Raw genomic sequence first — 40,613 nt, forward strand, 5'->3', positions numbered from 1 at the left:
ATCGAGGTCATCGATGAGGCGGTGATCCTCCCCGAACTCGCCGCCGCCTAAACTAGAACAACTGACCCGCACGGTGTTGAGAAACTCCACCACTCAGCGGGACGTGACCTCGCCGACCACAAACTGAGCTCTTCTATCGAACTGTGTTGCTGCCCAAACGGCTGTGTCAATCCAACCGGGTCGCGACGATCTCGGGGCGAGCGGCGTGCCCAAAAAACGTGGGCCCTGACCCGCTTTTCCGCAACGGTGTGGAAAATGTTGAGTTATTCGATGGAACGCACTTATTGCCTAGACCCAAAGTGGGTACCGTCTACGGGGCCAGATGGATTTCCCGAACCACCCATATCCCTCCGGTTCCGCCGCATCTATCTCAGTAGGAAACAGCCATCAAGAACGGCTGCGCATAGACCCAAGCGAGCACGGCGCCCACGCTCTCTCTCGCCGCCCACAACGCTACACCGGGACATCCGTTCAAAATCACAGCACGACCAACAAAGGAACAACCAATGAAGAGAAGCACAACCGCCGCACTCAGCCGAGTCTTCGACGCCGCTCCGGCACCCGCGATTGCCTCCTCCGAACCCGTGAATCATGCCCAGCCTCTGGCCCCAGAGCTCCCGGAAACCGGTCCGACCCCTTTCGTCGTGAATCCGCACGAAAATAGGTATCACGAGCTCGCGAGGCTTCGCGAACGGGCGTCACGGGCCTACGAAAAGAACACACGTACTGCGCACGTCGCCCGCGCGCACGAAACCCGTGTTGCTGCCCAAATCAAAGCGGACGCTGCCGCAGCCAAACTCCCCGCGCTCCGGGAGACCCTCGCCGCAATTGCGCACCTCGCACCGAAGTCTCACGAGGATGCCGCCGCCTGGGAATACCACGAGATGTATCGATACCAAACGACGGGCGAGTTCTTCGCATACAGCCGTGAACACGTCTCTGCACGGCTGCTGGAGCTCGAGGCAATCGCCCCGAAAGCGGCCGAGTACAGGCGGACGGAACGGGCTCGAATCCTGGCCCTTCCAACGCCTACTGAGAACGAACTCGCAGCTGAACGCGAAGCCGAAGCGGCCCGCATCGAAAACGTCAGCCGGGCAATCGCTTCTGCTTTCAGGAGCGCCATCCCCGACGCAGCCGGAAGCCGCACCTTCACGTTCTAACGTCAGGGCCGGTCGCGAAGAAGGTGCGCCCGGCTCTGCGGCAGACCCCCGCCGCAGTCAAGATACTGCGTGCTATCCCCGCAGCGCCCAACTGACCTCGGGCTCCACCAAGTCTGCGGTCGTCATCCGCCTCACGGAACAGCCGCAACCAGGCTGAGGCCCGCTTCGCCCAAGACGCTTCCGGACCGCGGTCGCATTGAATGATCTATGCCCCCGACCCGCGGCCCCCCCAAAGCTTCTTGTACATGTCCGGCAGCACCGGCAGCACTCTCGCTGGTGCAGGAGATTGAGCGTCGTGGGCGGCGGGCCGTCACTAACGGAGCTTCGCTCCGCAGTCGCGGCCAGGATGCGAAGCGCTGGCGCGGCGCCGCTTCCTATTTCGTGCGCGCCGTGACGGCCCTGTCGATCGCCCCCACACGCTTCGTGTGCGGCTTCAACTCCCGCCGCGCCATCTCAGTCACTTCAACTGGTGGCACGAAATCGCGCTCACCGTATCCGAAGCGAGACGCAAACATCGCAAACGAAAGCCGACCACCGTGGCCGACTACGGCACCGATGCCCTCGTCGATCAACCTTTCATTCTGGCGAGCAAACGCGACACCCTCGACCAACGCCGTCATGAAATCGCCGCGAGTCGCTAGTACATCGACAGACCTAGGGCGATCCTCATCCACTCGCGCGAGAAGCGAGTCGAGCCAAGCGCCTTCATCGTCGCGCTCGGTGAAGCGCCACGCTAGGAAATCCCCTGCGAGAGCGGCCCCCGCAGCCTGGGCGACGGCTTCCAAAGTCAGGGCTGCGCGGCGCTCGTCCGTGTACGTGACCCTTGCCACTCCATCCTCGGCTATCTCGATTGCCTCGAACTTTTGGCCGACACTTCGCAGACACAGCGCCCTCGCGACCTCGCTGCGCAGCTCAGAGAAGCGGCTGATGGTATCGATTCGTTGCATGGTTCCCCTTGGTAGAGCCGACTACGGCAGGACAGTCTTTCATAGGCGCCCTGACGCCTGTGACATCAGCGTGGCCGATGTGGGCTTCTTGGCCCGTCCAATCCAGCGCATCGGAACGTCTTGGTTGAGAATCTGCTCGAGACCCTCGCTCAGGTCTGGCATGCCGTCGAATACGGTCTCATCCCCATGGCTGTTCTTCTCGGAATCCTGTGGGTCGTGTCGGGCGCCAAGATCTTCGGAGGGTGACGGACAGGTGGCGTGACGCATGCTCCAAGCCCGCGTCACGCCACCTGCCGGCTGTCGCCGCGCGCCGCACCCTCACCGCGGCCGTCAGGGATCGTCGAGCAGCGCCATCGCGAAGCACCCGTCACGATGCAGCCGCAACGCCGGCGGAGCGAACACAGCGCGCTGGCGTCGGGCGGTGATCTGGGGCGAGGCTTACACCGGCGGCCAAGATCCCGCCCTCTCCACGCCCATCGCCCAGCCCCGCGACGCCCTGCGCGTGACGGTAGCGGCTCGACGGCGACCCGCAGGCGGATAGGGACGGGCCGCCGAATGCGGAAGCGGGCTGGGCAACCGACTCCGGCCTTCCGCGGCATCTTGCGCAGCCGCGGCGGCGCACATGCGGTGATTGCCGCAAGGTGGGCTCTCAGGGGACTGTGGCAATCTTGACAAGTTGGCCACTGGGTATGGTGCTGGGCTCATCCACGACCGCAATTCTCGTTCAACGGGGAGCTGCTCGACTGGTCGGCCCGTCACCATGACGCCACGTGCAGCGCGACCTGAATCGAGGCAGTTTGAAGTTCATCGTTGGGGAAACCCTCGTCTACCCGCACCACGGTGCGGTCACCATCACCGAACTCTCCACAGTTACCCTGAAAGGCGTCGCGCAGCCAGCGATGACGTTGCGCGTGCACTCATCGCAACTCACCATCAAGCTCCCAATCGCGAACGCTGAGCTCGTCGGAGTCCGTGACGTCATCGACGCCGCCGGGTTGGAAGAGGTGTACGCGGTGCTGCGTGAGCCGTTCACCGAGGAAGCCACGAACTGGAGCCGCCGGTTCAAAGCGAATCAGGAGAAGATGGCGAGTGACAGCGTGACCCGCGTCGCTGAGGTGGTCCGCGACCTGTGGCGCCGTGAGCAGAACGGTGGCGTATCCGCCGGTGAGAAGCGGATGCTCGCCAAGTCCCGGCAGCTGCTGGAGTCGGAACTGGCGTTAGCGCTCGGCACATCACCGGAGGACACTGTGGCGGCGTTGGACGATGTGCTCGCCGGGGCCCTCACCGAAGCCGCGTAACGCGCGTCCTGCAGCAACGCCTGCCGCCCGCGAGGCTGGCCGCGGTCATAAGGTCCGTGACGGCGACCACTTGTTCGCTGGTTGTGTCGCGCAACAAAAAAAGCGCACTCGTCCCCGCCGCGGCGAACGCACAGACCTCAATCGCCCGCAGACCGGACCTCTACTGAAGCAGATCCTGGCGACAGGCACGCAGAACGCTGAGGCGCCGAGCCCGTCTCACTTGGGAACGTTGACCGGGAATCCTGAATACGGAGGCGACGCTTCGCCTGATCAAGTCACCCACTAGGAATCATCAAGCGTCGTTTTACCGCCGTTCAGGCGCCCTCGATAACTGACCAGTAGCGGTGCTGCCAGAACTTCGTTTTGCAGCGAGCTGCGCGTCCTCACCCTCACCCCGCGCGGCGAATAAGCAGAAACGTTAGCTCGAAGCCTCAATCCACCGATCGGGATCGGAATCTAGCGGCGCGTTAAACAGAGAATGCCCGTCTTATCAGGGAAAATTGTACTTACCACAGAACAATTCGACTGATTCAGAAGGGCATCTCGTAGATGCAAGTTTCGCACACCACCCGGGCCGTGTCCGCGTCATTTGACGACTCCAACCTCGTGTCGTCTGCGGGTTTGCTCCCGGCGATGAAACTGGCCGAGAAAGCAGGTCTGCGCCGGCTGGCCGACAGGTGGTTGAGCGTGCCCACGGACAAGGGCGCCAACGCCGGGCTCAAAGTCGCCTCATTGGTCGCCGGGATGCTCGCCGGTGCGGACACCATCGACGATATGGCCGTGTTGCGCGACGGCGGGATGCGGAAACTCTTCGCCCACCTCTACGCGCCGTCGACGCTCGGGTCGTTCTTGCGTGCGTTCACGTTCGGCCATGTGCGTCAGCTGGACGCGATCGCGTCCCGGTTCCTGATCAGCCTCGCCGCCCTGAGCCCGCTGATAGTCCCGGAACCTGACGACTATGTGTTCTTGGACGTGGACGACACCATCATCGAGGTCCACGGGCACCAGAAACAAGGCGCCAGCTTCGGCTACTCCGGGGTGCGGGGGCTGAACGCGATCCTCGCGACGCTGAAAACAGTCACCGGCGCCCCGATCATCCTCGCCCAACGCCTCCGCCGGGGCGCCGCCTCGTCCCCGCACGGAGCGACCCGGTTGATCCGGGATGCCCTGGCCACCCTGCGCCGCCTGCCCGGGATGAGTGCCGCCCGGGTCCTGTTCCGCGCCGATTCCGCGTTCTCCACCTTCGCGGCCATCCACGCGGCCCTGGCCGGCGGCGCGGACATCTCCGTCACGGCCCGCTTGGATTCTGCACTGAGGAAAGCTATCGCAGCCATTCCCGCGGCCGGGTGGACGCCGATCAAGTACACGCACGCGATCTTCGACGAGGTCAAGGACACCCGAACCTGGATCTCCGACGCTGAGGTCGCCGAGGTTCCCTACACCGCGTTCACCTCACGAAAGAAAGCGGACCACATCAGCGGCCGCCTCATCGTGCGCCGGATCCCGGAACTGAACAAGCACAAACTCGCCGGCCAGACCACGCTCTTCGACCTGCACCGCTTCCACGCGTTCTTCACCACCAGCACCCTGGACACGGTCACCGCCGATACAACCCACCGCGCCCACGCGGCCATCGAGCTCGTCAATTCCGACTTGAAGAGCAGCGCCCTGGCCCACATGCCCTCCGGTGTTTTCGCGGCCAACGCAGCCTGGCTGGTGCTGGCCGTGATCGCCTTCAACCTCACCCGCGCCACCGCGGTAACCGCCGGCACCGGCCTGGCCCGGGCAACGACCGCGACGATCCGACGGAAACTGATCAATATCCCCGCGAGGATCGCCTCGTCAGCCCGGCGCATCACGCTGCGCCTGCCCGAGACCTGGCCTTGGGAAACCGGCTGGACCCACCTCTTCGACCACGCCTTCGCCCCGCCGAGCCCCACCCCGACCTGACTCGCCCACCCCGACCCGGGACAACCTGGAAGCCAAGTGGAACACCACGAGCAGCGAGGCTCAGCGCACAACCACGCCCCAGCATGCCGCCGCAACTCAAATCAGAACACGACGCCCAGCCTCAGCCGATCGGTGGATTGAGGTTCAAGCAGCGCGCGCTCATCACATGCGACGCGCCGGTCACGCCAGTCCCCTACGAAGCATCTGGTCCGTTCATGGGTGTTGGAATGGCTACCGCCCGCTTCGTGCTGTACCCAACGTCACGCAGGACCGGCCTCATAATGCGCCACCCGCTGGACGGGAGCGACCCCGACGACGACCTTGATGGCTTGATAGAACGGGCGCGTTCAGGCTCTCTAGATGACGAATCGGTCGGGAACGCTGCGGTCGAGAAGATGATGAACGAGCGCACCGCAGCCCAGGCGGTGTCGGGAATGGTCGCGATCGCGCGTTTCACGGCCGGATCCATCCGGGCAGTGACCGACACGGCCGCGCCCGCATTGATCGCCGCGCCATCGTGGCGTAACCGTAAAACGCGGAATCGGCGCGGAGCAGCCTGCTCACACCACGGCGCGGTCTCCGGTTAGGTCGAAGGCTTGTCTTGGTTCGGCGACAAGACCCGGCAATGGCCTCCCGCACCGGAGCGAAGCTGATCCAGGTGGGGCTTGCGTCGGCGAAACGGTCCGCATCACGCCTTGATGCCGGGGCCGCGGGCCGCTCCGCGATACGCTTCCGAAGTGACGAGAAGATATGTGCCACTGGACAGTCAGTCGCGAGAGGTGCTGGCCCGCACTCGCTACGGTGCACTCACGTGTGCTGACTCGCCTGATGGAGAGCGCTGGTGGCTTCTCCTCGACCCGACAGAGGCTGGACATTTCACACCGGCCGGTACTGCAATTGACCTCGGCGACACCAAGCCCACAACGGAGGAGCTTCGCTCAATTGTGGCGCGGCTCGGGTTCGTCACCAGTACCGACTGGGAAGAGCCGCGCTTCGCCTCGTTCCGAAGCGATTTCGGGATGCCCGTGCTCACTGCACGTGTATCTACGCCGCAGCAGATCAAAGCCGATGAGCAACGGGCGCGGCGAGTTGAGGAAATTGACCGTGAGGAGGCCGTGGCAGAGCTAAAAAGAGAGGCGACGTGGCGAACGAGCATCGCTATCGCGGCGTCCGCCGGCCTACTAGCTGCGCTGCTCAACTGGCCGGCCGGCTATTACGGCTTGATGCGCCTAATGCTCTTGGTCACTTGTGTGGTGCTCGGTGTCCTCGTCCATCGAGCAACTGCGTGCCCCTGGCCGTGGTTTTTCGGACTAGCGCTGGTCGCACTGATCTGGAACCCAGTCGTGCCGATCTGGATGTCGAGAGAGGCGTGGATACCCCTGGATGTGGCGGGTGCCGTCTTCTTCGCAATGCTCGCCAGCTGGAGCAAGGGCAGGTTGCCGAGTAAGGCACTTCCCAGGACGCAGTCGATCCTTTAGAAGCGGTGGCTCGGCTGGAGCTCACGCATACAGCGATTCCTGGGTCGCTCTCGGCAGGGCAGCTGGGCGCCCGACCGCTGAATACAGGGTCGGCCCCGTCTACGCTTCGGAGATGTTGCCGGCGAACGATTCGAGCTTGGACTTGTCCTTGACCAGCTCGAAGTCAGACGCCCAGTCGGAAGCTGGCGCATCAAACCCGTCGACGACGCACGTGGACAAATCCTCGAGCTTCCGTAGCGTGCGGAAGGTGCCTGTGGCCGCCTTCTCTGTGGCGAGCGTGACAAGCACCTCGTGCCCGATCAAAGACTGTGCCAGGCGAGCCATGGCCAGGCCATCCGCATTGTCGGTCCGGTCTGTGCGGATCAGTTCCCGACCGTTGGGACGCCATGTGCTCGACGCCGATTTCAGGAAGTCGAGGCCACGGAGACACGTGAGCTCCTTGTCAACGTGAAGGATGGTCGCGTTGAACGACTTCGTGGGCTCGGTTTTCTCTTTGGGGTGTGCGGTGACGAAACTGGCCGACCAGTGGTTGAGCGTTCCGACGGACAAGGGCGCCAATGCCAGGTTGAAGGTCGCCTCCCTCGTGGGCGGCATGGTCGCCGGCGCTGATTCCATCGATGACATGGCGATCCTGCGCCACGGCGGCATGCGGAAGGTCTTCAGTGCCTGTTACGCACCCTCGACTTTGGGGTCGTTCCTGCGGGAGGTTCTCCTTCGGCCATGTTCGTCAGCTTGATGCGGTCGCGTCCCGGTTCCTCCAGGGCCTCGCCGCCGAAGCCCCGCTACTCGTGACGGAGACCGGCGCCGCCGGCTACGTGTTCCTCGATGTTGATGACACCATCATCGAAGTACACGGGCATCAGAAACAAGGTTCCGGCTACGGATACTCCGGGGTCCGCGGCATCAACGTTTTCCTCGCGACGGTGAAAACGGACGCTTCTGCGCCGATCATCGTCGGGCAGCGGTTACGGCGGGGCGCGTGCGGGTCACCGCGCGGCGCCGCCCGAATGGTCCGCGACGCCCTCGCGACCATCAAACGCCTCAACGGCATGGCCTCCACCCGCGTCCTGCTCCGCGCCGATTCCGCGTTTTACGGTTATGCCACGATGAGCGCGGCGATCAATGCGGGCGCGGCCGTGTCGGTCACTGCCCGGATGGATCCGGCCGTGAAACGCGCGATCGCGACCATTCCCGACACCGCCTGCCTTAGCCTCAATACCGTTCAGTTAAGGCTTTGCGTGTTACGTTGAGGGCATGGCGCGAACAGGGTGGGTGAAGCCGGTCTCTGATCGTCGGTTGTCGGATTTGGTGTCGGTGGGTTTGTTGACTCGAGTTTTTCCGGCTGATGTTGTCGACGAGGTCGTTGAGGCGGCTGGGCGGACGGAGCAGCGTAGCCGGGCGTTGCCGGCGCGGGTGATGGCGTATTTCTCGATTGGGATGGGGCTGTATGCCAAAGCGTCCTATGAGGACGTTTCGCTCAGCTGACGGATGGGTTGTCGTGGGCGTCGGGCTGGTCGGAGTCTTTTGTGTCGCCGTCGAAGTCGGCCATTTTTCAGGCGCGTCGCCGGTTGGGCTTCGAGCCGATGCGGGACTTGTTTACCCGGGTCGTGCGTCCGTTGGCGGGGCCGAACACGCCGGGGTCGTGGCTGGCTGGCCGGCGGCTGGTATCCATTGATGGAACTGTCCTGGATCTGGCTGACAGCACGGCGAATACGGAATACTTTGGCCGTCCCTCGGTCAGTCGCGGGGAGCAGTCCGCTTTCCCGCAGGCGCGGTTGGTGGCGTTGGCGGAGTGCGGAACCCACGCGATCCTGGACGCGGTGATTGGCCCGTGCACGACGTCGGAGATTGAGCTCTCCCGCGAGCTGGTGGGACGCTTCACGCTGGGGATGTTGGTGCTGGCGGATCGGGGGTTCTACGGATTTCGTTTGTGGCAGCAGGCTGCCGCGACGGGCGCCGATCTGTTGTGGCGGGTCAAGACAAACCTGCGCCCCCGCTATCAGGAGACCCTGGCCGATGGGTCGTGGTTGGCTCAGATCGTCCCCACGTCCGGAACCGCGCGGGCCTCGACTACCCCGTTGACGGTGCGGGTCATTGACTACACGATTGATGACGGCCGGGAGAACCCCGAGTCCTACCGGTTGCTGACCACGATTCTGAATCCGGACGAGGCCTCAGCGGAAGAATTGGCGACCGTGTACTCCGAGCGGTGGGAAATTGAGTCTGTCTTCGATGAGCTGAAAACGCATCAGCGCGGCCCCCGGATGGTGATGCGTTCCAAGTCTCCTGCGCTGGTCAAGCAGGAGATTTGGGGCCATCTCTGCTGCCACTACGCGATCCGCACCCTCATGGTCGAGGCCGCCCAGCACGCCCGCCGTGATCCCGACAGAGTGTCGTTCATCGCCGCGCTACGCATCGCCCGCCGCTCCGTGGCTCAGGGCGCTTTTTCCCCCTCAGGAACGTAGACGCCCCAACGCGACGTGGCAGCACGCGATCCGCGCCCTCGTCGGGCGGCTCAATCCAGCACGCCGAAAACGCTCGAACCCGCGAGTCATCAAGCGAAAAGTCTTGAAATGGCCAGCCAAACGCCTCCACCACGCACACTGGCCACAACCCACCCATACCCCGGAAATCACCATCCAAATGCTTATCTGAACGGTATTGGTCTTAGCCACGATCCACCCATTGGATCGGAATTTAGCGGCGCGTTCGCGTTGGCTGGCAGTGTGCGTGGAAGTGGGTCACTGTCGCCGCCATTGCCCACACCCAGTCGAGTTGAACGCATAGTCGGACGAACGCACGGTGACTTCGACGCGAGGCGCACCCATGATGAAGTTGTTGTCGTGGATTTCCCCAGCGGAATCCAGTCGTTCCCAGTAGCAGTTTGAAACGTTGACAGCTATGTAGACACCGGGCTGGAGGTCTTTGCCAACAGTTCTGACTCCTGCGCCGAATACGATTCCCGCGGCTTCATCACTAGCCGCCTTCCGATCGGCCGCGGCTGCTTTCTCTTCGCTCGCAAATCTCGCTTTGACTGCAAGCGCCTTGGGATTATCGGGACAGATAGTCATCGCACCCTTGGGAGCAATATCCGAGGCGTTGGCCCACGTGTCCTCAGCGATGACATCCAGGTCGACGTCCGCGCACATGGCGTAGAGGTCCCCGAGATCGTCCTCTGTCGCCACAGCCTTGGAGGCGATGGCGGCAAGTTGCACGGCCGTGAAAACGTCGCCCGACCTGCTTACGGGAACACAGCTGCCAAACTCCACGGGGGACGCCCAAGCGTCGCGGAACGTCGAGAAGACAGTGCCCACTCCATTGGCGTCGAGGCAGCGAATGCTCCAGTCGTAAGGAACAGGCCGAGGCCCGATTTTCGCTACTAGAAGAGTTAGGGAGTCGGTTGCACGCAACAAGTCCAGTCTCGTGGTCGTCAAGCTGGCGACCATGGAACGCAGGGTGTCGATTCCGCTCGCCAACGCGACGCTGTCCTCGGGCGTGACGTAATCTGCCGACGCTGTCGCGAATGCCTCGCTCGAGGATACGGTGGCTTCCGCGTTGGACCTTGCCAACTCGTCCTTGAGCTTGTCATCTGCGACCTTGTCTCGGGCAGCAGTCACGGCGGCCTTGGCATCTGCCGCGTCTTTCGCAGCAACAGCCGCGTCTTTCGCAGCAACAGCCGCGACGCGTTCGAGTTCATTCGCGTAGCTGACGCCGACAGACGTGCCAACGGTCCCGAGGACGAGCAGGAGGGCTACTGCCCCGGCCCAAATCTTCCGCTTTCGCGATCCGAACACAGCCAAGTAGACCTTTTGTGGCATGGGTCGGATGGCCAGGGCCAAGGGCCGGAGGGCGCGGTACCCCGTGACGGTTGCGCGGCGACCCTTTACGTACAACTTTGCAAGGGACCGCGCGAACGCGTCGAAGGAGGAGTCAGGCATTGCCGAAGCATATCGCGGCTCGATCCCTTGACCCGTTGCACAATCACCCCCAAACCGGGGAACGACGGGGCCAGTTGGCGGGTTTGAGAGGCGGCAGGCGTCCGAGTACTGGGCTGGCCGCCGGCCGACAACGGCACAACCAAGACAACGCGTGCACCACCGCGGGCAGCGAGGCCGAACGCTCAGCCGCGCCCCGCCGCCAAAGCGCGAGTGACGTCAAAACCAGACCTGCGGCGGTGGTCCATCGGCGGATGGAGGCCTAAGCGTGACGCTCGGACAAATGATGTGCCACGGCGTCGTCGATGAGATCGAAGGAGCGCGCTGCACCGGCAAACGTGAGCTCGGCCGCGTCGGGCTCGGCCTGGTCGGGTTACGTGGTCCGTCCGCCGAACCCAGCGGCAAGGACCTCGAAATTGACTCCGGTGGCGCCAGCGTCGATCAGCAGCTCCGCGACCACGTCGATGAGCTCCGCAATGGCTCGAACGAAGGCAAGCGCCCACGGTGCCGCCTGCGCGATCAGACCGTCGGTAGCGACAATGTCGTCTCGGTAGCCGCCGTCCCCGCGCTCGACGTCGTCCCGCCAGGTTTCCAGCCAGTGGACTTCCGTCACCTTGGGGTCGCCGTCATCCTCGAGGAGGTCGATCTCCATGTCGAGGCAGGCCCCGGCCATGGAGACGCGGGCGGTCACCAGGCGGTCGTCGCCCCCGATTGTGGATGGGCACCGCCATCAGCAAGACATCGGCACCCTGCGCGCACTCAGTAACTCCGCACAGAGCCCACGCTCATTGCGACTTCTCCGCTCGCCAGTTCCTGTTGGCTGAGATACCGCCCCTGCCAACGCTTATGTCGTAGATGTCATCGGGAGCCATCCGGGGGTGGTTGCGAGACCCTCCCGCGCTTCGCCTCCGGGCATGTAGGACCTTACGGGCACGACCGTCGTCCCGCGCCGACTCCGTGTCAGCCGAGACGATTTTGCTGTCTGATACGCATTCAGCCCAGCCGGCGACAAATGCCGCGCATAGGTGTCGTGAGGAAGCCGCACCGGTCCCTCTCTCTTTCCAACTCGGCGATGCCGGGCGGGCCACCCCGCAAGCTGGTCCGCCCGGTCTCGACTTGAGGCGGAGGGGGCTCATCAGACAACAGAAGGACACCGAAATGGCAAACACTCATCTCGCTGACACCAACGAGCTGTCGGACAGCTCCATCAACGGCACCGCAGCAGGTCCGGCTGCGCCGCTTGCCGAGCCAATCAACGCGCTCGGCATCACTACAGCCTTCACAAGTGTCGTGGACAAATGGAAGCTCCGGAGCCTCATGGGGTGGCGGGCAAACCCCGACGCCCTCGAATCGTGGCAGCGTGCTGAGCTGCACCTCGCAGATCAGGAATTCGGCGACGGCTGGTGGGTGGTGCCCAGGTCAGATGCAGACGACGCACGTTTCGCCGCCGCCACGAAACGCCTTCACGAATCTTTGGACCTCAACCGGATCGAGGTCTCCTTCGATGACTGGTACACGGTCATTTACACCGACGTCGAATCCGGTATCGACATCGAAGTGGACTTCGAACCCGACACCGACGCAGGCATGGCCGCCCAGTTCGACAAGGCGATGGAGGAGCTCAAGGCCGAGGTCGCAGCGGAAGAAGACAGCATTCGGTTCGACGAGTCCACGGACCGCTTCCACGAGACACTTGACCGAGACTGGACGGAGTTTTTCCTGGGGTACTCCTACACGGCCCCGTACGGAGACAAGTTCACATTCACCTACATCGATGTCGAATCCGGCGCCGATGTCGATGTGAAGTATGACCCGACCACTTGCGAGGGCATGTCTGCCCAGTTCGCCAAGGCCATGGCGGACCTCACTGCTTCAGCAGCCACGAAGCTGAGGAGCGCCCGCCTTGCCGAGGTCAAGGCGGAGGCTGATGCGGCGCGCAGCTACACGCTCCCGGCCGACCTTCTCGAGCGTCTGCGCAATGCGCCCGAGATCGCAGCTGCTCTCCGCACACCGAAGCCCTCGGACGAATAGACCGGCGCTCGGGGCGGGACTATTTTCCGCCCCCGGTTTTTCACTCGCCCTGTGCCCTGCGCCGCTGGAGCATCGCGAGGTCCGCATCGCCAAGTCCGCCTAGAGGGGCTACGAGTTCGCGGGACGGGCAGCGTTACAAGGCGTTCCTGCGGTTGACGCTCCTGGGTGACGTCCAGCGCCACCAATTTGCCCAGCTCGGGGGTCGACGTGATCCTTGCCATGCGCAGAAATGAGGATTCCTAGCTCCCAGCCGCCGCCGAGGCTCACGCATAGGCAATGCGATGAGCCATTCCGGCTCATCTGCGTTGCGGAGTGCGTTACCGAATCTTCACTGAGTTCTTGGTCGAGGAGTGCAACTGCCGCGCATAGGCATAACTGAAGGAGCAAACAATGACCATAACCGTCAACCGCGGCACTGAGCTGCTGACCGTATCAGAGCTCGCCAGCTATCTCAGCGTCTCGCACCACACCATCTATGGCTGGCAGCGGAAACCGGGTACTGGCCCCCACGCTTTCCGTGTCGGAGCCCAGCTGCGCTTCCGTCGTTCCATCGTCGACACGTGGCTCGAGGCCGGAGAAGGGGTGGCCCGTGGCTAGGCCAGCGCTCGGCGTCGGCGTGATTCGCCACGGACAAATCTCCACAGCAGGACATAAGAGCGGCGTCGGGTTTGTCGCCCGCTGTCGCGTGAACGACGGAACGAAGGTCCACTCGGTCACTGCGCACGGCCTCAGTGCCGCAGAGGCCACTGAGGCGCTGCTCACTAAACTCGAATCTTGGACGCCACCGAAGCGCAAGCGAGCGGCCGCAGTAGGTCCGGATGGCGAACCGCTTGGGGCCGAAGTAGATACCGACATAGAGCGAGTCGGAGTCGATACGACCCTCGGCGATGCGGTGCGCTTGTGGCTGGCAGAAGTATCTGCTGACCCGGAACTCCGGTTGCAGACCCGCGACTACTGGCGCAGGGTCGCACGCCAAACCGTGCTCAAGGACGAAACCTTCTCCGCCAAGCTAGTGAGCAGGCTCACGGCCGGAGATGCTGCGCGTTTCATCGCTAGGGTCAAGCGCACGACTCCAGGGCAGGCACGCAAGGCGCGATCGATGCTCAAACTCGTCATGGCCATGGCCGTACTCGACGGAGACATCCCGCACAACGTGATTCTCGACACGCCGCGGGTGAGCCGAGGGAAGAAGAAGGTCCAAGCACTCACCCACGAGGAGTTCCACGAGTTCCGCGCGGCTCTCCGGGCTTGGCGCGAGGCGAGCATTGGCCGCGGCGGCAGCCCAAGAGACCCCTCGTTCCTGGTCACCGATGTAACAGAGGCGCTGGCAGCGACCGGTCTCCGAATCAACGAGTTACTGGGGCTGCGACCGCAGGACTTGGACCTCGACGGCGACAAGCCAACGGCAACCGTCCGCGGGACGCTGGTCTCCGTGACCGGACATGGAATCACTTGGCAGGAAGCACCCAAGACCGAATCGGGTGCCAGATGCCTCACGCTCCCAGCGCTCGGCGTCGCTGCATTCCGGAGACAGCTGGAGCTAAACAGCTCCGACGACTTCGTATTCACGACGAGCACCGGGGCTCCCGTATCCGAGCACAACATCACCCGCGTGTTCCGCGCAGCCCGACCGGCTGCCCTGAACTTCGTTACCCCGCACACGTTTCGGCGCTCGGTTGCGACATGGCTGAAAGCCGCAGACGCGACGGCAGCTGCCACCGCGCAACTAGGGCACTCGTCTGAGGCCGTCACTGAGGAGTTCTACATTCAGCAGCAGACTCGCGGGACCGTGGATAACTCCGTCCTACTTCAGTCAATACTGGAGCATCCCCGCCAAGGGTAAATGGTGACAAAAACGGTGACCCATTCTTGGGTACTAGAAAGGCCTGATGAGAATCAGCTTCTCATCAGGCCTTTTCTGTCGGGCTGACAGGATTTGAACCTGCGACCCCCTGACCCCCAGTCAGGTGCGCTACCAAGCTGCGCTACAGCCCGCCGAATCCGTGTGTGTTTCGGCGAACGAAACCTACAGGAGACAACTCGAATAGCTTACCGCCTTCGGGAGGGTGCGGAGGACGTGTTGGGCAGGCGAGGAGGAATCTGCGGGTGGGGTCTCGACAAGCTCGACCACCGGGGCTCGACCACCGGCGGCCGGGTCTCGACAGGCTCGACCGGCGGCGGAGTAGCGTGATCGCATGCAGAGCGACACAGACGTCAGGGTTGTCTCGGCTGCCGACGTGAGCTGGGACGACGTGCGCACGGTGTTCGGCACGCGGGGCGACCCCGCCGGGTGCTGGTGCCAGTACTTCAAGCTGCCGAACGCGGAGTTCGAGTCGGCGACGAAAGAGGACTGCAGCGGGATGCTGCGGCAGCAGGTGAGCGCGAACGACCCGGCACCCGGGGTGATCGCGTACCTGGGCGACGAGCCGGTGGGGTGGTGCGCGGTGGAACCGCGACCGAATTATCCGCGGCTGCGACGCGCGAAGGTCGTGACGGAAGGCAGTCGGCAGGACCCGGAGGACGCATCCGTCTGGGCGGTGACGTGCTTCGTGGTGCGGGTGGGATTTCGCAAGCGCGGGGTCGGCGGGGCGCTGCTGCGCGGGGCCGTTGACCAGGCGCGGGCGCTGGGAGCACGGGTGGTCGAGGGGTATCCGGTGGATACGGCGGAGCGGGTGGGTGCGCCGTCGGCGGAGTTGTATCACGGGACGGTGTCGCTGTTTGTGAAGGCGGGGTTCGAGCTTGTGAGCCGGCCGACGCGGGATCGGGTGGTGGTGGAGCTGGTGTTGCGGGGGTAGCGGGAACACACGGGTGGCGACGGACGCACTGCGCCCGCCGCCACTCTGAGCGAACGACCTAGGCCGTCGGGACGGCGGCCATGCTCGTCGCGATGGTGCGCATGGCCGACGTGTCGGCCAGGGTTGCGACATCGCCGATGTCGCGGCCCTCGGCCACATCCCGCAGCAGCCGGCGCATGATCTTGCCCGACCGGGTCTTCGGCAGCTCCGGCACCACGAGGATCCGCTTCGGCCGGGCGATCGGCCCGATCTCCGCCACGACGTGGGCGCTCAGGCTCGCGATGATGGCGTCCCGGTCGACGATGTCGCCATCGTTCCGGTCACGCAGGATCACGAACGCCACGATCGACTGGCCGGTCGTCGGGTCCGACGCCCCCACGACGGCGGACTCAGCCACGGCGGGGTGGGAGACGAGAGCCGACTCCACCTCCACCGTCGAGATCCGGTGGCCCGAGATGTTCATCACGTCGTCGACCCGGCCGAGCAGCCAGATGTCGCCGTGCTCGTCGTACTTCGCCCCGTCCCCGGCGAAGTAGTAGCCCTGCGCCTTGAACCGGTCCCAGTAGACCTCCTGGGCGCGTTCCGGTTCGCCCCAGATGCCGCGGGACATGGCCGGCCACGGCTTGTCGATGACGAGGTAGCCGCCCTCGCCCGCCTCGACCTGCTGGCCGTGGTCGTCGACGATCTGCACCGAGATCCCGGGCAGGGCCACCTGCGCCGAGCCCGGCTTCGTGGCGGTGACCCCGGGCAGCGGCGTGATCATGATCGCGCCGGTCTCCGTCTGCCACCACGTGTCGACGATCGGTGTCGTGCCGCGGCCGATGTGCGTGTGGTACCACATCCAGGCTTCCGGGTTGATCGGCTCCCCCACGCTGCCGAGCAGGCGCACCGACTCGAGGTTGTAGCCCTGGGGAATGTGCTCGCCCCACTTCATGAAGGTGCGGATCAGCGTCGGCGCGATGTAGTAGATGGTCACGCCGTACTTCTCAATGATCTCGAAGTGCCGCCCCTCGTGCGGCGTGTTCGGCGTTCCCTCGTACATCACCTGGGTGGCGCGGTTGGCCAGCGGCCCGTACACGATGTAGCTGTGCCCGGTGATCCAGCCGATGTCGGCGCCGCACCAGTAGACATCCGTGTCGGGCTTGAGGTCGAATACCACGCGATGCGTGTACGCGACCTGGGTGAGGTATCCGCCCGAGGTGTGCAGAATCCCCTTGGGCTTACCGGTCGTGCCCGACGTGTAGAGAATGAACAGCGGATGCTCCGAGTCGAACGACTCCGGCTCGTGCTCGGGCGACTGGGAGGCGACGAACTCGTCCCACCAGAGGTCGCGCCCCTCCTGCATCGCGACCGGCTCCCCCACACGCCGCACCACGATGACTTTCTCCACCGTTTCGGCGCCCACCAGCGCCTCGTCGACATTCGCCTTCATCGGTGCGCCGGCCCCTCGCCGGTATTGCCCGTCGGAGGTGATGACGACTCGCGCCTCGGCGTCGTCGACCCTGGCGCGCAGCGCCGCCGGCGAGAATCCGCCGAAGACGACGCTGTGCACGAGGCCCAGGCGAGCACAGGCGAGCATGGAGACGACCGCCTCCGGGATCATCGGCAGCTGGATGACGACCCGGTCCCCCGCGACCAGGCCGAGCGAGCTGAGCGCGTTGGCCGCCCGGCTGACCTCGTCCTTGAGCTGGGCGTAGGTGATGTCGCGGGTGTCACCGGGCTCCCCCACCCAGTGCAGCGCCACCTGCTCGCCGTGCCCGGACTCGACGTGACGGTCGACGCAGTTGTAGGCGACGTTGAGCTTGCCGCCGTGGAACCAGCGGGCGTTCGGCGGGTTCGACCAGTCGAGCACCTCGTCCCATGGCTGCGTCCAGACGAGGTTCTCGGCCTGCGTGGCCCAGAAGTGCTCGCTGTCGCGGTCGGCGTGCTCGTAGTGCGAGGCGTCGGCGTTGGCCTGGGCCTGGAAGTGCTCGGTCGGCGCGAACGTGCGCGCGACATCCGGACCGTCCCGGGTGATCGATTCCCTGGTGATCGATTCGCTGGTCATCGATTCCCTGGACATCAGTGGTCCACCGCCTCCTTCTCGGCGCCAACACCGGTGAGCGAACGAACTTCCATTTCAGCCTGCTTGGCAATGTCGCGCGGGACCTTGTCCAGCACGGTGCCGAGCCAGCCCAGGATGAAGGCCAGCGGGATGGAGACGAGACCCGGGTTGCTCAGCGGGAAGATGGCGAAGTCCGCGCCGGGGATCATCGACGTTTCCGTGCCGGAGACGACCGGCGAGAACGCGATCAGCAGGATGGCCGAGGCCAGTCCGCCGTACATGCTCCACACCGCGCCCTGGGTGCTGAACTTCTTCCAGAACAGCGAGTACAGGATCGTCGGCAGGTTGGCCGAGGCCGCGACGGCGAAGGCCAGGGCGACGAGGAAGGCCACGTTCTGGCCGTTGGCGCCGATGCCGCCGATGATCGCGACGATGCCGATGATGATCACCGTGCGACGGGCCACCTTGACCTCGTCCTCCGGACGGGCGTTGCCCTTCTTGACCACGCTGGCGTAGATGTCGTGGGCGAAGGATGCCGCGGCGGTGATGGTGAGGCCGGCCACAACGGCCAGGATCGTCGCGAAGGCAACCGCGGAGATCAGGCCGAGCAGCACCGGACCGCCGAGCTCGAAGGCCAGCAGCGGAGCGGCGGAGTTGACGCCGCCCGGGGAGGCCAGGATGCGGTCGGCACCGATGAGGGCTGCCGCGCCGTAGCCGAGCACGAGGGTGAAGATGTAGAACCCACCGATGAGCCAGATCGCCCAGACCACCGAGCGGCGGGCTTCCTTGGCCGTCGGAACGGTGTAAAAGCGCATCAGCACGTGCGGCAGCGCCGCGGTGCCGAGCACGAGGGCGAGGGCCAGGGAGATGAAGTCGAGCTTAGTGACGTCATTCAGCCCGTACTTCAGGCCCGGGTTCAGGATCTCCGGGTTGTTGGCCGTGGACACGGCCGCGTCAAGCAGGGTGGAGAAGTTGAAGCCGTGCAGGGCGAGCACCCAGACGGTCATCACGGCGGCACCGGCGATGAGCAGGACGGCCTTGATGATCTGCACCCAGGTCGTGCCCTTCATTCCGCCGATGAGCACGTAGACGATCATCAGGGCGCCGACGACGACGATGACAACGGACTGGCCGAGCTTGTCGTTGATCCCCAGCAGCAGCGCGACGAGCCCGCCGGCACCGGCCATCTGGGCCAGCAGGTAGAAGAAGCAGACGACCAGGGTGGTGATCGCGGCCGCGATCCGAACCGGACGCTGCTTCAGACGGAAGGAGAGAACATCCGCCATCGTGTACTTGCCCGTGTTGCGGAGCAGTTCCGCGACGAGCAGGAGCGCGACGAGCCAGGCCACCAGGAAGCCGATGGAGTACATGAAGCCGTCGTAGCCGGTGATGGCGATGGCTCCGACAATGCCGAGGAACGAGGCTGCGGAGAGGTAGTCGCCGGCGATGGCGGTGCCGTTCTGGCCTCCGGTGAAGGAGCGGCCGGCCGCGTAGTAGTCGGCGGCCGTCTTGTTGTTGCGGCTGGCGCGCACAACGATGATCAGCGTGATGGCGACGAAGGCGCCGAAGATGCTGATGTTCAGGATCGGGTCACCCGGGGATGTCGCCGCGGTTGCGAGTTGGATGTTCACTTGGACTCCTTCGTGGCAGCGGCGAGGGGGCCCTCGATCTCGTGGCGGATTTTCGAGGCGATCGGGTCGAGCCGGCGACCGGCGTAGCTGACGTACCAGGTCGTGATCGCGAACGTGCTGACGATCTGCAACATTCCGAGCAGCAGGCCGACGTTGACGCTGCCAAACACCTTGATCGACATGAAGTCGTGGGCGTATCCGGCCAGCAGCACGTACGCGAAGTACCAGAGCAGGAAGGCGATGGCCAGGGGGAAGACGAAACTGCGGTGACGTTTGCGCAGCTCCTGGAACTCTTCTGATTCCTGCACTTGGTGGAAGGTTTCCGCCGAAACGACGACTTCTTCCTCTTTCAGGGCGACATTGCCCATGATGTTCTCCTCAACATTGATAGAGCGTGCACGCAGACCGCTGGTTCTTATGCGGTGCCGATCACTCTCCCCTACCCGGGCACCCGCGCGGCCGTCCTGGCCGGGGCGGATCGACGAACGGCGGTCAGCCTGCGCCGAACGGTGAGTTCTGCGGCGGCGCCGGTTAGGGTTGGCAGCATGCCCGAGTCGCAGTTGCTCGCCGTGGCCGTCATCGGCGTCCTCGTCATCACCCTCACAATCGCGCTCGTCGGCGCCATCGGATTCAAACTGCTCCGCTCGTGGCGGGAGCTCGGCACGGACGCAGAGCGGGCCACCTACACGACGCTCCACTCCGCCTCGCTGGCCGGCCAGCACCTGCGCAACGGGCTCGAGCCCGTCGGCGCGGCGAAGGCCAGCAAGCATCTGCGCAGCCTGCTCGGCTGCGAGGCCGTGGCCATCACGGATGTCGCCGGCGTACTCGCCTGGGACGGCATCGGGGAAGCGCACCGGGAGGGCGCCCTCGGCCTGGCCGCCAAGGTTCTGGCCACCGGCCGCACCCAGGTGTTCCGTGAGGCCGTGGTTCACCAGGCCGAACTCAAGGAAGCCGTCGTGGCCCCGATCCGGGCCGGATCGCGCATCGTGGGCGCACTGGTCGCCTACGCGCCGCGGGCCAAGCCGGGCCTGGTGCGCGCCACCAGTGAGGTGGCGGACTGGGTGGCGGCGCAGGTCGAACTGGCCGAACTGGCATCCTCCCGCACGCTCCTGATGGAGGCCGAGGTGCGCGCGCTGCGGGCGCAGATCAGCCCCCACTTCATCTACAACTCGCTCAACGCCATCGCATCCTTCATCACCACCGACCCGGCCAAGGCCCGTGACCTGGTGCTGGAATTCGCCGATTTCACCCGGTACTCGTTCCGCCGGCACGGCGATTTCACCACCGTCGCCGAGGAGCTGCGCTGCATCGAGCACTACCTGAAGCTCGAACGCGCCCGCTTCGGCGACCGGCTGCTGGTCACCCTGACCATCGCGCCGGAGGTGCTGAGCACGGTGATCCCCTTCCTCAGCCTGCAGCCTCTGGTGGAGAACGCCGTGCGCCACGGGCTGGAGGACAAGGAAGGCATCGGCCACATTGCGATCACCGCCCAGGCCGCCGGGGCCTTCGTGGAGGTCACGATCGAGGATGACGGCGTCGGGATCGAGCCGGAGCACCTGCGTGCGGTGCTCGCCGGCCACAGCGACAGCGATCACGTGGGGCTGCGGAATGTCGACGCGCGGCTGCGCCAGGTCTACGGCGACGACCACGGGCTGGTGGTCGACACGGCTCCCGGCGCCGGAACGCTGATCACCATGCGCGTGCCCAAGTCCCAGCCCCGGCCGGACCTCGGTTCCCTGACTGACAGACTGTCGGCATGATCACTGTCCTCATCGCCGATGATGAACCGCCCGCCCTCGACGAGCTGGCTTTCCTGCTCGGCAAGGACGAGAGGATCGGCACCATCCACCGGGCTTCGTCCGGCTCGGAGGCCCTGCGCATCCTCGACCACGAACGCGTGGACGCGCTGTTCCTGGACATCCACATGCCCGGGCTGTCGGGCCTCGACATCGCCCGCGCGGTGTCCCGTGCCGGCAACTCCCCCGCCGTCGTCTTCGTCACCGCAGACGAGGACCACGCGGTGAAGGCGTTCGACCTGGCCGCCGTCGACTACCTGCTCAAGCCCGTTCGCGCCGAACGACTGGCCACCTCGGTCGGCCGGGTGATGGAAACGCTGGCGATCGCGGAGACCGTCCCCGCGTCGGTGATCACCGTGGATCTCGGCGGCATGAAGAAGATGATCCGCCGCGACGACGTGCGCTACGTGCAGGCCCAGGGCGACTACGCCCGGCTGCACACCGAGGAATCGAGCTACCTGATCCGGGTCCCGCTGGCCGAGCTGGAGAAACAGTGGGCCGAGGCCGGGTTCCTCCGCATCCACCGGTCCTATTTGGTGTCGATGACGCACGTCACCCAGGCGAAACTCGGCGCCGCCCAGCCGACGATCACCGCCAACGGCGCCGAACTGCCGGTTAGCCGCCGGCACCTGCCGGCCCTCCGGGAGAAGCTCGAGGCCACGCGCATCCGGCCCTCGACATGAGCCGCGCCAATGAGCCTGGCCAGATGAGCCGCGCCAGATGAGCCGGGAGGATGCCCCCGGGCAGCCGCCGAAGCGGGTGCGGGTCACCGCGCCCAGGTCCCTGGCCAGCCGGGCGCCCTCGGGCTACCCGGTCGCCCGGGAAGTTGCGGAGCAGTCCGAGGTGGGCCAGGTGTTCGTGCGCTCCCTCATCCGCTCGCAGCTCAGGCTCGCTGTGGTCGTCGCCGTCGGCTTCCTGCTGGTGCTGCTGGCCTTTCCCCTGCTCCTGGCCTGGGTTCCCGGCCTCAACCGGGCGGAGTTCCTCGGGGTGCCCTTCGTCTGGCTGCTGCTCGGAGTCGGCGTCTATCCGCTCATCGGGCTGAGCGCCTGGCTGTACGTGCGCACCGCCTCCCGCAACGAGGCCCGCTACCTCGACCTGGTCGAGGAGGACGAGTGAACGCCGGTGTGGGGTACGCGGCCATCATCGGGGTGTTCGCCGTGACCGCGTTGATCGGCTTCTACGGGCTGCGGATCTCGCGGACCACCGAGGACTTCTATGTCGCCTCGCGCACGGTTCGGCCCTGGTGGAACGCCTCAGCAATCGGCGGCGAATATCTCTCCGCCGCCAGTTTCCTCGGCGTCGCCGGGCTGATCCTGATCTCCGGGGCGGAGGCGCTCTGGTTCCCGATCGGCTACACGGCCGGCTACCTGATGCTGCTGCTCTTCGTGGCCGCACCGCTCCGGCGCTCGGGGGCGTACACGATTCCCGACTTCACCGAGGCGCGCCTGGAGTCCCCGGCGGCACGGCGGATCACCAGCCTGCTCGTCGTGCTCGTCGGCTGGCTGTACATCGTGCCGCAGCTCCAGGGCGCCGCCCTGACCATCCGTATCGCCACCGGGCTGCCGCCGTGGGTCGGCTCCGTGGCCGTGGCCGTCGTCGTGTGCATCACCGTCGTGACCGGCGGGATGCGCTCGATCACGTTCGTGCAGGCGTTCCAGTTCTGGCTCAAGCTCACGGCGATCGCCGTGCCGATCGTCTTCGTGCTGATCGTCATGGCCAATTCGGGGCTGACGGTTCCCGCCGTCGCCGAGCCGTTCGCATCCGACCCGGTCAGCTCCCCCACCGCCGGCGCGTACCGGAACATCTCGCTCGTGATCGCCCTGCTGTTCGGCACGCTCGGCCTGCCGCACGTGCTGGTGCGCTTCTACACGAACCCGGACGGCCCGTCGGCCCGGCGCACGACGCTGATCGTGCTCGGGCTGCTGTCGGTCTTCTACCTCTTCCCCACCCTCTACGGGGTGGTGGGGCGCGCCTTCATGCCCGACCTCGCGACCAGCGGCTCACCGGATGCCCTGGTCCTGCTGCTGCCCGGCCGGCTGATCCCCGGGCTGGCCGGCGACGCCCTCACGGCGCTCGTCATCGCCGGGGCCTTCGCCGCGTTCCTCTCGACCACGTCGGGGCTCGTGGTCTCCGTCGCGGGCGTGATCAGCCAGGACATGCTCGGCGGACGCGTGCGCGGCTTCCGGCTGGCCGCGGTGTTCTCCTCCCTGGTGCCGCTCGGCGTCGCCCTGCTGACCGACACGACGCAGCTGGCCGGGAGCGTTGGCCTGGTCTTCGCCTTCACCGCCTCCACCATCTGCCCGCTGCTGCTGCTGGGCATCTGGTGGCGCGGCCTGACCGACGCCGGTGCGATCGCCGGGATGCTGGCCGGCGCCACCCTGTGCGGCGGCTCGATCATGCTCAGCCGCGCGTTGGGAGCCGAGGCCGGGCTGATGGGAGACCTGCTGGCGCAGCCCGCGGCCTGGAGCGTTCCGGCGGCCTTCGCCGTGATGATCGGCGTCTCGCTGGTGACAAAAAACCGGCGCCCGGCCGGCATCACGACGATCATGACCCGTCTGCACGCGCCGGAGCGTCCGGTGCCCGCCCCGAACCGCTGATCGCGCCCTCCCCGGGCCGCCGCTGACAGTCGAGTTGCTGACAGTTGAGTTGCGGAAAAAGTACCTTAGATTGCCCAACGAAGGTACTTTCTCCGCAAGTCAGCTGGGAATGGGCGACATCCACCCAGCTCTCGAGAGGCTCGACCCCCGGGGCGAGGTACGCGAAACGCGCGCGACCCGAAGGGCGCGCGCGTTCCTGTCGAGCGACTGTTAGCGCTTGCGCTTTTCGCGCACGCGCATGCTGAGGTTGATCGGGCTTCCCTCGAAGCCCCAGATCTCGCGCAGGCGACGCTGGATGTAGCGGCGGTAGCCCGGGTCGAGGAACGCGGTGGTGAACACCACGAAGGTCGGCGGGCGGCTGGAGGCCTGGGTGCCGAACAGGATGCGCGGCTGCTTGCCGCCGCGCACGGGGTGCGGGTGCGCCGCTGCGAGCTCGGCGAGGAACGCGTTGAACTTGCCGGTGGGGATGCGGGTGTCCCACGACTCGAGCGCGAGCTCGAGGGCCGGGACGAGCTTCTCCATGTGGCGGCCGGTCTTGGCGGAGATGTTCACGCGGGGGGCCCAGGCCACGTGGGCCAGGTCCTGTTCGATCTCACGCTCGAGGTAGCGGCGACGGTCGTCGTCGAGCTGGTCCCACTTGTTGAAGGCGAGAACGAGGGCGCGGCCCGATTCGAGCACCAGGTCGATCACGCGAATGTCCTGCTCGCTGATCACCTCGGTCACGTCGATCAGCACGATGGCGACTTCGGCCTTTTCCAGCGCGGCGCTGGTGCGCAGCGAGGCGTAGAAGTCGGCGCCCTGCGAGAGGTGCACGCGACGACGGATGCCGGCGGTGTCGACGAAACGCCAGACCTTGCCGCCGAGTTCGACCTGCTCGTCGACCGGGTCGCGGGTCGTGCCGGCGAGGGCGTTGACGACAACGCGTTCTTCACCGACGACCTTGTTCAACAGGCTCGACTTGCCCACGTTCGGGCGGCCGAGGATCGCGACGCGGCGAGGACCGCCGACCTCCTGCTTGGCGACGTTGGAGATCTCGGGGAGTTCCTTGAGGATCGCGTCGAGCAGGTCGGCGACGCCGCGACCGTGCAGGGCTGACACCGGCCACGGCTGGCCGAGGCCGAGGGCCCACAGGCTGGCGGCTTCGGGCTCCTGGCGGATGTCGTCGACCTTGTTTGCGACGAGGAAGACCGGCTTGCCGGACTTGCGCAGCATCCGCACGACGGCCTCGTCGGTCGAGGTGGGGCCGACGTTGGCGTCGACGACGAACATGACGAGGTCGCAGAGGTCGATCGCGACCTCGGCCTGGGCGGCGACGGACGCGTCGATCCCGCGGGCGTCGGGTTCCCAGCCGCCGGTGTCGACGAGGCTGAACTTGCGTTCGTTCCAGTCCCCCTTGTACGTGACGCGGTCACGCGTCACGCCGGGGGTGTCCTCGACGACGGCCTCGCGGCGGCCGAGGATGCGGTTGACCAGCGCCGACTTGCCCACGTTCGGGCGGCCGACGATGGCGATGACCGGCAGGGCCGGGAGGTACTGGATCGCGTCGGGGTCTTCCGTCGCGGTTTCGAGAACCTCGAAGTCTTCCTCGTCGAGCTCGTAGTCGTCCAGGCCGCTGCGGAGCGCGGAGGCGCGCTGCGACGCAAGGTCTTCGTCGAGGTTGGACAGTCGGGATGCGAGTTCGCTGTCGAGCTCGGGGATCGCGTCGTCGATATTGTTAGTCATGCGAGTTCCTCGCGGTACGTGTGTTGATGACCTCGATGACCGCGTCTACGGTCTGCTCGAAGTCGAGATGGGTGGAATCGACGGTCGTCACACCGTCTGCGGCGCTCATAAAATCGACAACCTGCGAGTCAGCGCGATCCCTCGATCGCAACGCCTCCGCCACGGTATCGGCCGATTCGGTCGGTAATTCCGCAGAGCGCCTACCCATTCTAGCCTCCTCGGATGCCGTGAGCAGGATTCGTACCTCTGCCTCCGGCGCGACGATGGTCGTGATGTCCCGTCCCTCGACCACGATCCCGGGTCGGTCCACGTCCCGGGCGATGCTCCGGAACAGCTCGGTCAGGTGTGCGCGCACCTCCGGGATCCGGGCGACGGCGCTCACCGCGGCCGACACGGCGGGCTCGCGGATGGCCTCGGTCACGTCCGACTCGCCGACCGTGACGGCGGAGGCATCCGGGTCGGTGCCGATCAAGTAGTCGAAGTCGGCCAGCTCCGCGATCACCGCGTCGACGTCGCTGGTGTCGACCTTGCGGTGCTGCATCGCCCAGGCCAGCGCCCGGTAGGCGGCGCCGGTGTCGAGGTAGGCGAAGCCGAGGCGGCGGGCGACGGCGCGGCTCACGCTGGACTTGCCGCTTCCGGCGGGCCCGTCGATGGCGACAAGGGTGGGGAAGGCGTGACGGCCCATGTACGTTAACCAGCAATCCGCCAGCCGCGGGCGGCCAGCTCTTCGGTGAGGCGGGAGACGGCCTCGGGGACAACGGAAATTTCGGCCAGGCCCAGCTGAGCTCCGGGCGAGTGTTCGAGGCGGAGGTCTTCCAGGTTCACACCCAGGTCGCCGATGTCGTTGAGCAGGCGCGCGATCTGGCCTGGCCGGTCGTCGACCATGACGATCATCGACGCGAAGCGGCGGTCCTGGCCGTGCTTGCCGGGCAGCCGGGCGACGCCGGCGTTGCCCCCGGCGAGCTCCTCGGCCAGCTTGCGGCGGGCGCCGGGCGCTGCCGGGTCGGTGAGGGCGTCGATGAAGCGGTCGAGGTCGTCGCGGTAGGCGAGCAGGATGTCGCGCACCGGTTTCGCGTTCGCGCCGAGGATCTGCACCCACAGCTCCGGGTCGCTCGCCGCGACCCGGGTCACATCGCGCAGGCCCTGGCCGGCGAGGTTGAGCGAGGAGGCCGCGGCATCCGTCAGCCGGCGGGCCATCAGGGTGGACACGACCTGGGGCACGTGGGAGACCAGGGCGACGCTGCGGTCGTGGTCCTCCGCGGTCATCTCGACGATGGTCGCGCCGAGGTCGAGGATGAGGTCGTCGATCGCGGTGGCCTGCTGGTAGGTGATCGCGTCGTGGCCGGCGACCACCCAGGGCCGCCCGATGAACAGGTCGGCCCGGCCGGCCAGCGGTCCCCCGCGTTCGCGGCCGGCGAGCGGGTGGGTGCCGATGTAGCGGGAGACGTCGGCGCCGCTGGCGCGGAGGTCGTCGAGCACGGCGAGCTTGACGCTGGCGACATCCGTGACGATGGCATCCGGGAAGGATGCCAGTTCGCGCGCGACGATCTCGGCCGTGACGTCCGGCGGCACGCAGACGACGACCAGCTGCGGTGCGTCGCCCGCGGCGGCGGCCCGGCCGGCGCCGTAGTCGACGGCGATGCTGAGGTTGGTCGGCGACGCGTCGGCGAGGATGACCTCGATCCCCCGGTTGCGGAGGCCCAGGCCGATGCTGGTTCCGAGCAGTCCGACGCCGACGATGCGCACGGGCCCGACAAGGCGACTCTCGGCCACGTGCCGTCTCCTGACTTCGCGAGGTGTGACGTCGCGATTTGCTGGGGCCGGGCCGCTCTGGCCGGCGACCCTGGTTACTTGGTGCCGGCTGCGTCCCGGCTGCCGGCCCGCGACACGGTGAGCAGCTCGCCGAGTTCAACTTTAGTGAGTTCGCGCACGTCGCCGGCGCGGAGCGTGCCGAGGTGCAGCGGCCCGAACTGCCGGCGCACCAGGTCGACGACCGGGTGGCCGACGGCCTCCAGCATGCGCCGAACGATGCGGTTGCGGCCGGAGTGCAGGGTGAGTTCGACCAGGCTGAAGCCGTCGCCGGGAGGGCTCGCGAGGATCCGGGCCTTGTCGGCGGCGATCGGGCCGTCGTCGAGCTCGATTCCGGTCTGCAGCTTGCCGATGGTCTGCGCCGAGACGCGGCCCTCGACCTTGGCGATATAGGTCTTCGAGACGCCAAACGACGGATGCGCCAGCACATGCGCCAGGTCGCCATCGTTGGTGAGGATGAGCAGGCCGGAGGTCTGCGCGTCGAGGCGGCCCACGTTGAAGAGGCGCTCCTCGAACTGCTCGGTGAACTCGCGCAGGTCGGGGCGGCCGCTCTCGTCCTGCATCGAGGAGACGACGCCGACGGGCTTGTTCAGCATGATGTAGCGGCGGCTGGTGTCCAGCTGCACGGCAACATTGTCGACGGCGACCTGGTCGGTCTCCGGGTGGATGCGACGGCCGAGCTCGGTGACGACCTTGCCGTTGACGCGCACCCGGCCGGAGGTGATCAGGTCTTCGGAGACGCGCCGGGAGGCGACGCCGGCGGAGGCCATGACCTTCTGCAGGCGCACTCCGTCGGCTGCGGCATCAGGGTTGCCCGCGAAATCGGGGGTTCCCTCGTGGTCGGTTGTCATTTCAAGTCCTCGAATCCTTCTGCGCCGTCGGCGAGCAACGGCGAAATGTGCGGCAACTCGTCGAGCGAGTTGATTCCAAGCTGGGTGAGCAGCAGGTCGGTGGTGCCGTAGTTGATGGCTCCGGTCTCACTGTCGGTGAAGGCCTCGGTGATCAGGCCGCGGCCCAGGAGGGTGCGCACGACGGAGTCCACGTTAACTGCCCTGATTGAGGCTACCGCGCCGCGGCTGATCGGTTGCTTATAGGCGATCACGGCCAGGGTTTCGAGCGCGGCCTGGGAGAGGCGGCTGGGGTTCTGGATCAGCACGAAGTCGGCGACGACGGCGTCGTATTCGGCGCGCACGTAGATGCGCCAGCCCCCGGCGACCTCGCGCAGCTCGAAGCCGCGGCGAATCGTGCCGCCCGTGCCTGTGCCCGTGCCGTCGAAGTCGGCGACGAGGCGGGCGACGGCCGCGCTCACCTCTTTCAGCGGGCGGTCGACGGCCGTGGCCAGGTGGATCAGGCCGAGCGGTTCGTCGGCGACCATGAGGATCGCCTCGAGCTGCCGGTCGATCGCGGTGTCGGCCTGCGCGGTGTCGGTTGTCACGGTGTCAGTTGTCATAGTCGGCTCCGAGGTTGGCGAGGGTTTCTTCCGACCAGGACTCCGCGCTCCAGCGCAGGTTCAGCTCGCCGAGCGGCTCCAGCTGGTCGAATGAGATGGCGCCGCGCCGGTACAACTCGAGCACGGCGAGGAAGCGGGCGATCACGACGCCCTTCTGCCCGGCGCCCACGATCAGCTGCCGGAACGAGACCGTCTCCCCCGCCCGCAGGATCGCCACGACGTAGGCGGCCTGTTCCCGGATGCTTACCAGCGGAGCGTGCAGGTGGTCGAGACCCACGGTGGGCAGTTCGCGTGGGGTGAGGGCCAGCGCCGCGAGGGCGCCGAAGTCGGCGGCGGAGAGCGTCCAGACCAGTTCGGGCGTCTGCTTGCGGTACTTCTCCTCGAGCCGCACCGAGCGCACGTGCCGGGAGGACTCCACGTCGATCCGGCCCTGGAACCAGGCCGACGCGGTCTTGAACGCGCGGTACTGCAGCAGCCGGGCGAAGAGAAGGTCGCGGGCCTCGAGCAGGGCGACGTCCTCGGCGTCGACGAGTTCGCCCTGGGGCAGGAGCCCGGCGACCTTGAGGTCGAGCAGGGTGGCCGCCACGACGAGGAACTCGGTGGCCTGGTCGAGCTCCTCCGTGGCATCCAGCCCGCGCAGGTAGGAGATGAACTCGTCGGTGACCCGGCTGAGCGAGATGTCGGTGATGTCCAGCTCGTGCTTGCCGATCAGCGAGAGCAGGAGGTCGAACGGGCCCTCGAAGTTGCCGAGGGCAACCGAGAATGCGGGCGCTGCAGCCGGGTTAGGCGGGACGGCCGTTGTCGCCGGGACAATTCGCGACCGCGGAGATTTTTCGTCCACGAGGTCAAACCGGCCCGTTTGGATCGATGCGCGGGTCGTGCGCCGCTTCGCGGGAGATGTGCCACGCGCGGAACGGCGTACCACCCGCGCAGCTCGAAATCTCCAGCTCGCCGGCCTGTGAAAGAGCCGGGTTAGGCGACGGCGCCACGGTCGATCAGTTCCCGCGCCACCTGCATGTAGGCCTTCGCGGCCGGGTGCTCCGGCGCGAAATCGGTGATCGGCACGCCGGCGACGCTGGCATCCGGGAACTTCACGGTACGGCCGATGACCGTCTCGAGCACGCGGTCGCCGAACGCGTCGACGACCCGCTCGAGCACCTCGCGCGAGTGCAGGGTGCGGGAGTCGAACATGGTGGCGAGGATGCCGTCGAGCTCGATCGCCGGGTTGAGGCGGTCGCGAACCTTGTCGATGGTCTCGATCAGCAGCGCGACGCCGCGGAGGGCGAAGAACTCGCATTCGAGCGGGATGAGCACGCCGTGGCTCGCGGTGAGCGCGTTCACGGTGAGGATGCCGAGCGAGGGCTGGCAGTCGATCAGGATCACGTCGTAGTCGGCGGACACCTTGCGGAGCACCCGGGCGAGGATCTGCTCGCGGGCGACCTCGTTGACGAGGTGCACCTCGGCGGCGGAGAGGTCGATGTTGGCCGGGATGATGTCCAGACCCTCGACCGCGGTCTTCTGGATCGCGATGGACGGGTCCTTCGACCCGCTGAGCAGCAGGTCGTAGATGGTGGGGACATCGTGCGTGGGCACACCGAGGCCGGCCGAGAGGGCGCCCTGCGGGTCGAAGTCGATGGCGAGCACGCGGCGGCCGTAGCCGGCGAGGGCCGCGCCCAGGTTGATGGTCGTCGTCGTCTTGCCGACGCCGCCCTTCTGGTTGCAGAGCGAGATGATCCGGGCCGGGCCATGGCTCTTCAGGGGTTGGGGCTGCTCGAATTCCTGCTTCGGCCGCCCGGTGGGGCCGAGCGGTACCTCGTCAAAACCGGGGAGTCGTGTCCGGTCAGTCTGCGTACTCGCCACTGAAATGTCCTCGATCCGTCCTGCGCCACTCACTTGTTCGATTGTAGCGAGCGAATGCCGCTCATCCGGGCAGGATCGCCGCTCCCCCCGCACCTTCATCCCCGCGAAACCGCAGTTGTGCGCGTTATTCGGGACGAATAACGCGCACAACTGCGGTTTCGCGGGGGGTAAGCGGGGCTAGCGGGCTCGGGGGTGGGCGGTCGTGTACATGTCGCGCAGCGTGTCGGCGGTGACGAGCGTGTAAATCTGGGTGGTCGCCACGGAGGAATGGCCGAGGAGTTCCTGCACCACGCGCACGTCGGCGCCGCCGGCGAGCAGGTGCGTGGCGAAGGAGTGCCGGAGGGTGTGCGGCGACACCTCCACCTCGAGGCCCGCGCGCACGGCGGCGGCCCGGATGATCAGCCACGCATTCTGTCGGCTCACCCGCTGCCCGCGGATGCCGAGGAACAGGGCCGGCGTGGACTTCCCCCGCACCGAGAGCAGCGGTCGGGCCCGCACCAGGTAGGCGTCCATGGCCGCGCGGGCGTAGCTGCCCACGGGCACGATGCGCTGCTTGTCGCCCTTGCCGGTCAGCCGCACGACCTCCTCGTCCAGCACGTCGTCGACGTTGAGGTTGATGACCTCCGACACCCGGGCGCCGGTGGCGTAGAGCAGCTCGAGCAGGGCCTTGTCGCGCAGCTGCTGCACGTCCTCGCCGTCGGTCGCGGCGAGGAGCGCGGCGACCTGGTCGATCGAGATGGCCTTGGGCAGCCTGGCACCGAGTTTCGGCGGTTTGGTGTCGTGGGCGACATCGATCTCGACCACCGATTCGCCCAGCAGGAACCGGTGCAGGCTCCGCACCGTCGACAGCATCCGCGCGATCGACGAGGCCGTGAGCGGCGACTCCTCGCGCTGCCCGAGGTAGCGCACGAATTCGGAGACGTGCCCGCTCGTCACCTCCCGCAGTTCGGTCAGCTCGTGTTCGGCCAGCCACGCGGTGTAGACGGCCAGGTCGCGGCGGTAGGCGGAGACCGTGTTGGCGGCGAGCCCGCGCTCGACCGAGACGTGCCGCAGGAACGAGTCCACAGCCGTCTCGACGCTCACGAGCCGGCGATCCCGTTCGACGGATGCCGCGGCCAGGGCGTGTCCGCCGGGGCGAGGCTGGCCCAGCCCCGCGAGCGCGAGGCCTGTGCCGCGAGCACCCCGAGGGCCAGTGACGGGTTCTGCACCCGTCGAGCGAGCACCGCGTCGACGCAGTCGTCGAGCGGCACCCAGCGGATTTCCATGTCGGCTTCCTCGTCGGTGCGGGCGAAGGCGTCGTCGATGGCCGAGAGCCCGCGGGCCAGGTAGATCCGGATGGCCTCGGTGCTGCCGCCGGGCGAGGTGTAGAACTCGGCGAGCACGCTCCAGTCCGTCGCCGCGACGTCGGTTTCCTCGGCCAGTTCGCGCTGTGCCGCCACGGCCGGGTCCTCCCCCGGCTCGTCGAGCAGGCCGGCCGGAAGCTCCCACTCTCGCACCCGCACCGGGTGCCGGTACTGCTTGATCAGCAGCACTCGGTCGTGGTCGTCGAGCGCCAGGACCGCCACGGCCCCGGGGTGGTCGACGTACTCGCGGATGATCGCCGAGCCGTTGTAGCCGAACCGGTCGCGGCGCACGCCCCAGACTCTGCCGTCGAAGACGAGTTCGCTGCCGGAGACGTCCGCGTCGACCGGTTCATCCTCCAGCGGAGGGTGGCCGGCCGGCTCGCCTGAGTCGCGAGGCATCAATCGTTAGGCGTCTTCGAACAGGCGGCTGGCCTGCTGGCGGTCGAGGGCCGCGCCGATGAGCCCGCGGAACAGCGGATGCGCGTTGCTCGGCCGGGAGCGCAGTTCGGGGTGCGCCTGGGTGCCCACGTAGAACGGGTGCTCCTCGCGCTTGAGCTCGACGTACTCGACCAGGTGGCGGTCGGGCGAGGTTCCGGAGAACCAGAGGCCGGCATCCGCGATCTGGCTGCGGTAGGCGTTGTTGACCTCGTAGCGGTGGCGGTGGCGCTCCGAGGCCTCGGGGGCGCCGTACATCTCCTCGACCAGGGAGCCCGGGGCCAGCTTGGCCGGGTAGAGGCCGAGGCGCATGGTGCCGCCCAGGTCGCCGCCGGCGATGATCTCGACCTGCTCTTCCATGGTCGCGATCACGGGGAACTCGGTGTCGACGTCGAACTCCGACGAGGATGCCCCGGCGAGGCCGGCCTTGTTGCGCGCGTATTCGATCACCATGCACTGCAGGCCGAGGCAGAGGCCCAGGGTGGGGATGCCGTTTTCGCGGGCGAAACGCAGGGCGCCCAGCTTGCCCTCGATGCCGCGAACGCCGAAGCCGCCGGGCACGAGGATGCCGTCGAGTTCGCCGAGCATGCGCGACGCGCCCTCCTCGGTCTCGCACTCGTCGGAGGGGATCCAGTTGATCTTGACCTTGGTCTGGTGCGCGAAACCGCCGGCGCGCAGCGCCTCGGTCACCGACAGGTAGGCGTCGGGCAGGTCGATGTACTTGCCGACCAGGCCGATGGTGACCTCGTGCCTGGGCTCGCGCACGGCGTCGAGCACCTTCTGCCAGGCCGACCAGTCCACGTCCGCCGCGGGGAGGCCGAGCTTGTCGATGATGTATTTGTCGAGGCCCTGGTCGTGCAGCATGGTCGGGATCTCGTAGATGCTCGGCACGTCGATGGCATTGACGACGGCATCCTCGTCGACGTCACACATGAGCGCGATCTTGCGCTTGTTCGACTCGGAGACGGGGCGGTCGCTGCGCAGCACGAGGGCATCGGGCTGGATTCCGATCGAGCGGAGAGCCGCGACGGAGTGCTGGGTGGGCTTGGTCTTCTGCTCGCCGGAGGCGGCCATGAACGGCACGAGCGACACGTGCACGAAGAAGACGTTCTTGCGGCCGAGTTCGTGGCGCACCTGGCGGGCGGCCTCGATGAACGGCTGGGATTCGATGTCGCCGACCGTTCCGCCGATCTCGGTGATGATCACGTCGGGGCGCGGCTCGTCGCCGGCCTGCAGGCGCATCCGGCGCTTGATCTCGTCGGTGATGTGCGGAATGACCTGCACGGTGTCACCGAGGTACTCGCCGCGGCGTTCCTTCGCGATGACCTGGGAGTACACCTGGCCGGTCGTGACGTTCGCGGCCTGGTTGAGATTGATGTCGAGGAATCGCTCGTAGTGGCCGATGTCGAGGTCGGTTTCCGCGCCGTCGTCGGTGACGAAGACTTCACCGTGCTGGAACGGGTTCATCGTGCCGGGGTCGACGTTGAGGTACGGGTCCAGTTTCTGCATGACGACCCGCAGTCCGCGAGCCGTGAGGAGATTGCCGAGGCTTGCCGCCGTCAGGCCTTTCCCCAAAGAAGAAACGACACCACCGGTCACAAAAATGTGCTTGGTCGTGCCGTTTGAATCGTCCGCGTTTATATTTTCCACCACGGGCTTTGATCCTATCAGTTGGAGATGACGTTCAGCGGGACCGGGCGAGGGAGATGAGTTCCCGGGCGTGTTCGAGCCCGCTCGCGGAGTCGGGAAGGCCGGAGAGCAGCCGGGCCATTTCCGCGGCCCGCTCGTCGCCGTGCAGCTGCCGAACGCTGCTGGCGGTGACCGCGCCGTCGCTGCCCTTGACCACGCTGAGGTGGTTGTCGGCGAACGCGGCCACCTGCGCGAGGTGCGTGACGACGATCACCTGTGAGGTCTCCGCGAGCCGGGCGAGTCGCCGCCCGATCTCGATGGCCGCGGCCCCGCCCACTCCCGCGTCGACCTCGTCGAAGACGAACGTCGGCACCGGGTCGGCCTGGTTGATGACCACTTCGATTGCGAGCATCACCCGGGACAGTTCGCCGCCGGATGCCCCGCGGGCCAGGGCCCGAGGCTCGGCCCCGGCGTGCGGCTGCAGCAGGATCTTCACCAGATCGCGCCCGGTGGCGGTGAAATCGTCGCGGCTGTCGATCTCCACGACCAGGACCGCGTCGGGCATGGCGAGGGCGCCGAGTTCGATCGTGACGGCAGCGCCGAGCGCGGCGGCGGCGACCCGGCGGATGGCGCTGACCCGGTCGGCGAGCTCCTCGACCAGGCGAGCGTCGGCATCCGCGTCGTTGCCGAGCAGTTCGATCCGGTCGGAGTCGCTGTCGAGTTCGACGAGCCGGGCGCTCCCGGTGTCCAGGAACTCGATCGCCTCGTCGAGGCCTCCGGCGTACTTGCGGGCGAGGCCGATCAGCTCGGCCCGGCGTTCCTGCACGATCTCGAGTTCTCGGGCGCCGTCGGCGTCGAGGCCGGCGAGGTAGCTGGAGAGCCGGCCGGCAATGTCGGCGACGAGGAACCCGGCGTCGGCCAGCGCCTCGACCAGCGGCGGCACCGCGGGGTCGTGCTCGGCGGCCTTGTCGAGCCGGCGGCGGGCGTATTCGAGCAGGGCGACCACGTCGGGTGCGCCGTCGGTGCTCTCCTCGGCGGAGAGGTGCTCCCGGGCCTCGGCCGCGGCCAGGCGCAGGTCTTCGAGGTTGCCGAGGCGTTCGGCGCGGGCGCCGAGCTCGGCGTCCTCGCCCGGCTGCGGCGCGATGGCTTCGATTTCGGCAATCGCCTCGCGCAGCTGCTCGGCCTCGCGGGCGCGCAGTTCCTGCTCGGCCACCAGTCGGTCGAGCTCGTCCCGGTTGGCCTGCCAGCGGTGGAAGGCGTGCTGGTAGTTACCCAGCGCCTCTGCGAGCTCGGCGCCGGCGTAGCGGTCGAGGGCGCCACGCTGGGCGACGGATGATCGCAGGCGCACCTGGTCGGACTGTCCGTGCACGACGACGAGGTCGCCGCCGAGGTCGCCGAGAACCGCGGCCGGGGCGCTGCGGCCGCCGACGACGGCCCGGCTGCGGCCCTCGGCGGACACCGAACGGCCCAGGATGAGCTCGGGCCCGTCGAGGTCTCCCCCGGCGTCGCGCACGCGGTCGGCCACGGCGCCGTCGGGCGCGACGAGCCAACGGCCCTCGACCCAGCTCTGGGCCTGCCCCTGGCGAACGGTGCCGGCATCCGCCCGGTCACCGAGCAGGAGGCCGAGCGCGGTGACGACCATGGTCTTGCCGGCGCCGGTCTCGCCGGTCACGGCGGTGAAGCCGGGGCCGAGCGGCAGGGTCGCCTCGGCAATCACGCCGAGATCCCGGATGAAGAGTTCCTCGATCATGCCGGGGGCCTATTCACGGCCGACCGGGCCCCGCCAGCCCGAGACGGGCAGGTTGAACTTGTTCACGAGGCGGTCGGTGAACGGGCCGCTGTGCAGCCGGGCCAGGCGAACCGGCACCGGGGAGCGCCGCACGACCACCCGGGCGCCGGGCGGCAGGTCGTAGGTGCGGCGTCCGTCGGCGTACAGCACGGCGGATCCGGGCGTGCGGGCGAGGATCTCCACGGCGAGGGACGAGTCCGGTCCGACCACGAGCGGCCGGGCGAAGAGGGCGTGGGCGCTGAGCGGCACCAGCAGCAGGGCGTCGAGGCTCGGCCAGACCACGGGACCGCCGGCCGAGAACGAGTAGGCCGTCGACCCGGTCGGCGTCGACATGACCACCCCGTCGCAGCCGAACGAGGAGAGCGGGCGGCCGTCGACCTCGATGACGACCTCGAGCATCCGTTCGCGGCTGGCCTTCTCCACGGTCGCTTCGTTGAGCGCCCAGGTTTCATAGACCACAGTGTCGTCGACCTTGACCCGCACGGCCAGCGTCATGCGCTCTTCGACGAGGTAGTCGCGGGACAGCGCCCGGCGCACGGCTTCGCCGAGGTCGTCGCGTTCGCTTTCGGCCAGGAAACCGACATGGCCGAGGTTGATCCCGAGCAGGGGCGCCGAGCATTCGCGGGCGACTTCCGCGGCGCGCAGGATGGTGCCGTCGCCGCCCAGGACGATGACGAGTTCGAGGTCGGTGAGCTCGACGGTGTCTCCGAGGATGGCGACATGGCCGTCCAGGGAGGGCGAGGCGGCGAGCAGGTCCGCCTGCTCGTCGCGGGCCAGCACGGGCACGGCGCCGGCGGCGAGCAGCTGTTCGCAGACCGTGACCGCGGCGGCGAGGGTGTCCTGCCGGCCGGTGTGGGCGACGACGAGGATGTTGCGTGGCGGTGCAGTCACAATGCTCACGCTCCCACCAGGGCTGGTATCCGGTCCATCCATTCTGTCGGATTGCTGCCCGACTTCGTGGTCATCCAGCAGAGATACTCGTGATTGCCGGCGGTTCCGGCGATCGGCGAGGCGATCAGGCCGTTGGTGTGGAGGCCCAGGTCCCAGCCGGCCCAGAGCACGCCGGAGACGGCATCCGCCCGGAGCCCGGGGTTGTGCACGATGCCCTCGCGGATGCCGCCGCGGCCGACCTCGAACTGCGGCTTGATCAGCAGCACGAAATCGGCGCCGGGCTCGGCCGTCGCCACGAGCGCGGGCAGCACATGGGTGAGGGAGATGAAGGACAGGTCGGCGACGACCAGGCTGGGCCGCTCGGCCACGCCGGAGGCCGCGGCAACGTTCTCGGCGGTGGCGTTCTTCACGTTGAAGCCCTCGACGAGCGCGAGCCGGGGCTCGAGCGCCAGTTGCGGGGCCAGTTGGCCGTGCCCGACATCGACGGCGATCACCTGCGCGGCGCCGCGTTCGAGCAGCACCTGGCTGAACCCGCCGGTCGACGCGCCGGCGTCGAGCACGGTGCGGCCGGTGACGTCGAGGCCGAACGCGTCGAGCGCGGCGATGAGTTTGTGGGCGCCGCGGCTGACGTAGTGGTCGGTCGCCGCGACTTCGATCACCTGGTTGTCCCGCACCTTCGCGGATGCCTTGACGGCCGGCTTGCCGTCCACCGTGACCAGGCCGTCGGCGATGACCCGCGCGGCGACCGTGCGCGACCGCACCAGCCCGCGTTCGGCGAGGGCGGCGTCCAGCCGCAGCTCGGTCATCCGGCCACCTGGGCGGGAACGTCCCCGCCCTCGAGGCGTTCGCGCAGTTGCTCGTGCAACTGCACGTAGGCCGCGGCGCGCGCTTCCAGCGGTTGCGCCTCGATCACGGCGAGGGTGGAGACGAGAGCGTCGTCCAGCGGTGTCTGGTCCTCGGTGTTCACGTTCCCTAGGTTACCGGCCCTGATACAGTCGCTCCGGAACGTTGAGCCCGTAGATCGGGCGGCCGGACTTCCAGATCACGGCGCAGGCGGCGCGCAACAGGTTGATCGCTCCGTCGCCCTCGGCCACGATCTCCACCTCGGCGCCGCGGATGCGCACCGTCGCCCCGTTGACGCTCGCCGAGGATCCGTCGCGGGAGAACTCGGTCTCCGGGTACGGTTCGTGCAGCTGGCGGAGGTCGTCGAGGATGAACGTCGGCCGCGATTTCGCGTCGGCCGCGAGCACCTGCTTGGCCCTGTCGATGCCGGTGAGCACGAGCGCGGACGGGATCTCGGCCCGGTTCGCGCCGAGGATATCGGTGTCGAGGCGGTCGCCGATGAACAGCGCCTGCTTCGCCCGGAACCGGTCGACGGCTTCGACGAAGATGGCCACCTCGGGCTTGCCGGCCACGATGGGCAGGCGGCCGACCGCGGTGTGCACGGCGGAGACGAGCGTGCCGTTGCCGGGCGCGATCCCCCGGGCCACCGGGATGGTCCAGTCGGTGTTCGTGGCGATCCAGGGGATAGCGGAGCCGTCGGCGGCGGGGTGCAGCGCGAAGGATGCCTCGGCCAGCTGCGTCCAGCCCACCTCGGGGGCGAAGCCCTGCACGACCGCGGCCGGGGAGTCGTCCGCCGACCGGGTGACGACGAAACCGGCCTTCTCCACCTCGGAGACGAGCCCTTCCCCGCCGACGACGAGGATGCGGGACCCTGCGGGCGCCTGGCCGGCGAGGAGCCGGACCGCCGCCTGGGGCGAGGTGACGACATCCGTCGCCGCCACCTCGAGGCCGAGTTCGGTCAGGTGTTCGGCCACGGACCGGTCGGTGCGGGCGGCATTGTTGGTGATGTAGCCCACGCGCAGGGTTTCGGCCGCCCGGTTGAGGCTCTCCACGGCGTACGGGATCGCCTTCTGGCCGGCGTAGACGACGCCATCGAGATCGGCGAGAACGACGTCGACGCCGGTGAGCGGCGTCGCCGTACTAATCCTTCGCCGCTTCGTCAGCATCGGCGGTCGAGACCTCGGTGGTCGAGTCTGCAGTGGTCGAGCCTGCGGTGGTCGAGCCTGCGGTGGTCGAGCCTGTCAAGACCTCGTCGATCTCCGCGTAGTCCTCGTCCTCGTCCTCGTCGATCTCGATGATCTCCATCGTCTCGTCCGGCTGGTCGCCGGCCGTGCCGAGGGCGGCATCCGCGCGGGCCGCGCGCTCGTGCCAGGTCTCGGCTTCCTCTTCGCGGCCGAGTTCCTCGAGCACCTCGGCATAGGCGGAGAAGAGCTCCGGGCTGTAGGAGAAGGCCTTCTTCGGGTCGAGCTGCGGGATCTCGAGCTCGCTCAGCGCTGCCTCGGCCTCACCGAGATCGAGGCGCGCGCCCGACATGGCGATGGCCAGGGCAACCTGCACGGATGCCGGCAGCGTGCTGCGATCGACCGAACGGCCGAGCTCGAGCGCGCGGTCCGGGCGACCCACGCCACGTTCACTGTCCACCATCAGGGGCAGCTGGTCGTTGGAGCCGGAGATGCGGCGGTAGGTGCGCAGTTCGCGCAGCGCCAGAGCGAAGTCGCCGGTGGCGTATGCCGTGATGGCGAGGCTTTCGCGCACGACAGCGATCCGGCCGGCTCGGCGGGCTGCCGACAGCACGTGCCGGTGCGCGAGCTCGGGGTCTTCGTCGATGACGCGGGCGGCCATGGCCAGGTGACGGCCGACTGCCTCGGCGTTGTCCTTGGTCAGGGTCTTGAGTTCGTTGCGGGCGATCCGGTCGAGGTCCTGCGACGTCACGTCGTCGGGCAACTCGGGGTCGTCGTGGCGAGGCCGAACGGCGCGGAGCTCCCGCTGCATCCGCTGTTCTTCGGTCATCTCCTCTTCGACGGCGCGCGCGTCGCGGTCACCGCGGGCGGGGGCGCCTTCGCGGGTCCAGAGCTTTTTTCCGGCGTCACGGGGGGCGCCGGCACGGGTCGGCGAACCGCCGCGTGCGCCCCACTCCTTGCGTTCCCCGTCACGGGGAGCAGAGTCACGGCGCGGGCGCTCGGACGAGGCACCATCCCTGGCCCAGGGCTTGCGCTCGCCGTCACGCGACTGGGCGGGACGGTCCGAGTTTCCCCGGTACGCGGGACGCTCGCCACCCTGCTGCGGACGATCGGAGTTTCCCCGGTACGCGGGACGCTCGCCACCCTTGGCCCAGGGCTTGCGCTCACCATCACGCTGCGGACGCTCTCCACGCGAGGCATCGGGGCGATAGGCCGGACGGTCAGAGTTGCGCTGCGGAGCCCGCTCGCCATCCTTCGCCCACGGCTTGCGCTCACCATCACGCGACGGCGCGGGACGGTCCGAGTTGCCCCGGTAGGCGGGGCGGTCGCCGCCCTGCTGCGGACGGTCGGAGTTTCCGCGGTAAGCCGGGCGGTCGCCATCCTTCGCCCACGGCTTGCGCTCACCGGACTGGGCGGGACGGTCGGAGTTGCCACGGTAGGGAGGACGCTCGCCATCACGCTGCGGACGATCGGAGTTTCCGCGGTAAGCCGGACGCTCCCCATCCTTCGCCCAGGGCTTGCGTTCACCGTCGCGCGACTGCGCGGGCCGGTCGGCGTTGCCGCGATAAGGAGGACGCTCGCCATCACGCTGTGGACGGTCGGAGTTCCCGCGATAAGCCGGACGCTCACCATCACGCGACTGGGCGGGACGGTCTGAGTTGCCGCGGTACGGAGCACGCTCGCCGCCCTGTTGGGGGCGATCGGAATTGGCACGGTAGGGAGGACGTGCGCCGTCCTGGCGCGGCCGGTCCGACCGACCCTGGTGGCCCCCGCTGGAGCGACGCTCGTCGCGTCCGCCGTCGCGTGATTCGTTGCCGTGCGATCCTGAAGGGCTCACTGTGTCTCCTGTGTAATTGTGCCTGGTCATTTCGACCGACTGTTCAAGCGTAACTTAACGCAAAATGGCCACCCTGTGAGGTGGCCATTTTGTTTGTTTCTAAGTTAAGTCCGGCGGTGTCCTACTCTCCCACAGGGTCCCCCCTGCAGTACCATCGGCGCA

Annotated in this window: 37 protein-coding genes, 1 tRNA gene and 2 pseudogenes; 16 read left to right on the forward strand and 24 right to left on the reverse strand. The window is 67.3% G+C overall.

The genetic code is table 11. The features are described from left to right. Positions 1-506 precede the first annotated feature (506 nt). Positions 507-1,160: a hypothetical protein gene (locus E3T54_RS13620; protein ID WP_134476175.1), complete on the forward strand. Its 654-nt coding sequence runs from the start codon at positions 507-509 to the stop codon at positions 1,158-1,160. A 374-nt stretch (positions 1,161-1,534) separates the two neighbouring features. Here the strand turns inward: E3T54_RS13620 and E3T54_RS13625 are convergent, their stop codons facing one another. Continuing rightward, positions 1,535-2,107: a hypothetical protein gene (locus tag E3T54_RS13625; RefSeq protein WP_134476177.1), complete on the reverse strand. Its 573-nt coding sequence runs from the start codon at positions 2,105-2,107 to the stop codon at positions 1,535-1,537. Positions 2,108-2,227: 120 nt separating this feature from the next. Here E3T54_RS13625 and E3T54_RS17590 point away from each other — a divergent pair, with 120 nt between their 5' ends. The 5 genes from E3T54_RS17590 (at position 2,228) to E3T54_RS13640 (ending at position 6,833) form a co-directional block, all read left to right on the forward strand. After that, complete coding sequence (locus tag E3T54_RS17590) at positions 2,228-2,353, forward strand: hypothetical protein (RefSeq protein WP_255452883.1); 126 nt, start codon at positions 2,228-2,230, stop codon at positions 2,351-2,353. Between the two features lie 551 nt (positions 2,354-2,904). Further along, a complete protein-coding gene (locus E3T54_RS13630; RefSeq protein ID WP_134476203.1) occupies positions 2,905-3,405 on the forward strand; it encodes a CarD family transcriptional regulator in 501 nt (166 codons plus the stop codon). 549 nt (positions 3,406-3,954) lie between these two features. Continuing rightward, positions 3,955-5,355, forward strand: a complete 1,401-nt coding sequence (locus tag E3T54_RS13635) for an IS1380 family transposase (protein WP_134476179.1) — start codon at positions 3,955-3,957, stop codon at positions 5,353-5,355. A gap of 83 nt (positions 5,356-5,438) precedes the next feature. After that, on the forward strand, positions 5,439-5,942 hold the full coding sequence (locus E3T54_RS17755; RefSeq protein ID WP_166804925.1) for a DUF4238 domain-containing protein: 504 nt from the start codon (positions 5,439-5,441) through the stop codon (positions 5,940-5,942). Positions 5,943-6,092: 150 nt separating this feature from the next. Further along, positions 6,093-6,833 carry a DUF6804 family protein gene (locus E3T54_RS13640; protein ID WP_134476180.1) on the forward strand — a complete coding sequence of 247 codons (741 nt, stop codon included), beginning with the start codon at positions 6,093-6,095 and terminating at the stop codon, positions 6,831-6,833. Positions 6,834-6,932: 99 nt separating this feature from the next. On the opposite strand, the gene E3T54_RS13645 is transcribed toward E3T54_RS13640, so the two are convergent. Beyond that, a complete protein-coding gene (locus E3T54_RS13645; protein ID WP_134476181.1) occupies positions 6,933-7,157 on the reverse strand; it encodes a hypothetical protein in 225 nt (74 codons plus the stop codon). A 190-nt stretch (positions 7,158-7,347) separates the two neighbouring features. On the opposite strand from E3T54_RS13645, the pseudogene E3T54_RS13650 reads away from it, so the two are divergent. Together E3T54_RS13650 and E3T54_RS13655 are read left to right on the forward strand one after the other, a co-directional pair. Beyond that, positions 7,348-8,035, forward strand: a pseudogene (locus E3T54_RS13650) (transposase); the annotation flags it as partial. 52 nt (positions 8,036-8,087) lie between these two features. Further along, positions 8,088-9,298 (forward strand): annotated as a pseudogene (locus tag E3T54_RS13655) (IS4 family transposase). A 276-nt stretch (positions 9,299-9,574) separates the two neighbouring features. Here E3T54_RS13655 and E3T54_RS13665 read toward each other — a convergent pair. Together E3T54_RS13665 and E3T54_RS13670 are read right to left on the reverse strand one after the other, a co-directional pair. Beyond that, a complete protein-coding gene (locus tag E3T54_RS13665) occupies positions 9,575-10,771 on the reverse strand; it encodes a hypothetical protein (protein WP_134476183.1) in 1,197 nt (398 codons plus the stop codon). 370 nt (positions 10,772-11,141) lie between these two features. Beyond that, positions 11,142-11,459 (reverse strand): hypothetical protein, encoded by a 318-nt coding sequence (locus E3T54_RS13670; protein WP_134476184.1) that lies wholly within the window; start codon positions 11,457-11,459, stop codon positions 11,142-11,144. Positions 11,460-11,725: 266 nt separating this feature from the next. Here E3T54_RS13670 and E3T54_RS13675 point away from each other — a divergent pair, with 266 nt between their 5' ends. The 3 genes from E3T54_RS13675 to E3T54_RS13685 all read left to right on the forward strand — a co-directional run bounded on the left by E3T54_RS13675 (position 11,726) and on the right by E3T54_RS13685 (position 14,642). After that, complete coding sequence (locus E3T54_RS13675; RefSeq protein WP_134476185.1) at positions 11,726-12,799, forward strand: hypothetical protein; 1,074 nt, start codon at positions 11,726-11,728, stop codon at positions 12,797-12,799. 390 nt (positions 12,800-13,189) lie between these two features. Then, the gene (locus E3T54_RS13680; protein WP_134476186.1) at positions 13,190-13,396 is read left to right on the forward strand and encodes an AlpA family transcriptional regulator; all 207 of its coding nucleotides are present in this window, start codon (positions 13,190-13,192) and stop codon (positions 13,394-13,396) included. Further along, positions 13,389-14,642 (forward strand): site-specific integrase, encoded by a 1,254-nt coding sequence (locus E3T54_RS13685; RefSeq protein WP_166804926.1) that lies wholly within the window; start codon positions 13,389-13,391, stop codon positions 14,640-14,642. The genes E3T54_RS13680 and E3T54_RS13685 overlap by 8 nt, the downstream gene beginning before the upstream one ends. A gap of 78 nt (positions 14,643-14,720) precedes the next feature. Here E3T54_RS13685 and E3T54_RS13690 read toward each other — a convergent pair. Beyond that, positions 14,721-14,794: transfer RNA gene (locus E3T54_RS13690), tRNA-Pro, on the reverse strand. A gap of 200 nt (positions 14,795-14,994) precedes the next feature. Between E3T54_RS13690 and E3T54_RS13695 the strand changes: the two genes are divergently transcribed. Then, positions 14,995-15,594 (forward strand): GNAT family N-acetyltransferase, encoded by a 600-nt coding sequence (locus E3T54_RS13695; RefSeq protein WP_134476188.1) that lies wholly within the window; start codon positions 14,995-14,997, stop codon positions 15,592-15,594. Between the two features lie 58 nt (positions 15,595-15,652). Here the strand turns inward: E3T54_RS13695 and acs are convergent, their stop codons facing one another. From acs to E3T54_RS13710, 3 genes are read right to left on the reverse strand one after another with little or no spacing between them, the layout of a single operon-like run. Continuing rightward, positions 15,653-17,641 (reverse strand): acetate--CoA ligase, encoded by a 1,989-nt coding sequence (gene acs / locus E3T54_RS13700; protein WP_134476204.1) that lies wholly within the window; start codon positions 17,639-17,641, stop codon positions 15,653-15,655. A 14-nt stretch (positions 17,642-17,655) separates the two neighbouring features. Continuing rightward, positions 17,656-19,269: a cation acetate symporter gene (locus E3T54_RS13705; protein ID WP_134476189.1), complete on the reverse strand. Its 1,614-nt coding sequence runs from the start codon at positions 19,267-19,269 to the stop codon at positions 17,656-17,658. Beyond that, positions 19,266-19,637 (reverse strand): DUF485 domain-containing protein, encoded by a 372-nt coding sequence (locus tag E3T54_RS13710; protein WP_092324390.1) that lies wholly within the window; start codon positions 19,635-19,637, stop codon positions 19,266-19,268. The genes E3T54_RS13705 and E3T54_RS13710 overlap by 4 nt, the downstream gene beginning before the upstream one ends. A 177-nt stretch (positions 19,638-19,814) precedes the next feature. Here E3T54_RS13710 and E3T54_RS13715 point away from each other — a divergent pair, with 177 nt between their 5' ends. Genes E3T54_RS13715 through E3T54_RS13730 form a run of 4 tightly spaced genes read left to right on the forward strand, consistent with a single transcriptional unit; the run spans position 19,815 to position 23,662 of the window. Further along, on the forward strand, positions 19,815-21,029 hold the full coding sequence (locus E3T54_RS13715) for a sensor histidine kinase (RefSeq protein ID WP_134476190.1): 1,215 nt from the start codon (positions 19,815-19,817) through the stop codon (positions 21,027-21,029). Beyond that, entirely contained in the window at positions 21,026-21,748 is a 723-nt protein-coding gene (locus E3T54_RS13720) for a LytTR family DNA-binding domain-containing protein (RefSeq protein ID WP_092324387.1), read from the forward strand. The genes E3T54_RS13715 and E3T54_RS13720 overlap by 4 nt, the downstream gene beginning before the upstream one ends. A gap of 37 nt (positions 21,749-21,785) precedes the next feature. After that, positions 21,786-22,181 carry a DUF485 domain-containing protein gene (locus E3T54_RS13725; protein ID WP_134476191.1) on the forward strand — a complete coding sequence of 132 codons (396 nt, stop codon included), beginning with the start codon at positions 21,786-21,788 and terminating at the stop codon, positions 22,179-22,181. Beyond that, positions 22,178-23,662: a cation acetate symporter gene (locus E3T54_RS13730; protein WP_241977233.1), complete on the forward strand. Its 1,485-nt coding sequence runs from the start codon at positions 22,178-22,180 to the stop codon at positions 23,660-23,662. The genes E3T54_RS13725 and E3T54_RS13730 overlap by 4 nt, the downstream gene beginning before the upstream one ends. A gap of 210 nt (positions 23,663-23,872) precedes the next feature. Here the strand turns inward: E3T54_RS13730 and der are convergent, their stop codons facing one another. The 16 genes from der to E3T54_RS17420 all read right to left on the reverse strand — a co-directional run bounded on the left by der (position 23,873) and on the right by E3T54_RS17420 (position 40,451). Next, positions 23,873-25,384, reverse strand: a complete 1,512-nt coding sequence (gene der / locus E3T54_RS13735; RefSeq protein WP_134476192.1) for a ribosome biogenesis GTPase Der — start codon at positions 25,382-25,384, stop codon at positions 23,873-23,875. Beyond that, positions 25,377-26,069: a (d)CMP kinase gene (gene cmk / locus E3T54_RS13740; protein ID WP_134476193.1), complete on the reverse strand. Its 693-nt coding sequence runs from the start codon at positions 26,067-26,069 to the stop codon at positions 25,377-25,379. Before cmk ends, der begins: the two co-directional genes overlap by 8 nt. 5 nt (positions 26,070-26,074) lie before the next feature. Then, positions 26,075-27,157 carry a prephenate dehydrogenase gene (locus E3T54_RS13745; RefSeq protein WP_134476194.1) on the reverse strand — a complete coding sequence of 361 codons (1,083 nt, stop codon included), beginning with the start codon at positions 27,155-27,157 and terminating at the stop codon, positions 26,075-26,077. A 74-nt stretch (positions 27,158-27,231) separates the two neighbouring features. Beyond that, positions 27,232-28,044: a pseudouridine synthase gene (locus tag E3T54_RS13750; RefSeq protein WP_134476195.1), complete on the reverse strand. Its 813-nt coding sequence runs from the start codon at positions 28,042-28,044 to the stop codon at positions 27,232-27,234. Next, the gene (locus tag E3T54_RS13755) at positions 28,041-28,643 is read right to left on the reverse strand and encodes an SMC-Scp complex subunit ScpB (protein WP_134476196.1); all 603 of its coding nucleotides are present in this window, start codon (positions 28,641-28,643) and stop codon (positions 28,041-28,043) included. Before E3T54_RS13755 ends, E3T54_RS13750 begins: the two co-directional genes overlap by 4 nt. Then, entirely contained in the window at positions 28,633-29,457 is an 825-nt protein-coding gene (locus E3T54_RS13760; protein ID WP_092324437.1) for a ScpA family protein, read from the reverse strand. Before E3T54_RS13760 ends, E3T54_RS13755 begins: the two co-directional genes overlap by 11 nt. A 158-nt stretch (positions 29,458-29,615) precedes the next feature. Continuing rightward, entirely contained in the window at positions 29,616-30,503 is an 888-nt protein-coding gene (locus tag E3T54_RS13765; protein ID WP_241977234.1) for a ParA family protein, read from the reverse strand. A 177-nt stretch (positions 30,504-30,680) separates the two neighbouring features. After that, complete coding sequence (gene xerD / locus E3T54_RS13770) at positions 30,681-31,586, reverse strand: site-specific tyrosine recombinase XerD (protein WP_134476198.1); 906 nt, start codon at positions 31,584-31,586, stop codon at positions 30,681-30,683. Continuing rightward, positions 31,583-32,245, reverse strand: coding sequence for an NUDIX hydrolase (locus E3T54_RS13775; RefSeq protein WP_134476199.1), 663 nt, complete (start codon positions 32,243-32,245; stop codon positions 31,583-31,585). The genes xerD and E3T54_RS13775 overlap by 4 nt, the downstream gene beginning before the upstream one ends. 6 nt (positions 32,246-32,251) lie before the next feature. Continuing rightward, positions 32,252-33,934, reverse strand: coding sequence for a CTP synthase (locus E3T54_RS13780; protein WP_174844430.1), 1,683 nt, complete (start codon positions 33,932-33,934; stop codon positions 32,252-32,254). 31 nt (positions 33,935-33,965) lie between these two features. Next, a complete protein-coding gene (gene recN / locus E3T54_RS13785) occupies positions 33,966-35,660 on the reverse strand; it encodes a DNA repair protein RecN (protein ID WP_134476200.1) in 1,695 nt (564 codons plus the stop codon). Positions 35,661-35,669: 9 nt separating this feature from the next. After that, positions 35,670-36,632: an NAD kinase gene (locus tag E3T54_RS13790; protein WP_174775328.1), complete on the reverse strand. Its 963-nt coding sequence runs from the start codon at positions 36,630-36,632 to the stop codon at positions 35,670-35,672. After that, positions 36,596-37,396, reverse strand: a complete 801-nt coding sequence (locus E3T54_RS13795; protein WP_134476201.1) for a TlyA family RNA methyltransferase — start codon at positions 37,394-37,396, stop codon at positions 36,596-36,598. The genes E3T54_RS13790 and E3T54_RS13795 overlap by 37 nt, the downstream gene beginning before the upstream one ends. Next, positions 37,393-37,557 carry a hypothetical protein gene (locus tag E3T54_RS16900; protein WP_166804927.1) on the reverse strand — a complete coding sequence of 55 codons (165 nt, stop codon included), beginning with the start codon at positions 37,555-37,557 and terminating at the stop codon, positions 37,393-37,395. Before E3T54_RS16900 ends, E3T54_RS13795 begins: the two co-directional genes overlap by 4 nt. Before the next feature lie 10 nt (positions 37,558-37,567). Continuing rightward, positions 37,568-38,599 (reverse strand): HAD-IIA family hydrolase, encoded by a 1,032-nt coding sequence (locus E3T54_RS13800; protein WP_134476202.1) that lies wholly within the window; start codon positions 38,597-38,599, stop codon positions 37,568-37,570. Further along, entirely contained in the window at positions 38,574-40,451 is a 1,878-nt protein-coding gene (locus E3T54_RS17420; protein WP_241977235.1) for a primosomal protein, read from the reverse strand. Before E3T54_RS17420 ends, E3T54_RS13800 begins: the two co-directional genes overlap by 26 nt. Between the last annotated feature and the right edge of the window lie 162 nt (positions 40,452-40,613).

Origin of the sequence: Cryobacterium sp. Sr8, from assembly GCF_004403225.1 — a bacterium.
GTDB lineage: Bacteria > Actinomycetota > Actinomycetes > Actinomycetales > Microbacteriaceae > Cryobacterium > Cryobacterium psychrotolerans.

What these genes read in the sequence shown, in the direction of transcription:
- E3T54_RS13680 (WP_134476186.1), top strand. Translation starts at nt 13,190, where the DNA reads ATGACCATAACCGTCAACCGCGGCACTGAGCTGCTGACCGTATCAGAG.
- acs (WP_134476204.1), bottom strand. Translation starts at nt 17,641, where the DNA reads ATGACCAGCGAATCGATCACCAGGGAATCGATCACCCGGGACGGTCCG.
- E3T54_RS13795 (WP_134476201.1), bottom strand. Translation starts at nt 37,396, where the DNA reads ATGACCGAGCTGCGGCTGGACGCCGCCCTCGCCGAACGCGGGCTGGTG.
- E3T54_RS13715 (WP_134476190.1), top strand. Translation starts at nt 19,815, where the DNA reads ATGCCCGAGTCGCAGTTGCTCGCCGTGGCCGTCATCGGCGTCCTCGTC.
- E3T54_RS13720 (WP_092324387.1), top strand. Translation starts at nt 21,026, where the DNA reads ATGATCACTGTCCTCATCGCCGATGATGAACCGCCCGCCCTCGACGAG.
- E3T54_RS13625 (WP_134476177.1), bottom strand. Translation starts at nt 2,107, where the DNA reads ATGCAACGAATCGATACCATCAGCCGCTTCTCTGAGCTGCGCAGCGAG.
- E3T54_RS13790 (WP_174775328.1), bottom strand. Translation starts at nt 36,632, where the DNA reads ATGGATGGACCGGATACCAGCCCTGGTGGGAGCGTGAGCATTGTGACT.
- der (WP_134476192.1), bottom strand. Translation starts at nt 25,384, where the DNA reads ATGACTAACAATATCGACGACGCGATCCCCGAGCTCGACAGCGAACTC.
- E3T54_RS13695 (WP_134476188.1), top strand. Translation starts at nt 14,995, where the DNA reads ATGCAGAGCGACACAGACGTCAGGGTTGTCTCGGCTGCCGACGTGAGC.
- E3T54_RS13645 (WP_134476181.1), bottom strand. Translation starts at nt 7,157, where the DNA reads ATGGCTCGCCTGGCACAGTCTTTGATCGGGCACGAGGTGCTTGTCACG.
- E3T54_RS13755 (WP_134476196.1), bottom strand. Translation starts at nt 28,643, where the DNA reads ATGACAACTGACACCGTGACAACCGACACCGCGCAGGCCGACACCGCG.
- E3T54_RS13635 (WP_134476179.1), top strand. Translation starts at nt 3,955, where the DNA reads ATGCAAGTTTCGCACACCACCCGGGCCGTGTCCGCGTCATTTGACGAC.
- E3T54_RS17755 (WP_166804925.1), top strand. Translation starts at nt 5,439, where the DNA reads ATGCCGCCGCAACTCAAATCAGAACACGACGCCCAGCCTCAGCCGATC.
- E3T54_RS13800 (WP_134476202.1), bottom strand. Translation starts at nt 38,599, where the DNA reads ATGCTGACGAAGCGGCGAAGGATTAGTACGGCGACGCCGCTCACCGGC.
- E3T54_RS13725 (WP_134476191.1), top strand. Translation starts at nt 21,786, where the DNA reads ATGAGCCGGGAGGATGCCCCCGGGCAGCCGCCGAAGCGGGTGCGGGTC.
- cmk (WP_134476193.1), bottom strand. Translation starts at nt 26,069, where the DNA reads ATGGGCCGTCACGCCTTCCCCACCCTTGTCGCCATCGACGGGCCCGCC.
- E3T54_RS13750 (WP_134476195.1), bottom strand. Translation starts at nt 28,044, where the DNA reads ATGACAACCGACCACGAGGGAACCCCCGATTTCGCGGGCAACCCTGAT.
- E3T54_RS13620 (WP_134476175.1), top strand. Translation starts at nt 507, where the DNA reads ATGAAGAGAAGCACAACCGCCGCACTCAGCCGAGTCTTCGACGCCGCT.
- recN (WP_134476200.1), bottom strand. Translation starts at nt 35,660, where the DNA reads ATGATCGAGGAACTCTTCATCCGGGATCTCGGCGTGATTGCCGAGGCG.
- E3T54_RS13775 (WP_134476199.1), bottom strand. Translation starts at nt 32,245, where the DNA reads ATGCCTCGCGACTCAGGCGAGCCGGCCGGCCACCCTCCGCTGGAGGAT.
- E3T54_RS13710 (WP_092324390.1), bottom strand. Translation starts at nt 19,637, where the DNA reads ATGGGCAATGTCGCCCTGAAAGAGGAAGAAGTCGTCGTTTCGGCGGAA.
- E3T54_RS13665 (WP_134476183.1), bottom strand. Translation starts at nt 10,771, where the DNA reads ATGCCTGACTCCTCCTTCGACGCGTTCGCGCGGTCCCTTGCAAAGTTG.